Here is a 55814-nt window from a genome sequence, read left to right on the forward strand (position 1 = left end):
CTGACCGTAGTTGTCGAGCCCGATGAACGGATGCTCCATCCCCAGCTTGTCGTTCCACTCGTGGAGCGACATGAACACCGCGTACCCCATCGGGTAGCCCAGCAGCATCACGATGATGAGCACCGCCGGAGCGATCAGCATCAGGCCGAAGCGCAGGTCGCGCCGTCGGCTCCTTTCGGCGAGGTTCACGCCCATCCCTGTCCCGCCCTACTTCAGGTACTTGTTCACGAGGCCCTCTGCCGTCTTCTGTGCACTGGCGAGAGCCTCCTTCGGAGAGGTCTTGCCGTTCATCGCGTTGATGAGCTGCACGGAGAGGGCCTGATCGAGCTCGTTGGACCACGGGGTCCCGTACCGCTTGGTGACGTACTCGGTGGACTCCTCGTAGGTGGAGAGGATGGGCAGCGCCTCACGTGCCGCCGGGTCGGCCAGCACGGTCTGCGAGACCGGGAACCAGCCCTCCTTCTCGACGATGTCGGTCTGCACGTCGCCGGTCGTGACGAACTGCAGCCATGCCAGCGCGGCTTCCTTGTTCTTCGAGAACTTGCTGATCGCGAAGCCCTCCGATCCGTCGATCGACGCGGAGCGTACCGAGATGCCGGGGAGCAGCCCGTTGCCGACCGAGGTCGCGCTCGTCGCCGCTCCGTCGGTCGTCGCCACCGCGTACTGGAACGGCCAGTTGAACACCATGCCCGTGTTGCCCCGCGCGAACAGGTCGGCGAGGTCGGACGCGTTCGTGATCTGCAGCGACGACGGATCCATCACCTTGTGCACCTGCAGCAGCTCGACGAGCTTGGTGAGCGCTTCGACACCCTCTTCTCCGGCGAACGTCGGCCGGTAGTCGGCGTCGTAGAACTCGCCGCCGTTCAGGAGCAGCATGCGCAGGAAGTTCTGGTACGCGCCGGCCGGGTTGCCCATGTCGCAGGCGTATCCGTACCGGTCGCCGGTGGTGAGCGCCTTGGCCGCAGCCACGAACTCGTCCCAGTTCGCCGGTCCGACCTCGGGGTCGAGCCCCGCCGAGCCGTAGAGGTCTTTGTTCCAGAACATGGTCTGGGCGCTGACGAACTTCGGCAGGCCGTACACCTTGCCTCGCCAGGACACGGCGTCCAGTGCGGGCTGGATCAGGTCCTCGGGGATCACGGACTTGTCCAACTCCTCGAGCCACCCGGCCTGCCCGAACTCGGCCGACCAGCCCGCCCACGTCATCACCACGTCGAACGACGAATCCTGTGCCGCGAACATCGTGGCCATCTTGTCGTGCAGGTCGTTGAAGTTCCCCTGCTGGTAGGTGGCGACCTTGATCCCGGTCTTCTTCTCGAACTCCGCGATGGCGCGGGCCTTGAAGACGCTGTTGGTGTTGTCGTCCAGGATGCTGATCTGCCCGGAGGGCTTCCCGCTGCCGGCGGTGAGGGGGCCGGAGCTCTGCTGCTCGGCTCCCGGGGCGCAGCCGGCGAGCGCGATCGCGCCCACGGCCAGCCCACCGAGCTGGAAGACCTGGCGCCGGGAGAAGCCCCGACTCATCGACGATGATGCGTTCATTTCCTTGCTCCTTCGTGAAGTTCCTGACGGGGGTATCGCGTGTGTTTCGGGGTGACGCGGTGCTGCGGGGTGAAGGTGTTGCGGGATGAGGGGAGATCAGACCGAGATCTCGACGACCTGTCCGGTCTCGAGGGCGGTGTGCACGGCTTCGATGGCCGCGGTGATGAGCAGCCCGTCATGGGCGTCCGGCACCTCGACCTCCTCGCCGCGCACGAGGCGGACGAAGTCGGAGACCATGTCGATCGGCACGCCCTGGATGCGGCCGCCGCGCTCGTGCACGGCCGACTGCACGAGCTGGCCGCGCTCGGCGCCGTAGTCGATCACGCCGTCGTCGGCGCCGTCGATGTGCACGACGCGATCCGCGGCCTGGATCTCGTACCGGAAGTCGAAGACCGAGGGCATGGACTCCGGCAGCACCCACGACGAATTGAGGGCCACATGGGAGCCGTCCGCCATGGTGAAGATCGCGTTGACGCGGTCCCAGGTGTCGATGCCGGCCTCGGTGAGGCGGTCGCGCGCGCCGACCGCGTACACGGACACCGGACGAGTGCGGCCGATCCAGCAGGCGAGATCGAGGGAATGCGGCATGAGGAACCAGGCCGGGGAGCTCTTCGCCGACCAGGACAGCATCTCGGTCGGTACGAAGACCGTGTCGTTGAGGTGGATGATCTGGGCGCTGATGCGCGGGTCGCCTTCGGCGACGAGCCGGTCGCGCACCGAGGAGTAACGAACGTTCCAGCGGTTCTCGAAGCCCACCATGATGCGCGAACCGGACTCGGCGGCGGCGTCGAGGATGGCCCGCGCGTCGCCGACCTCGGTGGCGAGCGGCTTCTCGATCATGAGGTCGAGCCCCGCGCGGGCGCTGAGCACGGCGGCCTCGCGATGCGCGAAGTCGGGCGTGGCGATGACCACGGCGGTCAGCTCGGGGTGCGCGGCGAGGAGCTCCTCCGTGGAGGCGTACCCGGGGACGCCGAGCTGATCGACCATCGTCGACAGGACCGCGGGGCTGCGGTCGCAGATCGCCACGAGCTCGGCATCGGGATTCTCCTGGAGCGCCCGGGCGAACATGCCGCCGCGGATCCCGCCGCCGATGACTCCGACTCGTGCTGACCTGCTGTGGTTCACTGCCAACCCCACTTCTTCATGGATTCACCCGCGCGCCGCGAGGTATGTATGACACTAAACCATACATTCTTCCTTGTAAACTGATCCGCAGACGGAGCATCGCCGCCTCCCGTCGCGAACGGAAAGGCAGGTGCGATGGCACCGTCCCGCAGATCTCAGCCCGACCTGGCGTTCTCCGACCGATCCGCGCGGAAGCCCCTCATCACCACCAGTGCCATCGGCGCCGCGAACCGGCGACGAGTGCTCGAGACCCTGCATCGCCTCGGCCCCTCCAGCCGCGCACAGCTCGCCCGATCGCTCGGTGTGAACCGCGCGACGATCGCCACCATCCTCCAGCCGCTGCTCGACTCGGCCACCCTCGTCGAGGGCGATCCCGTCGCCCCGTCCGAGGCGGGAGGCAAGCCCGCCCGCCCGCTGTGGTTCCGCAACGACGGCCCCTGGCTCGGCGCGGTGCACCTCTCCCCCGACTTCGTGGTCGCGGCGCGCATCGCGTTCGACGGCACGATCCACGAGATGCACCACGCGGCATACAGCCGCGACGCCTCCGCCGAAGAGATCATCACGTGCCTGCACCAGGTCACCGACGGGTGCTTCGCGGGGGAGCAGCTGGTCGGAATCGGCGTCGCCGCCGCCGGCATGGTCGACACCAGCACCGGCAGCGTCATCTCGATGCACCTCACTCCGGGACTCAACGGCCTCCCCGTCGTCGCCCTCCTCGAGAAGCGCTTCGGCGCGACGACGCTGATCGACCACCACCCCCGCGTGCAGGCGCTCGGCGACCGCTGGTTCGGTCTCGGGCGCGAGATCCAGGACTTCGCCTCGGTGTACACGGGCGAGGCTCTGGGCTTCGGGATCGTGCACGGCGGCGAGGTGCTGCGCGGCGAGAACGGGGCCGGCGGCGAATCCGGACACACGATCGTGCAGATGGACGGCGCCCTGTGTCGATGCGGGCGCCGCGGATGCTGGGAGACGGTCGCGACGCTCGGCTGGCTCCGTGATCGTGCCGCCGCGGCGAAGCTCCCCGGCGCGGACACCCTCGATTCACGAGGGCTCGCGACACTGGTCGATGCGGGGTCGGAGGATGCGGCGGCCCTGCTCGACCTCTATGCCCGGAACCTCGCCATCGGCATCGCGAACAACGAGCAGATCCTGGCGCCCGGCCACTACATCATGCACGGCGACGCCTGCACGGGAGGCGACGCGATGCGTGAGGCCCTGCAGGCGTGGGTCACCCGACTGGCGCCCGAGCGCGGACACCCGCCGACGGTCATGTTCGCCGACGATCCCGACCAGATCACTCTTCTGGGCGGGGCCGGACTGGTGCTGTCATCGGTCTTCAGCACGCAGGCCTGATCCGCGATCGGACGGCGGGGATCCTCAGGCCGGCGACAGCTCGATCCAGTACTGCCGCACGCGCGGCTGCCCCGGCTCCGAAGCCTCGATCACGTCTTCCAGCTCGCCGCCGGCGCCTTCGATCGTGCGGATGGAGCCGACGTTGTCGTCGTCACAGGTGAGCATCACGCGGTCGTAGCCCTCGGACTTCGCGAAGCGGAGCACGAGACGGAGGGCCTCGCGCACGATCCCCTCCCGGCGCCGCGAGGGGATCGTCGCGTAGCCGATGTGGCCGCCGAAGCGACGCAGCCATTCGTTGAGCTCTCGCCGGAAGGCGATGAACCCGACGACGCGGTCGCCCTCGGTGATCCAGAAGAAGTCGCACGGCACGTGCCCCTCGGGCAGCACCGCACCCGGAGTGGCATACAGCTCCGCCTTCTCGACGAACGCCTCGCATGCCGCGCGATCGGGAACGAATCCCTGCTCGTAACCCCCGCCGTCGATGTGTCCACCGTCGAACTCGGCCACCGCCGCGGCCCAGGCGTCGAAGAGGTCGGTGGTCGGCCGAGCGAGTGTGATCGTCATCGCTCGATGAAAACACGACCCATGCTCAGAGGCAAATGCGCGGTCATCGCCCGCGGAGCAGAGCGGCGAGCGCGATGTCTTCATCGACCTGCGGCCAGCGGATGCCCTCCCCGGCGCCGATCAGCCGCCAGTCCCCACGTCCGGGAAGTGCGGAATGCGCACCTCCCGGACCCGTCGTGGAGGAAGAGTCGCTACTACTCCGTGGTCGCGACCGCGGGCGCCGCGGCATCCGCCTTGTCGTACCGGCCGAGGAACAGCGAGGCGATGAGTGCGATCACCATGACGCAGGCCGGCAGCAGGATCGCCTGCGACATGCCGGCGGCGAACCCGTCGGCCACCTGCGGGGGCAGCGTTCCACCGGTCGAGATACCCGCCGGCGAATCGGCGAGACCCGGAAGGTTCGCCTCGAGTCGCGACTGCATGAACGCGGCGATGGATGCCGAGCCGATCACCGATCCGATGGTCCTGGTGGTGTTGTAGATGCCGGCTCCGGCACCTGCCTGACGCGGCGGGAGCTTGCGCGTCGCGGTGGTGGCGAGCGGCCCCCACATTCCGGCGTTTCCGATTCCCATCAGAGCCGAGGGGAGCAGGAACATCCAGATCGGGGTGTCCATATTGATCAGCGCCGAGTACCAGACGAGCGCGCCGGCGACGCAGAGCAGGCCGGGGATCAGGATGATGCGCGGATCCACCCGGTCGAGCAGCTTGCCCGCGGCGGGGGCGAGCACACCCGAGAGCACGGCCATCGGGATCAGGAGCAGCGCCGCCTCCGTCGGGGTGAGTCCTCGTGCGGTCTGCAGGAAGAACATCATCGGCAGCGACATGCTCGTCACCGTGAAGCCCACCGCGGCGATCGCGACGTTCGCTCCCGAGAAGTTGCGGTCGCGGAACAGGTCGAGCGGAACCAGAGGCTCGCTGCGGGTCTTGGCCTGCTGCACGATGAACAGCCCGAGCACGACGAGGCCGACGATGATCAGGCTCCACACCGAGATGGGACCCCAGATCACGCCCCAGTCGTACTTCTCGCCCTCCTGCAGCCCGAAGACGATGAGGAACAGCGCCACGGCACTCAACACGACTCCCACGATGTCGAAGCGGTGCGGGTGGGTCGCGAGCTTCGGCACCAGACGCCAGGCGAGCACGAAGGCGACGATGCCGACCGGGATGTTGACGAAGAAGATCCACTCCCAGCCGAAGCCGTCGACGAGCAGGCCTCCGACGAGCGGACCGACGAGGGTCGCGACACCGGCGGTCGCACCCCAGAGCCCCATGGCGGCGCCACGGCGCTCCGGCGGGAACGTGCGCGTGATCACCGCCATGGTCTGCGGGGTCATGAACGCGGCGCCGAGACCCTGCACCGCGCGGGCGACGATCAGGCCTTCGAGCGAGTTCGACAGTCCGCACCACAGCGAGGCGAGGGTGAAGATCGCGAGACCGATGAGGTAGATGTTCTTCGGCCCGAAGCGGTCGCCGAGACGCCCGGTGATCAGCAGCGGCACGGCGTAGGCGAGCAGGTACGCACTCGTGACCCACACCACGTTGTCGAGGTTGTTCGTGTTCGGATCGAGGGCGGCCTTGATCGCCGGGTTCGCGACCGAGACGATCGTGGTGTCGACGAGGATCATGAAGAAGCCGATGACCAGGGCCCAGAGGGCGGGCCACGGGCTCGTCGGTTTGTGGCCGACGGAGTAGGTGCCGGTCGACGGACCGGAGGTCGAGGGCGTGGACACCGGCGGGCGGTCTCCGTCGCGGGGGGATTCGGTCATTGCTGTGCAGCCTTTCGCTGAGCGCGGTAGCGGTCTGACTTCGGGAATGCCGTGGGACCCCACGGCAGGACTTCGGCGTCGAGGCGGTCGAGGAGGGAGTCGAGCCAGCGCAGCTCGGCCTCCAGGAGCGCCTCCTGGCGTTCGATCTCGACGAGCACCTGCTCGGGCACGCTCTTCTCTCTGGCCTGCAGAAGGCCGTCGCGGTGCCTGGCGTGGTCGTCGACGAGAGCGCCTCGCCTCACGCGCAGAAGGTCGATGACCTCCGGACGCTCAAGATTATGGGCCTCGGCGAGCGCGATGCGGAAGTCGGCGGGGCGGTCGACGCGGGGCAGTTCGCGTCGCACCCACGTCACGACCGCTTCGCGTCCGGCATCCGTCAGGGCGTAGGTCGTGCGCTCCGGGCGGTTGCCCTCGCGATCGATGCCGAGTTCGTCGATCAGCCCGGCACGATGCAGCCGGGAGACCGTGTGATAGAGCGTGCCGTTGGTGATCGTCAGCAGCCGATCGTCGTGACGGGATCGCATGAGGCGGACCATCTCATAGGGGTGCATGTCGCCCTCGCGCAGCAGCGCGAGCACCATCACCCCCATGGGAGTGAGCCGGTCGACGGCATCCTTCTTCATAACCCTCCTCAAATAGTCCATGTGGACTATACGCCCTTTTCGCGTCTCTGCACAGCCGGGTTCTGCGATGAGGCGGGGGCTCGGCCGTGGACGAGGGAGAGCACGCGAAAGCGAAACCCGCGAGGGGGCGCAGTCGTGCGAGGCATCGACAGCCTCATCTCGTGGGCCGTTCCGAACAGTCGCTGACCGCTCATCTGGGAAGATGGGCGGGTGAGCACACCTGCAGAAGGCACAGCACAGAGCATCCCCGGCTGGCGGCACCTCTATTCGGGCAAGGTCCGCGACCTGTACGCCTCGGAGGATCCGGCGGACACGCGGATCCTGGTCGTGGCCTCCGACCGCGTGAGCGCCTTCGACACCGTGCTCTCCCCCGGCATCACCGACAAGGGCGCTCTGCTGACGCGGCTGAGCCGCTGGTGGTTCGCGCAGCTCTCCGACTTCCCCAACCACATCGCCGAGGGCGAGCTGCCGGAGTCCGTGGCCGATCACGCCATGCTCGCGCAGTCGCTCGAGATGCTGCCGATCGAGTGCGTCGTTCGCGGGTACATCACGGGTTCCGGCTGGGCCGAGTATCAGGAGAGCGGCACGGTGTGCGGCATCCCCCTTCCTGCCGGTCTGCACAACGGCGACCGACTGCCCGAGCCCCTGTTCACCCCGGCCTACAAGGCGCCGATGGGGGAGCATGACGAGAACATCACCTTCGAGCGCGCCGTCGAGCTGGTCGGTGCGGAGCGTGCGGCCGAGCTGCGCGACACCTCGCTCGCGATCTATGCCCGTGCCGCCGCCATCGCCGAGGAGAAGGGGCTCATCCTCGCCGACACCAAGTTCGAGTTCGGGACGGATGCCGACGGCACCCTGCGCCTGGCCGACGAGGTGCTCACGAGCGATTCCTCGCGCTACTGGGACGCCGAGGCCTGGCGCATCGGCACCACGCCGAGCGAGCGGATGGCGAGCTTCGACAAGCAGATCGTGCGCGACTGGATGGCGGCGAACTGGGACAAGCAGGGCGAGCCGCCCGCGCTTCCCGACGATGTGGTCGCGCGCACCGCCGACCGCTACCGCGAGCTGATCGACCGCCTCGGCGCCTGACGCCTCGTCTCACGCCGGTCAGTCGACCACCGGCTCGGCCGACTCCACCCGGCGCACGTCCGTGTGGGTGAAGTCGTCGCCCGTGAAAAGCAACGGCTCGTCGCGCGTGATCGCGAGCGCATACGAGAAGCAGTCGCCGTAGTTCAGGCGCGCGCGACTGCCCGAGCCGCGGCCGTAACGCACGTACGCTCTGGTCGCCAGGCGCGCCTGCTCCTCGTCAAGCGGAACGACGCTGGCCCCCGTCGCATCCAGAAGCTCGTCGAGTGCAAGCGCCTTCTCCTCGCCCCCCTTACCGCGGAGCACGATCATGCACTCCGTGAGAGTGGCCGCGGACAGGGAGAACGGACCCGCCTCCAGCAGTCGGCCGATCTCCGCAGCATCGGGCTCCGCCATCAAGACGGCTACGAGGGCCGAAGAGTCGACGATCACCGTGGCATTCCCGTCTCGTCGTAGAGCTCGTCCATGATCTCTTCGGTCGTTCGCCCGGTGTGAGGAATCTGCTGTGCTCGCCGGATCACCGCACGGATACGACGACGACGCTCCAGCTCGTCATCCGAGCTCTGCTGCTCCAGCTCGGCAAGACGTCGGCGCACCGCGTCCTCCACCGCACTCGTCTGACTCTGCCCGGTGAGCGCCGCGAGCTGGCGCACCAGCTCGTGCGTCGTCTCGTTCTTGATGTTCAGGCTCATGTCTACCATTCTACCTTCATGTTCTACCATGGTAGAAGCGCTCAGGAAACACTCAGGAATCGGTAGTGTTGCTCCAGCACTCCCGACATCCCCCGAACCTTGAGGAGCCCGCATGGCCCTGTGGAAGCTGCACGGAGACGGCCGCACGGTCGAGCCCGGCGCCGTCGTCCGTCCCGACGAGCGCCTGAACTGGCCCGCCACGATCGCGATCGGGCTCCAGCACGTCGTCGCGATGTTCGGCGCGACGTTCCTCGTGCCGATCATCACCGGGTTCCCGGTCGCCACGACGCTGCTGTTCAGCGGTGTCGGCACGATCCTGTTCCTGCTCGTGACGCGCAACAAGCTGCCCAGCTACCTCGGCTCCTCGTTCGCCTTCATCGCACCGGTCACGGCCGCCACCGCCTCCGCGAACATGGGAACGGCTCTGGCCGGCATCGTCGCGGTGGGCGTACTGCTCGCCATCATCGGCGTCGTGGTGCACACGGTCGGCGTCAAGTGGGTCGACCGCTTCCTGCCGCCGGTCCTCGCGGGGACGATCGTCGCGCTCATCGGCTTCAACCTCGCCGGCGCCGCGCACAACAACTACGCCGCAGCTCCGGTGACCGCCACGTTCACCCTCGCGATCACCATCCTCTTCGCGGTGGTCTTCCGCGGCTTCCTCGGCCGCATCTCGATCTTCCTCGGCGTCATCGCGGGGTACATCTTCGCGGCGTTCCGCGGCGAACTGAACTTCGAGGCCGTCGAGAAGGCGGATTGGATCGGCCTGCCGACCTTCACCCTCCCCAACTTCACGGAGCCGGGCACCCTGACGGCACTCGCGATGTTCCTCCCGGTCGTCCTCGTGCTGATCGCCGAGAACGTCGGACACGTGCGCGGCGTCGCGACCATGACCGGCGACGCGACCGTCAACGAGCAGACCGGAAAGGCCCTGATCGCCGACGGCGTCTCGACCACCCTGGCCGGCTTCTTCGGCGGTTCGGGCACCACGACCTACGGCGAGAACATCGGCGTGATGGCCTCCACGCGCGTTTACTCCACCGCCGCGTACTGGGTCGCCGGCGCCGCGGCGATCCTGCTCAGCCTCTCGCCCAAGTTCGGCGAGGTCATCAACTCGGTGCCCGCCGGTGTGCTCGGTGGCGTGACCACGGCCCTGTACGGACTCATCGGCGTCATCGGCATCAAGATCTGGGTCGACAACCGCGTCGACTTCTCGCGTCCGGTCAACCAGTACACGGCGGCCGTCGCGCTGATCATGGCCGTCGGCGGGTTCATGATCAAGGACGAGGCGTCCGGGTTCGAGCTCGGCGGCATCGTCATCGCCACCGTCGCCGCGATCCTCATCTACCACCTGGGCAACCTGATCGCCCGCCTGCGCAAGACCGGTGCCGACGACCCGAAGCCGCTCGCGGCGGTCGGTCCGCTCGGCGGCGACCCCGAGTAGGCGGTCCCGCGGTCGACGCGGGCCGGAACTCACCGGGCGGGGTGCACCTGGACGGTGAAGCGAAGGCGCACGCCCGGCGGCAGCTGACCCGCGACGTCGAGACTGCGGTCGGTCAGGGCGCCGATGATCGGGTACCCGCCGGTGAGCGGGTGGTCGGGGAGGAAGAGCACCGGCTGCCCGTCGGGTGGCACCTGGATCGCGCCGGTGACCGCCCCCTCGCTGGGCAGTTCGCCGCCGACGGAGCGCTCCAGCGGCACATCGCCCTGGAGGCGGATGCCGACACGGTCGGAGCGCGGGGTGACCGTCCACTCCTGGGTCGTGAGCACTTCGAGGGCGTGCGCCGTGAACCAGTCGTCGCGAGGCCCGAGCGTGATGTCGAGCTCGACGAGGTCGCCGGAGGCCGGGAGGTCGCGCAACACGGCCCCGGGCTCGACCGGGTGCCGAGCGGCATCTCCGATCGCGAGAACGGCACCGGGCGTCAGCGGCTCCGGGCCGAGCCCCGCGAGGGTGTCGGTCGCGCGGCTGCCCAGCACGGGCGCGACATCCAGTCCGCCGCGGACTCCGATGACGGAGCGCAGACCGCGCTCGGGATGACCGAGCGTCAGCTCGTCGCCGTCGACCGTGGCGAAGGGCTCTCCGTGGACGACCGGACGAACGACACCCTCGGCTCCGATCAGTGACAGCACGCCGATCGCGCCGGTGACCGCCGCGACACCCGCCCCGTGGAATCGGAGCACCGCTCCCCCGACGCTCTCGAGCACCGCAGCCGTGGCGTCGTTTCCCACCGCACGGTTCGCATCGCGCAGGGCCCGGCGGTCCGCTGTCCCGGATGCCGAGACCCCGAGAGCCGCGTAACCGGGACGCCCGGCATCCTGCACCAGCAGCTGCAGCGCGGGGCGGACGACCTCGACCGCCCCACCCGCGCCGAAACCCAGGCCCTCCGCGTCCGCTGCGGCGGGTTGCTCCACGACGCGCCGGGCGTGGGCCGGACCGTCTCCGTTTCGGCCCACCTGAGCCGCGCCCAGCCGAGCCGCGCCTCTTACGCGCTCGAACCGCACCGCGGTACCCGGCGACAGCAGGGCGGGCGGGTCACGATCGATGTCCCACAGCACGGCATCCGTGCGTCCGATGAGCTGCCAGCCTCCTGGACTCTCGCGCGGATAGACACCCGTGAACCGTCCGGCGAGCGCAACCGATCCGGCAGGCACGCGCGTCCGCGGCGAGGAGCGGCGCGGCACATCGAAGAGCGGGTCGCTGCTCACCGCGTACCCGAACCCGGGGGCGAACCCGGAGAACGCGACCCGCCATTCCGCGGCGAGGTGCCGGTTCACGAGCTCCTCCGCCGAGACGCCGAGCAGCGACGCCGCCTCGTCGAGGTCCTCTCCGTCGTAGCTCACGGGGATCGTGATCTCTCCGGTGCCTGACAGCTGCACGGCGTCGACCTCCGTCGCCGCCAGCGTGTTCGCGAGCTCGGCGGCCGACACCCGCAGCGGGTCGAAGCGCACGAGCACGGTGCGGGCGCCGGGGACGCGCTCGACGACGCCCGGCACACCCTCCCACGCGAGGTTCCAGCGCATCGCCTCATCGAGGTCGGCCGCCTCGACGAGAAGGGCACGATCGGATGCCGTGAGGATGCGCATCAGACAGGACGCTCCGCGTTCGTCATCGCGGATCCGCGAACGGTGCGATCGTGATGCCCGCGTCCTGCAGCAGCCGCTTGATCTCGGCCGCCATCGCCACCGAGCCGGGGCTGTCGCCGTGCACGCAGATCGACTGCGCCATGACGGGTACGTCGGTGCCGTCGATCGCCCGGATCATGCCGTCGGAGGCGAGCCGCACCATGCGCTCCGCCACCACAGCCGGGTCATGCAGCACGGCTCCCTCGTCAGTGCGTGGCACGAGCTGCCCGTCCGGCCGATACGCGCGGTCGGCGAAGGCCTCGGCGGCGACCGCGAGCCCGGCACGCTCGGCGACGTCGAGCACGACGCCCCCGGAGAGTCCCAGCAGCACGAGGCTCGGATCGATCGCGCGGATCGCCGCCACCACGGCCTTCGACTGTCGCTCGTCGCGCGCGATCGTGTTGTACAGCGCCCCGTGCGGCTTCACGTACGAGACCCGCCCGCCGACGGCGGCGGCGAGCCCCATGAGCGCGCCGAGCTGATATTCGACGTGCGCCTGCAGCGTGGCCGAGTCGATGTCGACCTTCGTCCGCCCGAAGTTCTCGTAGTCGCGGTATCCGGGATGCGCGCCGATCACGACGCCCCGTTCCACAGCGGCGACGAGCGTTCGGCGGATGCCGAGCGGGCTGCCGGCGTGGAAGCCGCACGACACGTTCGCGCTCGTGACGAGGCGCAGCATGCCGGCGTCGTCGCTGACGATCCGGTCGGCGACGTTCTCGCCGAGGTCCGAGTTCAGGTCGATCGAAGTCATGCGATCACGCTCCGATTCCGAGGAAGGCGAAGAGGGGGCCGGCGGAGACGATCCCCTGCACCCGGTGGGCTGCGTCATGAGCGTACCGGCGATGAGCAGCCGCAGGCTCAGGAGGGCGGCAGATCCGTTCCCCGCGCCGCCGTCGCCCGCGGCCGCGGCTCGCCATCGCGGAGCGGAGCCGGTGGAGCGATCTGCGTCGTCGGCTCCGGCAGCGCGTACCGACGGTGCATCCAGCGCCGCGCCTCCTCGAGCGGATACGTCTCGCCGAAGACGGCGGACTTCACGAAGATGCCCTCGATCGTGCTGCGCAGCATGACCTCCTCGAGAGCGGGGTCCTGCGCTCCTCGGGCACGGAACAGGTCGCGCACGGCATCCTCCGCCGCCGTCGCCGCCTCCTCGTGCCGCGCCTCCGACTCGGCGAACAGCCGGTGCGTCGCAGGCTGCTGCTGCATCGCCAGAACGGCCCGCTGCAGAGGTATCGCGTAGGCGGTCGCCGTGAGTGCTCCGTCGATCACGGCGGCGAGCATCTCGTCGGGAGTGCCGTCGACGCGGGCGAAGCCGAGCACGGTCTCGAACCACCGGTCGATGACGGCCGCGACGAGCTGGTCCTTGCCGCCGAAGTGGTAGTTCACGAGCCCTTGGGCCACGCCCGCTCGCTTCGTGATCTCGGCGATGCTCGCGCCGGCGACCCCGAGTTCGGCGAAAAGCTCGATCGCTGCCTGCAGGAGGACCTCCCGTGCACGTTCCCGGGCCCGTCGGTTCTGCTCATCGGAGCGTGCCATGCAGCATCCACCTCCAGGGTTCCGTCCGCGCTTTTCCGAATCGTCCCCCCGCCGTATAGATTACTCACTGAATATTCGTTCAATCTATGAGCGAGCACGGATTCGGCTGACCTGTTCAGCCGGGCACGACGTCGGAGATCCGAGGCGCCATGCCGCGGCATCCACCCTTCGATGGGCGATTCGCCGCCGATCTCCGACGTCGTGCAACCAGACGCACGGGTGCGTCCCTGGCCAGGAGGGGGCGCCAGGGCCGCACCCGTGTCTCCCCTCGTCCTCCGCGGAAACCGGATCAGGCGGATGCGCGAACCACGAGCTCCGTCGGCAGGATGGTCGTGGTCGGCGGGTCCTCCCCCGCGAGACGCGACAGCAGCACGCGCGCCATGGTCTCACCCTGCGCGTACATCGGCTGGCGCATCGTCGTGAGCTGCGGATCGGTCGTGATCGCGACCGAGGAGTCGTCGAAGCCGACCAGCGCGATGTCCTCGGGGACCCGCACCCCGGCGGCACGCAGCACCGTCAGTGCTCCGCGGGCCATCAGGTCGCTGGCCACGAAGATCGCATCGGGACGGCCGCCGTCGAGCAGCCGCCGCGCCGCATCCGCTCCGCTGGCCTCGCTGTAGTCGCCCTCCTCCTCCGCGTACGGCGTCAGCCCGGCCTCCGCGAGCGCCGCGCGGAATCCCTGGATGCGGTCGCCCGACGAGACCATCGTCAACGGGCCGGAGATCGTCGCGATCCGCGTCCGTCCGATGTCGAGCAGTCGACGGGTCGCCTCGCGGGCGCCGGCGACGTTGTCGACGTCGACGACGTAGTCGCCCTCGAGTCGACGCACGGGCCGACCGCCGTAGACCACCGGCACCGCGTCCGCGACCCTGTCGATGAATGCGTCGCTCGTGTGATGCGACACGATCAGCGCACCGTCGACGCCGCCGTTGCGCACGAAGCCGGTCATCTTGTCACCCGGGTCGTCACTGGCGATCAGGAGATTGAGCAGGTAGTCGGAACCGCCGAGGGCGCCCGTGATGCCGGCGACGATCGCGGCGAAGAACGGGTCGCCGAAGAACCGGTTCGTGTCTTCCGGCACGATCAGCGCGATCGCGTGCGTCTGCCGCGAGGCGAGCGACCGTGCGGCCCGGTTGGGCACGTAGTTCAGCTCGTCGATCGCCGCGCGCACCGCGGCGAGCGCCTCCGGGCTCACCGCCGTCGATCCGTTCACGACGCGCGACACGGTCGACCGGGAGACACCGGCAGCGGATGCCACTTCTTCGATCGTCGCTCGGGGCGACATCAGCGTACGCACTCTTCCATCGCCCTATTCTCACTGACGTTCCCGCTCCGAACCGCGCAATCGGTGGCATGCCCGTCCCGGATGCCGCCATTCGCGCGATTCGAGAGCCGAAAGCGGCACCTACAGCGACCGGGCGGCGATGATGCGCGCGTACTCCCGACCGGAGTCCTTCAGCGATCGCTCCTGCGTGTCGTAGTCGACGCGCACGATGCCGAAGCGCTTGTCGTACCCCCAGGCCCACTCGTAGTTGTCGAACATCGACCAGTAGAAGTAGCCCCGAACGTCGACCCCGGCATCCGCCGCGTCGAGCACCGCGCCGAGGTGCAGGCGCAGGAACTCGGTGCGGTCGGCGTCGTGCACGCGGGTCTCGCCCTCCTCGACCACGGCGACGTCGTCGTAGGCAGCGCCGTTCTCGGTCATGTACAGCACGGTGCCCGCAGGCTCGGCGTACTCGGTCCAGACCCGCTGCAGCACCCGGGTGAGCCCCTCGGGCTGCACCTCCCAGTTCTGCGCCGTGCGCGGGAGCCCCCGCTCGACCGCGTGGATGCCGTCGCTCGACGGGTACGGGCTGCGACCCACCCGCTCGGTGGCGGGTCCGCCGGAGACCGGAGCCTCGGCCGGAGCCGAGCCGGACACGAAGTCGCCGTGGTAGTAGTTCACGCCCTGGGTGTCGATGTGCTGCGAGATCGTCTCGAGGTCGCCGCCGTGGACCGCGGTCTCGAATCGAGCGACCGCGTCGGCATCCACCGCACGGATGTCCTCGACGATGTCGGCCGGGTAGCTCCCGCGATAGATCGGGTCGAGGAACCAGCGGTTGAACTGTCCGTCCACGCGGCGCGCGGCATCGACGTCGGCCGGGTTCTGGGGGTCGGCGGGATCGGCGACCGTGTGGTTCAGGGTGATGCCGAGATTGAGCGACGCATCGCGCCCCCGCAGCTCCTGGATCGTCCTGCCGTGGGCGAGCAGCAGATGGTGCGAGGCGAGCAGGCCCTCCGCGATGCTGGTGTGTCCCGGCGCGTGCTCCCCCGCCGTATAGGAGAGGAACGACGAGCACCACGGCTCGTTGAGGGTCGTCCACACGTTCACCCGGTCCCCCAGGGCGTCATGCATCGTGCCCGCATACTCGAGGAAGCGGTCGACCGTGTCCCGGTTCGTCCAGCCCCCGGCATCCTGCAGCGCCTGCGGCATGTCCCAGTGGTACAGCGTCAGCCAGGGCAGGATGTCGGCACCGAGCACCTCATCGACCAGGCGCTCGTAGAAGTCGACGCCGGCGGCGTTCACCGCGCCGCCGTCCGGACGGACCCGCGACCACGACGTGGAGAAGCGGTACGTCTGCAGTCCCAGCTGCTTCATGAGCGCGACGTCCTGCGGGTACCGGTGGTAGTGGTCGCACGCGACATCGCCGTTGTCGCCGCCGATCACGGCGCCGGGCTCGCGGGCGAACGCGTCCCAGATGGATGCCGTACGCCCGTCCTCGAACGCCGCCCCCTCGATCTGGTACGCCGCGGTGGCGGCGCCGAAGAGGAAGTTCTCGGGGAAGGAGCGGGTCATAGGGGTCATCCTTTCACCGCGCCCGCCATGATGCCACTGACCAGCTGCCGACCCGCGACCACGAAGAGCACGAGCAGGGGGAGGGTCGCGAGCACCGCGCCGGCGAGCACGATCGAGTAGTCGATGTAGTACCCCGACTGCAGCTGGCTGAGCGCCGTCTGCAGGGTCGGGTTCTGCGGGGAGAGCACGATCAGCGGCCACAGATAGTCGGTCCAGGCCGTCATGAACGTGAAGAGTCCGAGGATCGCCATGGCCGGCCGTGCCGCGGGAAGACCGACGGTCAGGAACGTGCGGAACTGGTTCGCACCGTCCATGCGCGCGGCTTCGATCAACTCGTCCGGGATCACGTCGACCAGGTACTGCCGCATGAAGAACACGCCGAAGGCGGTGACGAGGGTCGGCACGATGACCGCACCGATCGAGCCGGTCCACCCGAGCTCGCGCATCAGCATGAACAGCGGGATGATGCCCAGCTGAGTCGGGATCGCCATCGTCGCGATCACGAAGATCATCAGTCCGTCGCGACCCTTGAAGCGGAGCTTCGCGAACGCGTAGCCCGCAAGCGTCGAGAACGTGACGACCGAGATGGTGATGATGCCCGAGATCAGGAACGAGTTGCCCAGGGCGAGCCAGAACGGGATCGCGTCGAAGACCTTGGCCGCGTTGGCCAGGAAGTTGCCGCCGGGGATCAGGGGCAGGGTCTCGCCGCGGGTGGCGTTCGTGCCGCTCGCGACCACGACCGACCACCACAGCGGGTACACGCTGCCGATGATGAATGCGGCGAGGAGTCCGTAAGTGAGGAATCCGGGGCGGCTGCCGATGCCGGCGGTGCCGGATGATGCGCTTCGCCGACGGCGGATCTTCTCGGGGACGCTCAGCGCCTGCGTGGCGGTCATCGCGCGTTCTCCTCGGTCGTGGTGGCGAGCGTCGTGGCCGCGGCCGCGGCGGAAGCGGCCGTGGCGGCGGTGCGGGCACGGCGTCGGGCCGCGCGGTTCTTGGGGGCGTCTCCGGTGGAGATGCGCCGGGAGATCAGGAAATTGATCACGCCGATGCCGACGATCAGCAGGAACAGCAGGATGGCGACGGCGGATGCCTCACCGAGGTTCCGCCGGAAGAACGCGAGCTCCCACAGGAACAGCACGGTGGTCTGGAACTGCCGGTCGCTGCCGCCGATGCCGCCGGCGGTCGACACGTCGAAGAGGCGCGGCTCGGCGAAGATCTGCAGCCCGCCGATCGTCGCGGTGATGATCACGAAGATCAGGGTCGGCCGGATCGTCGGGATCGTGATCGAGAAGAAGCGGCGCGCGGCACCGGCCCCGTCGAGGGCTGCCGACTCGTACAGGTCACGCGGCACCGCCTGCATCGCCGCGAGCAGGATGAGCGCGTTGTATCCGGTCCAGCGGAAGTTCACCATCACCGCGATCGCGATGTGCGAGAGGGCGGTGTTGTGCTTCCACTCCTGATCGGCGATGCCGATGAGGTTCAGCAGGTTGTTGGCGAGGCCGTCCGCCTCGTTGAAGATGCTGGAGAAGATGATGGCCACGGCGACCGGGGTGACCACGAACGGGATGAGCACGCTCATCCGCCAGAAGGTCGGGGCGCGGAGCCCGCGGTCGAGGAGGTAGGCGATCACGAGCGCCACGGCCAGCTGCGGGATCGCGGAGAGCAGGAAGATGCTCAAGGTGTTGCCGATGGAGTTCCAGAACATCGCGTCGCCGAGGATCTCGACGAAGTTGCCGACGCCGACGAAGTCGCCTTCGCCCTTGAGGAGGTCCCACTCGTGCACGGCCACCCACACCGTGTACAGCAGCGGGAACAGACCGACCAGTCCGAACAGCAGGAAGAAGGGCGAGATGTAGAAGTACGGAGAGGCGTTCTGGTCGAACCGCGAGACGCGGTGGCGCCACGGTCGCTTCGGCGGAGCATCCGTCGCCGCGGCGGGTGCGGTGCGCTGCTCCGTGGGCGGGGCGGTGAGAGTCATGGAGGTTCCTTGTCTCGGGTTTCCGAGGAGTTCCCGTCGCAGTCCCCGTCGCTCACCGCATGCGGGAGAGACAGGAACTGCGACGGGAGGGGCGGGTCAGCCGACGAGGTCGTTCAGCAGGCCGACGGCCTGGTCCCAGGCACCCTGGGTGTCGGTCTCGCCGCGGTCCAGGCTGCTGAGAGCCGGGCCGAAGACGTTCTCCTGGATGACCGAGTCGTCGGCACCCTTGAACTGGGCGACGACTCCCTTGGCACGCTCGGCGAGGATCGCACCGGTCGGAGCGTCGTTGAAGAACGCGTTCGGCGTCGCCTCCTCGGCGAGCGTCTCCTGCGCCTTGATCGTCGAGGGGAAGTTGCCCGCGGCGGCGGACTGCTTCACCTGCTGCTCGGGCTGCGTCAGCCAGTCGGCGAGCTCAGCGGCCGCCTTCTTGTGCTGCGAGGACTCCGGGATCGACAGGAACGCGCCACCCCAGTTGGCCGCGCCCCCGGGGAACACGTCGGCGAAGTCCCATCCGGTCGACGCGTCTCCGCCGCCGGCCTCGACCTGGCCCTGCACCACGCCGAGCATCCAGCCGGGGCACACGAAGGTCGCGAAGGTCCCGTCGACGAACGACTTGCCGCCGTTCCAGTCCCAGGCGGTCTGCGCGGCGGACTGGCCGCCCTCGGTCGCCGCGCCCAGCAGCTCGAAGCGCTCCTTGAGCTCGGCGTTGTCCTCGACGTTCAGCTCGCCGTCGGTCGTGTAGTAGCCCTCGTCGAGCTGGTTGACCATGGCGTTCCAGACGAAGCCGGAGTGGTCGTACCAGGCCTTTCCGGTCTTCGCCGTGTAGTCGGCGCCGACCTTGAAGTAGTTCTCCCAGTCGCCGTTCAGCAGCTCGGCCACGGACTCGCGGTCGCTGGGGAGGCCGGCGGCCTCGAACGCGGCGCCGTTGTAGCAGATGCCGCTCGGACCGATGTCGGTGCCGTAGCCGATGACGCGGCCTTCGGCGTCGGTGGCCTGACCGTACTTCCAGTCGACCCAGTCGGCCTTGCGGTCTTCGATGCCGTAGTCGCGCAGGTCGGCGAAGGTGTCGGAGACGTCCATGATGGCGCCGAGCCATCCCTCTTCGATCGCGACGATGTCGCTGAGGCCGGAGCCGGCGGCGATCTTGGTGAACGCATCGGTCCGGGCGTTGCCGCCGGTGTCGATGTTGGTCGCCTCGATCGTGACGTTCGGGTGCTCCTTCTCGTACTCCTTGTAGAGGTCTTCGTATCCGAAGGTGCCGAAGGTGGTGACGGTCAGCGTGACGTCTTCATCGCCGCTTCCCTCGGTGGCGTCGCCGGTGCCGCCGGCGCAGCCGGCCAGGGCGAGGGCGGAGACGGATGCCACGGCGGCAGTCACGAGGATCCGGTGGCGGGCACGTGTGTTCACAGTTCACTCCTTTGTGGGTTCGTGCGGTGTTGGTGCTTCGGGCGTTCATGGGAGCGCTCCCACGAACTGAGCAGTCACTCTATGGGAGCGCTCCCACGGTGTCAAGCGGGCCGGGTGCTGGGCGGGATCCGTGCACGACTCAGGAAGGCCACGCCACTTCTGCCCACCGCAGCCCCGCTTCCGCTCGATCCATCCCGTTTCTCCTGCGCCGGGCACGGAGGGGTAGCCTTGCTCGGTGCCCGAAGCCACGCTCTCTCCTGCCCTCATCCGCGCCGAAGCCCTGATCCGCAACGTGCCGGACTACCCGCAGCCGGGCATCATCTTCCGCGACATCACCCCGCTCCTCGCCGACGCCGAGGCCCTCCGGGTCACGACCGACGCGATCATCGAGCCCTTCGCCGGCCAGTTCGACGTGATCGCCGGCATCGAGGCGCGCGGCTTCATCCTCGCCAGCGCCGCCGCGATCGCCGCGGGCGTGGGCCTCATCCCGATCCGCAAGGCGGGCAAGCTGCCCCGCCCCGCGGCATCCGTCGACTACGCCCTCGAGTACGGCACCGCCACGATCGAGATGCACGACGACCTGCCCGCAGGATCCCGCGTACTCCTCATCGACGACGTGCTCGCCACCGGCGGCACCCTCGCCGCCGGTCGGGAACTCGTCGAGCGACTCGGCAGCCACGTCGTCGGCATCTCGGTGCTGTTCGAGATCGACGGACTCGGCGGACGCGAAGCCGTCGGCGACCTGCACACCGTCTTCCACTCCGCGTAGCCGCTCCGGCACCGGGAAGAGCGCGGACGCCGGGGCAGTAGACTGGGTTCGCCCGTCCGCCCGCGACTCTTGGAGCCGTCATGCCCACCATCGTCGTCGACGTCATGCCCAAGCCCGAACTGCTCGACCCGCAGGGGAAGGCCGTCTCCGGCGCCTTCGCACGCCTGGGCGTCGAGGGCTTCACCGATGTCCGCATCGGCAAGCGCTTCGAGCTCACCGTCGAGGGCGAGGTCACCGACGAGGTCCTCGCCGAGGCCCGGCGCCTTGCCGACGAGGTGCTCTCCAACTCCGTGATCGAAGACGTCGTCGGCATCGAGGTCGCCGAGTGACCACGCGCATCGGGGTCATCACCTTCCCCGGATCGCTCGACGATCGCGACGCCCAGCGCGCCGTGCGCATCGCCGGCGCCGAGCCCGTCGCCCTGTGGCACGGCTCGCACGACCTCGAGGGCGTCGACGCCCTCGTGCTCCCCGGCGGCTTCAGCTACGGCGACTACCTGCGCGCAGGTGCGATCGCCGCGCTCTCCCCGATCATGGCCGAGGTGAAGGATGCCGCAGCCAAGGGCATGCCCGTGCTCGGCATCTGCAACGGCTTCCAGATGCTCGTCGAGGCGCACCTGCTTCCGGGTGGGCTGATCCGCAACAACCACCAGCACTTCGTGCGCCGCGACCAGAAGCTCACGGTCGAGAACTCCGACACCGCCTGGACGAACACGTTCCGCACCGGCCAGGAGATCGTGATCCCGCTCAAGAACGCCGACGGCGGGTACATCGCCGACGAGCAGACCCTCGACCGCATCGAGGGCGAGGGCCTGGTCGCCTTCCGCTACGCCGGGGTGAACCCGAACGGCTCGCTGCGCGACATCGCCGGTGTCACGAACGAGGCGGGCAACGTGGTCGGTCTGATGCCGCACCCCGAGCACGCCACCGAGCCCGGCTTCGGCCCCGACACCTCGGTCGCCATGCGCAGCGGTGTCGACGGACTCGACTTCTTCACGAGCGCCATCGCCGCGGTCGCCCGCGTCGCGGCGTAACCCCGACCCGACCCACCCCCTTCGGCACGAACCAGCCCCCTGCGTCTGCACGCACGGGGGTGGCTCGCCCTCAAGAGGCCGGGTCGACCGGGAGGGCGAAGGGGTTGTCCGCCGCCGCCGCGAGCAGGTACCAGGCCGTTGTGCCCGTGTGCAGGCTCGCGTAGTACAGGTCGCCGAACCCGGAGTCGAGACCGTCGTTCGACGTGGCGACGATCCCCTTGCCGTCGCCGTTCGGGGCATCGCGCTGCGCGAGCCGGATGCTCGCGAGCAGCGACTCCGCGCGGTCGGCATCGCCCGCTCCGTCACGCAGCCGGAGGGCCAGAGCCAGATGTCCGCTGCCCTCGAACCACACCTTCGACACGTCGGTGTCGCTGATCGACGGGCCCTGGTACGGACCGTCGGTGGCGATCAGGTTCTCCAGCGTCCAGTCCAGCGCCGCCCCGTACCGCCGGTCTCCGGTGCCGAGGGAGCTCCAGGTCTGCGCATCCAGGGGGATCGGGTGCGTGTTGACCGTCGAGCCGTCGAGGAGCGTGCCGGTGTCGACGTGGCCGTCCGCGCTCTGCATGGCGGTGACGAAGCTCGTGGCCACGGCGGCCCGCTCCGCCCACATGGGGTCATCCGTGAGCTGCGCCAGCTGCGTGAAGAACCCGGCGACGTCGCTGTTGTGCTCGGTGGACTTCCACGTCAACGACGTACCGTCATCCGTCTGGCCTCCGGTGTAGCCGTAGGGGGCGCGGACCGTGTCCGCGGTGTTCGTCTGAATCCACTGCGCGGTCCGCAGCGCTCCGTCGAGGTATCGCGCATCACCGGTCGCGTGGAAGAGGCGTGTGAGCGCCATCCCGACCCACGCCTGGTTCCCGGTGAACGTACCCGGCCCGGTGATCTCCACCCGCCCCTGCCGGATCCCGTGGGGTTCGTAGGATGCCCGGGTTCGCCCGTCGCCGATCGGGTCGCTCTCCTGCACGAAGAGCAGGGTGTCGCCGATCGTCCGCGCCCGACGGAGATCGTCGGGCAGTCCGCGAGCGGTGTAGGCGATCACCACCAGGGCGTCGTCGTAGACGAACGAGGGCGTGAAGTCCCAGCTCGGGGTGGTGAAGAACCCGCCCTGATAGCTGCGCGGCAGACACCGGCCGGCTCCGTCGCAGAACTCGTCGACACGGGCGTCCAGGAACTCATAGGCCCGCTCGACGGAGAGGCTCGGATCCGGCGTGCTCACCCCGGGCACCGCACCCTCCGAGGGCGCTCCCGCATCCGAGATCGCCGGTGCCGCGCCCGCGAGCACGGTCGCGGCGACGAGCGCGGCGGCGAGCAGCCACGGCGCGGATCGGCGCGGAGAGACGGACATGGAGACCCCTCGGACGGAACCGCGGACCGAGTGCGTGGTCCGCGGGCGACCCGGAGGTCACGAAGAGTAGCCTGACCGGACCGTCGTCGCCGGGGAAGCGGCGAAAGTCTAGGTTCGTCTCTCCCTTCGGCGAGCATGATGCTCCGACCGTCGACGGCGCCGTCGGTCAGCCGAGCGCCGGCGGCCACACGCCGATCAGCACGGCCATCACCACGACCGTGACCAGCTCGTGCGCGATATTGAGGGTGGTCAGCTTCGTGGAGCGTCCTTCGAACGCGTCGTGCGTGATGAAACGGGCGGCCGTGAAGCCCGCCCACAGCGTGACAGCGGTGACGATGGTGCCCCAGAAGAACGGTCCGCCGTAGAAATGCCAGGCGATGGCGGATGCCCCGGCGAGCACCCACGCCGTGATGAAGCTCACGATGACCGTGGTGATGATGGGCCACATCGCCGTGGCCGCCGGACGATCCATGTCGACGTCTGCCAGCTTCGACCAGCGGGTGCCGAACACCTTCGGGGCGTACCAGATCGAGCCGACGAGCATGCTCGACGCGGTGGCCAGAAGGACCGCCCAGTAGTTGATCTCGGGAACCATGACAGCCTCCACTCATCGGATGCCGCCACCATACTCCCCGGCAGGCCGCACCCCTGGATCGAACCGATTCGATCCCCGATCTGGCACGAGTGTAAGCGTTTGCAGTAGCCTGTTCGCATGGCACAGCTTGAGCAGATCGCAGCCCCCGGTTCCGAGTGGTGGCGCAGCGCCGTCATCTACCAGATCTACCCCCGCTCCTTCGCGGACGCCTCCGGCGACGGCATCGGCGACCTGCCGGGCATCACCAGCCGACTCGACGCGCTGCAGGAGCTCGGCGTCGACGCGATCTGGCTGAGCCCGTTCATGACCAGCCCGCAGCGCGACGCCGGCTACGACGTCGCCGACTACCGCGACGTGGACCCGCTGTTCGGCACGCTCGCCGACTTCGACGAGATGCTCGCGCAGGCCCACGCCCGCGACATCCGCGTGATCGTCGACCTGGTCCCGAACCACTCGTCCGACCAGCACGTCTGGTTCCAGGAAGCGCTCAAGGCCGCGCCGGGAAGCCCCGAGCGCGCGCGCTACATCTTCCGCGACGGCAGAGGCGAGAACGGCGAGCTCCCGCCGAACAACTGGGAGTCCGTGTTCGGCGGCGGCATGTGGGAGCGGGTCACCGAGGCCGACGGCACCCCCGGCCAGTGGTACCTGCACATCTTCGACGCCACGCAGCCCGACTTCGACTGGAACAACGAAGAGGTGCAGGAGGAGTTCCGCTCCATCCTCCGCTTCTGGCTCGACCGCGGTGTCGACGGGTTCCGCGTGGACGTGGCCCACGGAATGATCAAGACCGAGGGGCTTCCGGACTACACGCCCCCGAGCGACGCCGACTCCATGGGCGGCGGAGAGTCGAACGTCCCGTACTGGGGCCAGGACGGCGTGCACGACATCTACCGCGACTGGCACAAGGTGCTCGCCGAGTACGACGGCGACCGCGCGCTGTGCGGCGAGGCCTGGATGCCGACGCTCCAGCAGACGGCTCTCTGGGTGCGCCCCGACGAGATGCACCAGACCTTCAACTTCCCGTACCTGATGACGCCGTGGGACGCGCAGCGCCTCGGCGACGTCATCCGCGAGTCGCTCGACGAGTTCGGCGGCGTCGGAGCGCCCAGCACGTGGGTGCTGTCGAACCACGACGTCGTGCGTCACGCCTCGCGCCTCGCGCTCACGGCCGACAACCCGCAGGGCGAGGGCATCGGCCCGAACACCCCGCACAAGCCCGACATCGCCATCGGCCTGGCGCGCGCCCGCGCGGCGACCACGCTGATGCTGGCGCTCCCCGGCTCCTCCTACCTGTACCAGGGCGAGGAGCTCGGCCTGCCCGAGGCGATGGAGATCCCGGACGAGTTCCGTCAGGACCCGACCTGGTTCCGCACGAACGGCGAGCGGTACGGACGCGACGGATGCCGTGTGCCGCTGCCCTGGGAGGCGGATGCTCCGGCGTTCGGCTTCAACGACACCGGCCTGTCCTGGCTCCCCCAGCCGGCGGAATGGGCGACCTACGCCCGCGACGTCGAGGAGGTCGACCCCGGCTCGACGCTCGCGCTGTACAAGCGACTGCTGGCCGCGCGTCGTGAACACGGCTTCGGCACCGGGTCGCTGGTCTGGGAGGATGCGGGCCCCGATGCGGTGGCCTTCCGCCGCGGCGACGTGCACGTGGTCGCGAACCTCGGCACCGAGCCGATCGAGCTGCCTGCGAATGCGGTCGTGATGCTGCAGAGCCAGCCGTTCGAAGGCGCCGCGATCCCGGTCGACACCGCCGTCTGGTACACCACCGCAGCCCAGGCCTGACCGCCGCCACCCGTTCCCGTCGCACTTTCTGTCGGCCCCAGCCGCACGGGCCCACAGTCGGTGCGACGGGAACGGATCACTCAGAGGAACACATGGCCAGCATCGATGAGGTCGCCCGGCTCGCCGGAGTCTCCACCGCGACCGTCTCGCGGGCGCTGAGCGGACGCGGTCACGTGTCCGAGTCCGCCAAGGAGCGCGTGCAGGCCGCGGCGCAGTCGCTCGGATACGTGGTGTCCTCGCGGGCGTCGAGCCTCGCCTCCGGACGCACCCGCAACATCGGCGTCGTGGTCCCGTTCCTCGATCGCTGGTTCTTCAGCACGGTCCTCTCCGGCGTCTCGGCCGCCCTGATGCGCGCGGGCTACGACATCACGCTGTACAACATCACCGCCGACAAGGACGTGCGTCGTCATGTGTTCGACACGTTCCTGCGCCGTCAGCGCGTGGATGCCGTGATCGCCGTGTCGATCGAGCTCGACGAGGACGAGACGCAGCACCTGCTCGATCTCGGTCTTCCCGTGATCGCGATCGGCGGCCCGAACCCGAAGCTCGACACCCTCACGGTCGACGACGTCGCGGTGGCGCAGTTGGCGACCGAGCACCTGATCGGACTCGGCCACACCGACATCGCGCACATCGGCGCGAACCCCGAGTTCGACATCGACTTCCACATCCCCACGAACCGCCGCCTCGGCTTCGAGAAAGCGCTGGCGAAGGCCGGGATCCCGCTGAACCACGCCTTCCTCGAGCCGGCGGACTTCACGGTCGAGGGAGGCTACCGCGCGGCGAAGCAGCTGCTGGGCCGTCCCGGTCCGCGTCCGACTGCGGTGTTCGCAGCCTCCGACGAGATGGCGATCGGGGCCCTGCTCGCGGCCCGCGACCTGGGCTTCAGCGTGCCCGAGGAGCTGTCGATCGTCGGCATCGACGGCCACGAGCTCGGCGAGTTCTTCCGCCTGACCACGGTCGACCAGTTCCCGCTCGGACAGGGCGAGCGCGCCGCGGACGCCGTGCTCGCGAAGCTCACCACCCCCGAGGCCGTGCACATCCCCTCGGCCCTGCCGTACGAGCTGAACGTCCGCGGCACGACAGCCCGCCTGATCTGACGGCGTTCGCACTGCCGCGCCGACCCACCCCCTCGCATACGACCCGGCCCCTTGCGGACGTCCGCAAGGGGCCGGGTCGTACGTAGCGGCCCGGGTGGGCGGGGAAGTTACGCGACGATGAGGCCCGCGGTCGCCGTGCGGGCGGCCTCGAAGCGGCGCTGCACGTCAGGCCAGTTCACGAGGTTCCAGAACGCCTTGACGTAGTCGGCGCGCACGTTGAGGTAGTCGAGGTAGTAGGCGTGCTCCCAGACGTCGAGCTGCAGCAGCGGGGTGACACCGAGCGGCGCGTTGCCCTGCTGGTCGAACAGCTGGAAGATCACGGGGCGGGCGCCCACGCTGTCCCAGGCGAGCACGGCCCAGCCCGATCCCTGCACCCCCAGCGCCGTGGCGGTGAAGTGCGCGCGGAAGGCGTCGACCGATCCGAAGGCGTCGACGAGTGCGGCCTCGAGCTCGCCCTCGGGAGCACCGCCGCCCTCGGGCGACAGGTTCTGCCAGAACACCGAGTGGTTGATGTGACCGCCGAGGTTGAACGCGAGGTCCTTCTCGAGCTTGTTGACGTTGGCGAGGTCACCGGCGCTGCGGGCCGTCGCGAGCTGCTCGAGCGCGGTGTTGGCGCCCGTCACGTAGGCCTGGTGGTGCTTGGAGTGGTGGAGCTCCATGATCTTGCCGGAGATGTGCGGCTCGAGGGCCGAGTAGTCGTAGGGCAGCTCGGGGAGCGTGTAGGGAGTGGACATGACGTCTTCCTTTCGATGATCTTTCAGTGGTGGGTGTCGTGCGGAAGCGCGTGGAAGCGGCGGTCGAGATAGACCAGTGGCCGGCCGGCCGACCCGGGCAGCACCTCGAGGACCTCGGCGATGACCACGGTAGAAGAGCCGACGGCCACGGTCTGGATCGTCCGGCAGCGCAGGGCGGCCCTGGCCTCGGGGAGGTGCGGCTCGCCGGTCGGCAGCGTCGCCCAGCCCTGCTCCGGAGTGAAGCGCTCGGACCCGCTGACCGCGAAGCTCTGCGCCAGGGAGGAGTGCTCGTCGTCGATCAGGTGCACCACGAACGTGTCCGCCCCGAGGATCGCCCCGGCGGAACCGGTGGCGCGGGTCACGGAGAACACGATCGCGGCCGGATCGACGGCGACGGACGAGACGCTGGAGGCGGTGAGGCCGACGGGACCCGCCGGAGTGGATGCCGTGATGATCGCGACTCCTGCGGGATGCGTGCGGAACGCGGCCTTGAGCCCTTCGCCGACCGGTGTGGGAACGGGTGTTGCGGTCATCGACCGGCCTCCATCATCTGCTTCTGCTCCTGCTTCGCATGCGCCAGCATCTCCGCGCGGTCGACCAGTTTCGTGCGCTCGCGCCCGCGCTCGGCACCGGCACCGCGTTCGGCGGCGTCGATGCGCAACCACCCGTCGAGGTCGACGGCGTGCGCGAGATGGGCGACCGGATCGTCGTCGCGCGTCTCACGCTCGACGGCGGCGAGGTCGTCGACGAGGTGTGCGACGGTCTGCGCGGCATCCGACTTGGTCGATCCTATGAGCCCGACCGGTCCTCGCTTGATCCATCCGGTCGCGTACAGCCGGGGAATCGGCGCCCCTTCGGCATCCACGACGCGCCCCTCGGCGTGCGGCACGACGCCGCGGTCGAGGTCGAACGGCATCCCGGGCACCGGGGTCGAGCGATACCCCACGGCACGGTAGACCGCGCCGACGTCGTAGCGGAGCATCTCGCCGGTGCCGACCATGCGACCGAGCTCGTCCGACGCGGTGCGCTCCATCTCGATGCCGGTCACCCGATCGGTGCCGAGCACCCGCACCGGACGCTGCCGCAGATGCAGGTGGATGCGGCGGGATGCGGCCCGCTCCGTCCGATCGCGCGCCGCCCACTCGGTCAGGGTCCGCACGATGATGCGGCGCTGCGAGAACTGGGCGACCATCCGCTCGGCATGCGCGTCCAGCTGAAGCTCCTCGGGGTCGACGACCACCTCGACGTCGTCCTGCTCGGCGAGTTCGCGCAGCTCCATGGCGGAGAAGCGCACGTCGGCCGGGCCGCGCCGGGCGAACAGGTGCACGTCGCGCAGCGGGCTGGCGGCGAGCTGGTCGAGCACGGCATCCGGGGTGTCGGTATGGGTCAGAGCAGAGGCGTGCTTGGCGAGGATCCTGGTGACGTCGAGTGCGACGTTGCCCGCGCCGAGCACCGCGACCGCGTCCGCGTCGAGCGGCCAGGTGCGCGGAGCATCCGGATGGCCGTCGTACCAGAAGACGAAGTCGGCCGCGCCGAAGGATCCGGGCAGGTCGATGCCGGGGATGTCGAGCGCGACGTCGAGGTCGGCTCCGGTCGCCACGATCACTCCGTCGTACGCGGCGCGGAGCTCGTCGATCTCGATGTCGACGCCGATCTCGACGTTGCACCGCAGCCGGATGCGCGGGTTCACGAGCACCTCGTGCAGGGCATCGGTGATCTTGCGGATACGCGGATGGTCTGGCGCGACGCCGTAGCGGACCAGCCCGTACGGCGCCGGCAGCTTCTCGAACAGATCGATCGAGGCGGTGGGCACACGGCCGAGCAGGATGTCGGCGGCGTAGATGCCGGCGGGACCCGCCCCGACGATGGCGATGCGCGGTTCGGCGACGGTCATGCGTGATCTCCCTGGGGTGCGAGCGCGGCGATGACGGGGTGGTCGAACGCGAGCATCCCGGTCTTGGCAGCGCCGCCGGGCGAGCCGATCTCGTCGAAGAACTCGACGTTGGCCCTGTAGTAGTCCTGCCACTCATCGGGCAGATCGTCTTCGTAGTAGATGGCCTCGACCGGGCACACGGGTTCGCAGGCGCCGCAGTCCACGCACTCGTCCGGGTGGATGTACAGCGACCGTTCCCCCTCGTAGATGCAGTCGACGGGGCATTCGTCGATGCAGGCCTTGTCCTTCACATCGACGCACGGCAGAGCGATCACATAGGTCATCGCGGGGTCTTCGTTCGGGTCACGCTGTCCTCGTTCGGGTCGATCGGCCCACGCCGGGGCCACTCGACTACCGTAAAACCTCAAGTACACTTGAAGTCAAATCGAAGCAGGAGCACCCGGATGAGCCCGCACGCGCCCGACGAGCCGCTGACCATCGGCGAGATGACCCGACGCACCGGCGTCGCCGCCTCCGCGCTGCACTTCTACGAGACGCTCGGCCTGATCGCCTCGACCCGCACGCCCGGCAATCAGCGCCGCTATGCCCGGCACATGCTGCGCCGCGTCTCGCTCATCACGGTCGCCAAGCGCCTCGGCATCCCGCTGTCCGACGTGCAGACGGCCTTCGCCGACGTGCCGCTGACCGAGACCCCGAGTCACGCCGACTGGCAGAAGGCGTCCCGGCGCTGGAAGCGCGAGCTCGAGAAGCGGCGAGAGGGCATCGAGCGCCTCGAGCGCGAATTGACCGGCTGCATCGGCTGCGGCTGCCTGTCGATGAAGGCGTGCGGCCTGCTCAACCCCGACGATGCCCTCGGCACCCAGGGCGCCGGGCCCCAGCGTCTTCAGGACTGACGCGCCTCCTCGCTGCCTCCTCTCCTCCCGCCGACCCGGCCCTCTGCGTAAGACCCGGCCCTCTGCGTGCGTCCGCAAGAGGGTGGCTCGGGAGCAAGGGGCCGGGTCGGCGAGGGAAGGAGGGAAGGAACGACGGGGGCGTCAGCCCACCTCGAAGTCGGCGGAGAGGAGCACCTCGTCTCGCGAGCTCGGGCCGACGAGCAGTTCGAAGGTTCCGGCCTCGACCAGACGCGTACCGGCAGCATCCACGATCGTGCACTCGGCGACGGGCAGCTCCAGCCGCACCCGCACGGACTCACCGGGAGCGATGTCGACCTGTCGGAAGGTCTTGAGCTCCTTGTCGGTCCAGCTCACACTCGTGACGGAATCGCGCACATACACCTGCACGGTCTCGCGCACCGGCCGGTCACCCGTGTTCGACACCGTGACGTGACCGACGATCGTGTCGGACTCCCCCAGCGAGATCTCGTCGAGCGCCAGGTCGGCGTACTCCACGGTCGTGTACGAGAGCCCCTCGCCGAACGCCCAGGCGGGCGACTGCGTGAGGTCGGCGTAGCGGTCGCCGTGCTGTCCGCGGATCTGGTTGTAGTACGTCGGCTGCTGTCCGACGTGACGCGCGAACGAGATCGGCAGCCGCCCGGACGGCTCTGCTGCGCCGGAGACGATCTCGGCCAGCGCACGCCCGCCCTGCATGCCCGGGTTCGCCGCCCAGATCACGGCGGCGGCCTTGGACGCGGATGCCGGGAGCACGAGCGGCTTCGAGGCGAGCAGCACGATGACGACCGGCTTCCCGGTGTCGATGAGCGCATCGATCAGCGCGTTCTGCCCGCCGACGAGCTCGAGCGTCGCGGTGGAGCGCCCTTCGCCGACGAGCTCGATCCGGTCGCCCACGACGGCCACGACGACATCGGAGGCGGATGCCGCGTCGACGGCCTCCGCGATCAGCACGGCATCCGGCTCGCAGGCCTTCACCACCGGCGGACGCGGCTGCTTGTCGGGGAAGAACGGCCCCTTCGGGTCTTCCTCCAGCGTGAGGATGTCGGCGCCGCGAGCATGCGTGACGGTCCAGCCCTCGACCGCCCGGAGGCCGTCGAGCACAGTGGTGATCATCTCGCGCGGCTGCCCGTCGAGCCAGCCGGCCTGACCGGAGCCGCCGGCCCAGTCGCCGAGCTGCGTCTGCGCGTCGTCGGCGAGAGGCCCGGCGACGGCCACCCGCAGCGGGACGGTCGGGTCGAGCGGCAGCACCCCGTCGTTCTCGAGCAGCACGAGCGAGCGCCGTGCGATCTCGAGGTTCAGCTCGGCATGCGCCGCACTGCCCACGACGGCGTCGAGTTCCGTTCCCGGCAGACGCGGATCCTCGAACAGCCCCAGCTCGAACTTCAGCGTCAGGATGCGGGCCGCTGCCGCGTCGAACGCGTCGTCGGCGAGCAGGCCCTTCGCCACCGCATCCAGTGCGCCCTCGAAGAACGCCGGCGTCGTCATGATCATGTCGTTGCCGGCCCGCACGGTCGCGGCGGCGGCGTGGGTGATGTCGGGCTGGATCCGCTGCTCCCACACCATGCGCCCGACGTTGTCCCAGTCGGTGATGAGCGTGCCGGTGTAGCCCCACTCGCCGCGCAGCACGTCGCTGAGCAGCCAGTCGTTCGTCGTGATCGGCACGCCGTCCGTGGTCTGGTAGCCGAGCATGAAGGTGCGGCATCCCTCGCGGGCGACGCGCTCGAACGGAGGCAGGAACCACGAGCGCAGCTTGCGGCGCGAGATGTCGGCCTCGCTCGCGTCCCGTCCGCCCTGCGTCTCGGAGTATCCCGCGAAGTGCTTGGCCGTCGCGAGGATCGCGGTCGGGTCGTCGAGTCCGTCGCCCTGGTACCCGCGCACCATCGCCGACGCCAGCTCGCCGATCAGGAACGGGTCTTCGCCGAAGGTCTCGTCGATGCGGCCCCAGCGGAGGTCGCGGGCGATGCAGAGCACCGGAGAGAAGGTCCAGTGGATGCCGGTCACCGCGACCTCTTCGGCGGTCGCCCGCGCGACCCGCTCGACGAGCTCGGCATCCCATGACGCGGCCATGCCGAGCTGTGTCGGGTAGATCGTCGCGCCGGGCCAGAAGGAGTGCCCGTGGATGCAGTCCTCGCCCACCAGCAGCGGGATGCGGAGGCGGGTCTGCGCCGTGAGCTCGTTCGCGCGCAGGATCCGCTCGGGCGAGGTGTGCAGGATCGATCCGGCGTGCCGGCGCCCGATGTGGTCGTCGAGGTCGTCGCGCGCGTCGAGCTGAAGCATCTGCCCGACCTTCTCCTCGAGGGTCATGCGGCCGAGGAGGTCGGCCACCCGCTCCGGGATCGAGAGGGCGGGGTCCTGGTACGGCAGCACCGTGGTCAGAGTCTGAGAGGTCATCACTTCGTGTTCTGGGTCGAGGTCGTCGCGGAGTCGGCGGAAGTCGTCGAGGCTACGGGATCGGTCGTGGTGTTCGGCAGGGGCACGCTGCGGACGGCCGTGACGGCGTCGTTCACGTTCAGCCCCTTCTTCTTCATGGCCCTGGCGCGCTCGCCTGCCGAACGCAGGCGCGGGTTGACGTACTCGTCGATGCCGAAGTTGATCAGCGAGAGGGCGACGCCGATGATCGCGATGCAGAGCCCGGCGGGCACGTACCACCACCACAGCCGTGGGAACGCGCCGTTCTGCTGCGCCCAGAACAGGATCGTGCCCCAGTTCAGGTTGCTCACCGGGATCACCCCGATGAAGGCCAGCGTGGTGAGGCCCAGGATCGCCGCGGTGACGGTGCCGACGAAGCTCGAGGCGATGAGCGCCATCAGGTTCGGCAGCATCTCGACCGTGATGATGCGGCGCAGCGGCTCGCCGTTGGCCCGCGCGGCCTGGATGAAGTCGCGGTTGCGCAGCGACATGGTCTGGGCGCGCAGCACGCGCGCGCCCCACGCCCAGCCCGTCAGTCCGAGTACCGCGGCGATCACGATCAGCGGCGGGTTGTCGAACTGCGAGGCGATGATGATGATCAGAGGGATGCCGGGGATCACCAGGAACACGTTGGTCAGCGCCGACAGCGACTCGCTCTTCCAGCCGCGCACGTAGCCGGCGATCACACCGATCGTGATCGCGATGATCGTGGCGATGAAGGCGGCGAGGAAGCCCACGACGATGACGCCGCGCGTCCCGTAGATGATCTGACTCAGCACGTCCTCCCCCATGTGCGTGGTGCCCAGCCAGTGCTCCCAGGACGGGGGCTGACGCAGCGCGGTGCGGTCCTTCTGGGTGGGTCCGTACGGCGCGATCCACGGTGCGAGGATCGCGACGAGCACGAACACCCCGAGGATGATCAGTCCCGCGATCGACTTGGGGTTGCGGAACATCGCGAATGCCTGGGCGAGCTGCGTCCAGAAGGTCTTGCGCGGCGGGGTGCCGACGGGCGGGGTGCGCAGCGTCGCGGTCTCCGGCATGCCGGAGACGACGGCCGACCCGTCGGGGGCGGTGCTCGCTGCGGTGGTGGGAACGGTCATGTCAGGACTCCATCTGGCGCGTGCGCGGGTCGAGGTAGGCGTAGACGACGTCCGCGAGGATGTTGGCCACGAGCACCGACAGCGTGATCACGAGGAACACGCCCTGCATGAGGGCGAAGTCCTTGGCGTTGGTCGCGTCGAGCAGCAGTTTGCCCACGCCCGGGTAGCTGAACACCATCTCCATCACGATCGTGCCGCCGACGATGAAGCCGATCGACAGGGCGAAGCTCTGGATCTGCGGCAGCACCGCGTTGCGCGCGGCATAGCCCCAGAGCACCCGCTTGTTCGGCATGCCCTTGGCCTGCGCGACCGTGATGTAGTCGTCGTCGAGGACGGTCAGCATCATGTTGCGCATGCCGAGCACCCAGCCGCCGAGCGAGGCGACCACGATGGTCAGCGCCGGCAGCGTGCCGTGCATGATCACCTGGCCGATGAAGTCGAAGCTCCATTCCGGGGACTGCCCCTTGTCGTAGGCGTGCGAGGAGGGGAACCACTTCAGGGTCGACGAGAAGATCGCGATCGCGATCAGCCCGAGCCAGAAGTACGGGATGGTGTTGAAGAACGTCGTGACCGGGATGATGGCGTCGAGCCTGCTGCCGCGCTTCCACCCGACGATCGCACCGGCGACCGTGCCGATCGTGAACGAGATGATCGTCGCGATCCCGACCAGGCCGAGCGTCCACGGCAGCGCGGCGGCCAGCACCTCGGCGACCGGCCTCAGCCCGTGCAGCGTCGAGATGCCGAGGTCGCCGCGCAGCAGCATCCCCCAGTACTCGATGTACTGCTGCCAGATCGAGGTGTCGGTGTCGATGCCGAGCAGGATGCGCAGCGACGCCTCGGCCTCGGGGCTCACACTGCGGTTGCGCGCGAGGTACGAGCTGACCGCGTCGCCCTTCATGAGACGCGGCAGGAAGAAGTTGATCGTGATGGCCGCCCACAGGGTGAACAGGTAGAAGCCGGCGCGACCGGCGAAGAAGCGCCACGGCACGCGCCGCTGTCCGCGCTGCGCCGTGGTCGCGGTGGTGCCGACCTCGAGGGCGTCGCGGGCGACGAGGTCGTTGTCGTCGAGCTGGGGGAACGCGGTGCTCACAGGTCGCCTCCGTTCGAGGTGGCCGACGCGAAGTGCTTGTCCGGGTCGGGAGAGGCGGCGCGCAGTTCGCGCGTGTACGGATTCTGCGGGTTCAGGATGACGTCGTCGGCAGTGCCGTATTCCACGACGCGCCCCTGGTTGAGGACCATGATCTCGTCGCTGAAGTGCCGGGCGGTGGCCAGGTCGTGGGTGATGTAGAGCACGCCGAGCCCCTCTTCGCGCTGCAGGTCGGCGAGCAGGTTCAGCACGCCGAGACGGATCGACACGTCGAGCATCGAGACCGGCTCGTCGGCGACGAGGAGCGACGGACGCGATGCGAGCGCGCGGGCGATCGCGACACGCTGCCGCTGCCCGCCGGAGAGCTCGTGGGGGCGACGGTCGATCACGGCATCCGCATCCAGCCGCACCCGATCGAGGAGCCGGCGCACCTCGTCCTCGGTCTCCTTCTTGGGCACCACGTCGTCGAGGCGGATCGGCCGCTCCAGGTGGTAGCGGATCGAGTGGTAGGGGTTGAGCGAGGCGAACGGATCCTGGAACACCATGCGCAGCTGCTGCCGGTACTTCCGGAGCCCCTTGCCGCGGCGGGGGATGGCGGTGCCGTCAAGCAGCACCTCGCCGTCGGTCGGGGTCTCGAGCTGGGTGAGGATCTTCGCGATCGTGGACTTGCCGCTGCCGGACTGGCCGACCAGGCCGATCGTCTGACCCGAGGTGAGAGTGAAGCTCACATCGTCGAGGGCCTTGATCTGGCCGGCGCCGCGGACGTTGTACGCCTTGGTGACGTTTCGGAACTCGAGGGTGGTCATCGCACCAGCACTCCTCTCTCGCCGGTCAGTCGCGGGAACGACGACAGCAGCGTCTTCGTGTACTCGTGCTCCGGCTGCGTCCAGATGCGCTCGGCGGTCGCGAGCTCGATGATCTCGCCCTCGCGCATGATCGCGATCCGGTCGCTGATCTCCAGGAGGAGCGGGAGGTCGTGGGTGATGAAGATCACCGAGAACCCGAACTCGTGCCGCAGCTGCGAGATCTGCTTGAGGATCTCCCGCTGCACCAGCACGTCGAGTGCGGTGGTCGGCTCGTCCATCACCATCAGCTGCGGCCGCAGGGCGAGGGCCATCGCGATCATCACGCGCTGCCGCATGCCGCCGGAGAGCTCGTGAGGGAAGGAGCGGATGCGCTGACGCCCGACCTTCACGATCTCGAGCAGCTCCTCGGCCTCGGCGCGGCGCTGCCTGCGGTTCATGTCGGGGCGGTGGATCTCGTAGACGTCCTCCAGCTGGGAGCCGATCGTGGCCACCGGATTCAGGGCGTTCATCGCGCCCTGGAACACCATCGACACCTTGTCCCAGCGGAAACGCTGCATCGCGTCCACGTCGAGCGCGTTGATGTCGATGTCGACGCCGGACACGTCGTGGAAGGTCACGGAGCCGCTCGTGATGACGGCCGGTGCGCGCAGCAGCCGCTGCACGCCGTACGCGAGCGTGGTCTTGCCGCATCCGCTCTCTCCGGCGAGACCGAGGATCTCGCCGCGCTGCAGATCGAGGGTGACGTTCTTCACCGCCGCCACGGGCGGATCGACGTCGTACACGACCGAGAAGTCGCGCACGCTGAGCAGGGGGTCTGGCATGGGGGTGTCCTTCATCGACCTGGTCAGGGGAGCCCGCGCCGTCGTCGGGCCGGGCTCCCCTGCGCGGTGGTGCTTACTCGGCGGGCTTCAGCTTCGTGAGGATCTGCACGATGTTCTGCTGCGTCGGGTCGGCAGAGGCGTACGGGTCCTGATCCGACGGCCACCCCACGTAGTTGCGGGTGTTGAACTCGCCCAGCAGCGGGTGCGCGCCCAGCGGGATGGCCGGCACCTGCTCGGAGAAGATCGTCTGCAGCGTGACGAGAGCGGTCGTGCGCTCCTCGTCCGACGAGGCGTTCGCGTAGGTGTTCAGCGCCGCCGTCGCGGCCGGGTCGTCGAAGCGACCGAAGTTGAAGCCGGCCTTGCCCTCGGGCGAGATCCAGCGCGGGTCCATGGTCGAGGTGTAGAGGCCGTAGGCGGTGCCGCTGTCCTCCAGCCAGTGGATGATCGCGGAGAAGGTTCCGTTGTCGCGGGGGTCGGCCCAGCCGCCCCAGTCGGGCATGTCGATCTTGACCTCGGCGCCGATGCCCTCGGTGACGTCTTCGGCGATGAGCTCCTGCGCGGTGTTCCAGTCGCTCCAGCCGGAGGGGACCGAGAGCGTGAACGAGACCGGCGCGCCGTCGGGGTCGATCAGCGCGTCGTCCTTCCAGGTGTAGCCGGCCGTGGTCAGCAGGTCGCGCGCCTTCTCGGCGTCGACCGAGTACTCCGCGTCCTTGAACTCGGGCTGGATCTCCTCCTCGAGGATCGACGAGAGTCCGGTCACCGACCAGACGGCCTCGCTGGCGCCTTCGCGCGCGATGTCCACGTAGGCGTCGCGGTCGATCACCCAGGCGAGCGCCTGACGGAAGGCCGGGTCGTCGAACGGCTTCTGCTGCAGGTTCATGAACAGCGTCGCGGAGCCGGTGGTCGGTGCCGCCCAGAACTTGTTGTGCTCGGGGTCGACCGAGAGGAACTGCTCGTCGATCTGCGGGATGAACGCCTGCGCCCAGTCGGCGTCGCCGTTCGCGAGAGCCGTGGTGAGCGCGGTGTTGTCGCCGTAGGAGACGTAGTGCAGCTCGGGCACGGCCAGGTCGCCGCCCCAGTAGTCGTCACGGGCTTCGAGGGTGACCGACTCGGTCGACCAGTTCGACAGCGCGTAGGGACCGGTGCCGACCAGATCGTCGCCCTTGACGGGGTTCGTGGCCGGATCGTCGAGGTTCTCCCAGATGTGCTTCGGCACGATCGGCACGTGGAGCACGCGGGCCTGGTTGACGTACTTCGACTCGGCGAAGGTCAGCACCACCGCGTCGCCGTCGACCACGGCGCTCTCGAACTGGAGGCCGGCCGTGTCGAGGGCGGGCGTGGAGACGAGCTCGTAGGAGTAGACGATGTCGTCGGCGGTGAACGGCTCGCCGTCGCTCCAGGTGACGTCCTTGCGCGGGACGACCGTGAGCACCGTGTAGTCGTCGTTCCACTCGATGCTCTCGGCGAGCCAGGGCGTGACACCGCGGTCACCGGTCTGGTTCACGAGGCCGAGGGTCTCGAAGATCACCTTGCCGTAGCCGTACTTCGAGGCGGACGAGTCGCCGACATAGGGGTTGTTGGATTCGGTGGTGATCGCACCGTCCGGCTTCGCGATCGTCAGGGAGGCGGAACCGGCGTCGTCGTCGGATCCCCCGCCTGCCGAGCATCCGGCGAGGGCGGACATGCCGAGTGCGGTGATCGCGGTCACGGCGATCAGAGACTTTCTGAGCTTCATTGCTTCTCCTAGGGCACGGGTCTTTGTGCTGCGTCGCCGATGGACGGGAGTCCGCCGGCCGTCGTGATTTGCTTACTGTCGAGAAAGTAAGCTTCCGTGAGGTTACCGAGTAGTAAGTTGGATCGCAAGCACAGCTCGACGACCGAGAGGAGGCCGCGGTGGCAGACAGCGACCAGACCGTACGCGTGCGCCCGGCGACCCTCGCGAAACGCGAGCAGATCCTGAAGGCGGCCATCGAGATCTTCGGCAACAAGGGCTCGACCAACGGCACCCTGGCGGATGTCGCCGAGCAGGTCGGCATCACGCACGCCGGCGTCCTGCACCACTTCGGCTCGAAGCAGAAGCTGCTGCTCGAGGTGCTCGCCTATCGCGACCAGGCCGACGTCGCCGAGCTCGCGAAGAAGCACATCCCCGACGGCCCCGAGCTCTTCCTGCACCTGGTGCGCACCGCACTCGCGAACGAGAAGCGACCGGGGATCGTGCAGGCCTACACGGTGCTGTCGGCCGAGTCGGTCACCGACGAGCATCCCGCCCGTCAGTTCTTCGAAGACCGCTACACGACGCTGCGCCGTGAGGTCACGGCCGCGTTCCACGAGCTGTGCGCCCAGGAGGGCGTGCACGATCCCGCGACGATCGCCTCGGCCTCCGCCAGCATCCTCGCGGTCATGGACGGCCTGCAGCTGCAGTGGCTGCTGCACCCCGGCATCGTCGACCTCGGCGAGGCCAGCGCCTTCGCGATCCAGGCGATCGTGAACGCCGTGCTGCACCCCGGACCCCCGCTGCAGACCTACGTCCGCCCCTCCTGATCGTCGAACCGGCCCTTTCTGCTCGACCCGGCCTGTTGCATGCGACCGCAGGGGGCCGGATCGAACACAACGGGCCGGGTCGGCGAGATGTGCTCCGGGCTAGGCTCGGGCCATGACGATCGACCTCGAAGCGCTGTACATCGACCTGCACCAGCATCCGGAGCTCTCGTTCCAGGAGACGCGCACCGCCGGCATCGCCGCCGCGCACCTGCGCGACCTGGGCCTCGAGGTCGAAGAGGGCGTCGGGGTGACCGGCGTGGTCGGCGTGCTGCGCAACGGCGACGGTCCCGTCGTGTGGGTGCGCGCCGACATGGACGGCCTCCCCGTCGAAGAGCAGACCGGCCTCGCCTACGCGAGCACCGCGAAGGGCGTCGATCCGGCGGGGACCACCGTTCCCGTGATGCACGCGTGCGGTCACGACATGCATGTCACCGCGATGATCGGCGCGGTCGAGAAGCTGGTCGCCGAACGCGAAGAGTGGTCGGGCACCCTCGTCGTGCTGATCCAGCCCGCAGAGGAATACGGCGCCGGAGCACGCGCGATGCTGGACGACGGCATCCTCGACCGCTACCCGAAGCCGGACATCGTGCTCGGACAGCATGTGACCCCGCTCGCCGCCGGCGTCATCGGCGTGCGCAGCGGCACGCAGATGGCGGCCTCCGACGGCCTCACCGTCACCCTGCACGGGCGGGGCGGCCACGGATCGCGTCCGCACGCCACCATCGACCCGGTCGTGATGGCCGCGGCGACCGTCATGCGCCTGCAGACCATCACCTCGCGCGAGATCGACCCGCAGGGCGTCGCCGTGGTGACGGTCGGCTCGATCCACGCCGGCTTGAAGAACAACATCATCCCCGCCGAGGCGAAGCTCGAGCTCAGCCTGCGCTACCCGAACGAGGAGGCGCGCGAGAAGGTGCTCGCGAGCGTCGAGCGCATCGTGCGCGCCGAGGCCGCGGCATCCGGCGCCGAGCGGGAGCCGGAGATCCGCACCGACCACACGCTGCCCGCCACGATCAACGACGAAGATGCCACGGCGCGGGTGACCGCGGCCCTGCAGCGCGCGCTGGGCGAGGCCTCCGTCATCGACCCCGGCATGTTCACCGGCAGTGAGGACGTCTCGTGGTTCGCGCGAGACGCCGGAGCGCCGCTCGTGTTCTGGTTCTGGGGCGGCATCGACCCCGCCCGCTTCGCCGAGGCCGCCGCGGCGGGCCGCCTGGAGAAGGACATCCCGACCAACCACTCCCCGTTCTTCGCCCCGGAGATCCACCCGACGATCGAGGTCGGCGTCACCGCGCTTTCCTCGGCGGCGCGGGAGTTCCTCGGCTCTTAGGCATCGATCGAATCTGCGTGGGTCAGGTCAGCGCGGAGACGAATCCACTCGACCGACTGTCCTAGGCACGCGATTTGAAGAGGACGAAGAGACGATCCTCTCGAGTCAGGATGGCGGGGATGGCTGCCCCGATGACGGCAGCGCCTGTGGCGATGACCAGGGTGATGATCAAGGAGGTCTCGTATCCAGCCAATGCCTCGCGGAGGAGGAATCTCGCCGCGAGCCTGGTGAAGACGAACGTGGTTACCGCTGCCCCGAGTGCCCAGATGACGGTTTCCATGGCGATCCCCGCGAGGATGTCGCGACGACGTGCTCCGGCATGCAGATTGCCTGCCACCTCCATCCTTCTGCGGGCAGTGAAGCTGAAAGCCAGCACCCCGAAAAGAGCGACGACTCCGGCGGCAGCAAGCGCCGTGACCCGAGTGGTGTATTCGCGTGTGAAGTCGAACCGCTGTCCCACTGCCGGGTTCAGCGGCGCAATCTGGGGGGCGGAGTCTTCCGGTCCGGAGGTGGTGATGCTTCCGTACGCATACTGGTCGGCAGCGTTGGACGGTGGCCAGACGCTGTACCAGCATTCGGAGGCCTGTTCAGACGCGTCGCCTACGACGACGATGGCGTTGGCGAGGCGTGGGTCTCGGCCGTCGTCTTCGGAGTACCTGTAGACGCCATCGATCACGACAGGGCCATGGGAGGTGTCGAGCCGGCTTCCTTCGCCGGCGTACCAGCGTTCGGCGAGGGACTCGGGAATGTAGACGCCACCGGGCCGGATGCTGGGGAACTCCAGCATCCGGGCGACTCCAGGACTGAGCTCGAAGACGGGTACTTCAACCCGGGGCAGGGCGAGGAGCTGTATCGAGTCGAGCTGCCAGATCGGTCCGGCGTCGGTGATGCTCTCCAGTTCGTCAAGGCTCGAGCACGCAGTCGGATCGATAGCTTGATCGGCGACGAGGACACGGATCGCTCCCGCTTGTGAACGGACCTGCTCGGCTCGTGCCTGCAACGCTCCGATGGCAGCCGCGTCGACGGCAAGAAGCGCCGTCGACGCAAGGACGAGGATCAGCGCTATCGTGCCGGCACGGCCGGATCCGGATCTGATGTTACGGATCGCCTCTCCAGCGATGTCGGAGATGCGCATCAACTCACAGTCCCCAGGTCGATCGACCTCCTGCAGACTCGTATCGTGTCGGCGTCGTGGGAGGCCACGAGCACAATCGAGCCGGCATCGGCAAGCCCGGCCAGGACATCGTTCACGGTTCGTGCAGCGGCCCGGTCGAGTTGCGCGGTGGGCTCATCGACAAGGAGAAGATCGGGGCGCGTCGCGACGGCACGTGCGAGCATCAGTCGTTGCGCCTCGCCGCCGGAGAGGTCCGCGAAAGGCCGATCGCCCCGATCGTCGAGGCCGAACCGGGCGAGGAGCTCGCTTGCTTCCCGATCCGCTTCCGTTCGCCCGAGGCCCCGAGCGAGGAAGGGATAGGCGACATGGTCACGGGTTCTGCGACGTGGCTGCCCGTACGGATTCTGGAAGACCCAATGAGTTCTGTCGACCCCGACGCGTTGGACTCGCCCCGAGGCTGCGGGCAGCCAGCCGGCGATGATCGACAGCAGCGTCGACTTTCCAGACCCGGAGGGCCCCGTCAGCGCCGTGACGTCACCTGGCCGAAGTATCGCGCTGATGCCTTCGAAGAGAGGAGACCCGTCACCCCAGCTATGCCCGACCGCCTCGAGGATAAGGCTCGGTTCATCATCCGGCACGACACGCCCCCGGGTCCGGTTGGAGCAGAACCTTCGGTGGAGGGTCGCCGTCGAAGATGATCTGGGACATCCCGAGATTCACTCCTGCCACGGTGACGGGATACGTCCTGCTCTCCGATTCGACGCAGCCCTGACTGCCGTGAACACCGAAGACGCTCGAGGCGGGGACGGGTGCCACGCGGAGAGCCGTGACCAGCTCACTCGTGCCGGAGATCAACGCCGACTCATCCTCTCCCTTGCCCGTGAGTTCTTTCTCAGCGTCCGGGGAAGCGGCGATCTGGGCGAGAGCCTCCGGATCTGCGAGGACACCGTTCTCAGGTATGACGACCGCGACGCCGAAGACCTGGAGCTTTCGCTCGCCGGGAATCATGTGCTCGGCTTCATCCCTCACCAGTGACAGAGCCGTGAGCGTTCGTGCCGTCGCGGCGAATGTCGTTCCGGGCAGGTAGCTCTGCCCGATCTTCGCCTCGCAGCTGTCGACCGCGGCAGCTGTGGGTGGCACCCAGAGGAAGTCCGTGAGATGAAAACCCCCGTCGTCGAAGGCTAAGCCGTCCTTCTCCTGCATCGCGGAGAGTGCCTCGAAAACGTCCCGACTGAACTTCCCCGAAGGCTCGACCGAGTACCCCAGAGCGGCAAGAGCACGGCGGAGAGAGTCCACATCAGCGCCGGCGTCCCCCCAGCGAAGGTCTCGGTAGAACGGCACATCCGCGGACAAGGCGATCACGGGCGACCCGTCAACGGAGAACGCCACCGTGCCCGATGCGAAGGCCTGCCCCGGAACACAGGCACTGCTCGTCACCACCCCCGCCGCGGCTGCTCGTAGCTCTGAGCCCTCCGAGAAGGTCGGAGTCAGCGGTAGCGTTCGCTGATCGACGAAGTCGACGAGCGTCACCGGATACGTCTTCTCCTCCGGGGTGGGGGCCAGATCGCCACCCGGGGCGGGCAAGAAGTAGTAAGCGACGGCCGCGCCGACGACGATGCCGCAACCGAGAAGAAACGCCGCGGTGACGATGAGCGCGCGCTTCACTCGAACTCCGAACCCTCAACAGCGATTGCCAACGGCCCATTCACGCCAGAGCTGGTCAACGCACGTCCCGCTACTCGTCGACTTTCACGCTGTATCCCAAGGAATAGAGGCAGGTCTGCACCTTGGGATCCATCACATCGAACGGATACTCAGCCGGCTGCGCCCCCGAACCGGAGGCGTTCTCGAAGTCTTCTTTGGTGAACTGATCGTCGACCACCCCAGCCTTCTTCAGGCAGTTCACCGCCGCCTGGGGGAAGTCCGCCAACAAGTCGGGATTCGCCTGTTGCATCCGAAAGATCTCTTGGGTGGCGGCGTTTGGAGTCGTAACACTCATGCTGCGCTTTGCCCTGAGCAAGGATCTCGGCATCGGAGTAGTGTCCGGGAGGCGGCTGAAAGCTCGATGACCCCGTTCAAGAGCGTCGTCCGAGTGAACTCGACACCCGCCGACTTCAGGCACGCGTCGAAGAGGTCCATCCCCTCGACGTAGTCGGCCTGTGAAATCTGGCCGTCTTCGCTCGCCTTCTCCAGTGCTGCCCTGTCCCACTGGGACAGATCATCACTGGCCAGCGCCTGGTCGATGAGCGCGGTCAGCGACGGCGCAAGACGCCCCGCACCTTCTTCTGGCGCCGGGGTACACCCGGACAGAGCCGATGCCGCGATCACTGCCGTCGCGACGAAGAACGCCCGCCTGCTCATCCCTGCCCCTGCCTACCGGGTGAGACGTCGATGCCGCCGACGACGCCCGACACCCGACACTTCTTCATCACTGAGCACTCGCCCAGACGCTGCCATCGCGGTAGAGGATGGCGTTTCTCCCTCGATCTGATGAGCACTGCTCCCTGTTCGAATCCTCGACGCGCACTGTCGCGTAACACGTTAGATGATATCGGCCGACTGCTCAATGGCGACTTCCCGGCAGCCGCGGGGCACCGGGTCGCGTGGCAGCTTCGCGAATCGACGAGATGCCTCGGCATTGACAGGACCTGAGACTTGTTTCTATAGTTCATTTAGTCCTAAACAAAGGGGTTCCAGTGACTCAGTCCTCGGCACGGTCCGACATCATGCGCTCCGCCGTCCTCGCCCAGGTCGGCGCGCTCGGACCCACCTCGCGAGCAAGCCTGGCGCGGCTGCTGAGCGTGTCACCGGCGCTGGTCACGCAGATCACCAAGCAGCTGATCGCCGACGGGCTGCTCATCGAACTGGACCACAGCCCCTCGCAGGGCGGGCGTCCCGCACGACTGCTCGGACTCGTCGCCGATGCCGGTCGCGTCATCGGAGTGAAGGTCGCCGCCGATCACATCACCGTGGTCGAGGTCGGCATCGACGGCACCGTCGTCCGCTCGGCGTCCGAGCCCTTCGACGCGGCGGCTGCGACGGCGATCCCCACCCTCGCCACCCTGCTGCGCGCCTTCATCGCCGGCGGCAGCGACCGCCCGCTCCTCGGGGTCGGCGTCGGCGTGCCGGGAGACGTGGACGACCAGAGTCTCGGCAACGTCGACTCCACGCAGCTGGGCTGGAGCCACGTGCCGCTCGGCGACGTGCTCCGCCGCGAGCTGTCGCTCCCCGTGCTCGTCGAGAACAACGTCAACGCACTCGCGATGGCCGAGCTGCTCCACGGCCAGGCACGGGGACACGACAACGTCCTCGTCGTCACGATCGGCACGGGCGTGGGCGCAGGCATCATCGCCGACGGCGCCGTGCTGCGCGGTCATGGCGGAGGGGCCGGTGAGATCGGCCACCTGCCGACACAGGAGGACGGTCCTCGCTGCGCCTGCGGCGCCGACGGCTGCCTCGAGTCGCTGATCGGCGAGGACGCCCTGGTGACCGCCGCTCGCGCGCGCGGGATCATCGGCGAGGCCGCCGGCATACGCACCCTGCAGGGCCGCGCGAACGAGGGCGACGCCGCCGCGCAGGAGCTGTTCTCGCACGCCGGGCACCTCCTGGGACGGGCACTCGCCGGCATCGTCAACACGATCGACCCCGAGATCGTCATCCTCCTCGGCGAAGGGGTCGAGGCGTGGAACCACTGGTCCTACGGCTTCGAACCGGCACTCCGTTCCGGCCTCATGCCCCGCAAGCGCGGCGTCCCGGTCGCCGTGGAGACCTGGCAGGACGACCGGTGGGCGCAGGGTGCCGCGAGCCTCGTGCTCGCGACGCCGTTCGACGCGGCCGGCCGCACCGGCGAGCAGGGCCGACTGGTGCGCGAGCGTCTGACCGAGCCCTCCCCGCGCGACGGGGCCCGGGGAGCAGGCCGCTGATGACCGCGGTCGAGTCCCCTCCGGCCGTGAAGGCCCCGCCGGCGACACCGCGCCCTCCCGCCCGCGGACGCCGCTCCCGGCGAGCGCGATACGCGATCACCGTGCTGATCTTCCTGCTGCCCAGCGCCCTGCCGCTGGTCATGTTCACGCTGTACCCCATGGTGGGCGCGCTGTGGACGAGCCTGCACAGCTGGAATCTGCTGTCGCCGATGCAGTGGGTCGGCTTCGACAACTACGTCAAGCTCGTCAAGGATCCGGCGACGCACCGCGCCTTCCTCAACACGCTCTACTACCTGGTCGGGTACCTGCCCCTCGTCTACTTCGGCGGCCTCGCCCTCGCACTGGCCCTGAACAGCCGCATCCCCGCGCGCAACCTGCTCCGAGGCGTCTACTTCCTGCCCGTCGTGACCAGCTGGATCGTCGTTGCCCTCGTCTGGCGCTGGCTGCTCAACCCCGACATCGGCATCGTGAACTTCGTCCTCGGCCTCGTCGGCATCGACGGACCCGGATGGTGGACGGACCCGGCGTGGGCGATGCCCTCGATCATCATCGCGTCGGCGTGGAAGGACCTCGGCTTCGTGATGATCATCCTGCTCGCCGGGCTCCAGGCGATCCCCACCGACCTCTACGAGGCCGCCCGCGTCGACGGTGCAGGCCCCTGGCGTCGGCTCGTGAGCATCACCATGCCGATGCTGTCGCCGTCGACGTTCTTCGTCGTCGTGATCTCGCTCATCAACGGCTTCCAGGTGTTCGACCAGGTGTATGCGATGACCGGAGGCGGACCGGCCGGGGCGAGCACGGTCGTCGTGCAGCAGATCTACGACCTCACCTTCCGATACGGGCGCGCCGGGGAGGCATCCGCTCTCTCCTGGATGCTGTTCCTCCTCGTGCTGGTCGTCACGATCGTGCAGATCCGCGGCCAGAAGAAGTGGGTGAACTATGCGTAAGCGCCTGGGCACCATCGCCCTGACGACCGTGGTCGTGCTCGGGGCGCTGATCATGTTCTTCCCGTTCCTGTGGACGATCGTGACCTCGATCTCCCCCGGCGCCGGGCTCTCCTCCACGCCGCCCCTGATCCCGGAGAACCCCTCGTTCTCGGCCTACACCGAGCTCTTCGCGAACACGCCGTTCGCCCGCGTGGTGCTCAACTCGCTGGTCCTGGCCGTCGTCACCACCCTGCTGCAGCTCCTGACGAGCTCGATGGCCGCCTACGTGTTCAGCCGGATGCCGTTCCCCGGACGGGACGCCGTGTTCGCGGTGTACCTCGCGACCATGATGATCCCGATCCAGGTGCTGATCGTGCCCCTGTTCGTGCAGATGCGCGATCTCCAACTCGTCGACACCTACCTCGGTGTGCTGCTGCCGAGCGTGGCGAGCGCCTTCGGGGTGTTCCTGCTCCGGCAGGCGATGAACTCGGTGCCGCGCGAACTCGACGAGGCCGCCACGCTCGACGGCGCCGGGCACTTCCGCATCTTCGGCACGGTCGTGCTGCCGCTCGTCGGTCCGACGATCGCCACGCTCACCGTGTTCGCGTTCATGAGCAGCTGGAACAGCTTCCTGTGGCCGCTGATCATCCTGCGCTCCGCCGAGCTGCAGACGCTGCCCCTCGCGCTCGCCGGGCTCCAGGGCCAGTACACGACGCAGTGGGACGTGATGATGGCGGGCTCCGTCGTCTCGATCCTCCCGATGCTCGCCATCTACGTGTTCGCCCAGCGATATGTCATCCAGGGCGTCGCCAGCTCCGGGATCAAGTGACCCGCAGCATCTGCACCATCTGCACCACCCGATCACGCACCACCCGATGAGAAGGAGAACACCCACCATGTCACGCACAGCATGGACCCCGGTCGGCACCGTCGCCGCCCTCGCGGTCGTCGGACTGACGCTCGCCGGATGCTCGTCCGGAGGCACGGACGCCTCCGGCGACGGCGACAAGGTCACCATCACGTACTCGAACTTCATCTCCAACGGCGGCAACGAGGAGAACCTCGCCGCCATCGTGGAGGCGTTCGAGAAGGAGAACCCCGATGTGAAGGTCGACGTCACGACCCTCCCGTACGCGGACTACTTCACGGCGCTGCAGACCGACCTCGCCGGCGGCACGGTGTCGGACGTCTTCGACATCGAGTTCGCCAACTACGCGGCCTACCAGGCCAACGGCGTTCTCGCACCCCTGGAGGGCGTCGACACCGACGTCTACCAGGCATCCCTCGCCGACGCCTATGCCACGGACGGCACGCAGTACGCCCTGCCGAGCTCGTTCTCGAACGTCGTGCTGTTCTACAACGCCGACCTGTTCGACGCCGCCGGCATCGAGTACCCCACCTCCGACTGGACCTGGGCGGACGAGCAGGCAGCGGCGGAGAAGCTGACGGATGCCGGAGCCGGCGTCTGGGGCGACTACCAGCCGATCAGCTACCACGAGTACTACAAGGCCGTGGCTCAGGCCGGCGGAGACTTCCTGAACGAGGACGGCTCGGCCGTGGCGTTCAACTCCCCCGAGGGCCTCGCGGCAGCCGAGTGGCTGGTCGGCAAGAGCGGCACCACGATGCCGACGGCCGAGCAGGGCGCAGGCACCCCCGACTTCGACAGCGGACTGTTCGCCGAGGGCAAGCTCGCCATGTGGCACACGGGAATCTGGATGTTCGGCGGCCTCGCCGACGCCGGCTTCGCGTGGGACATCGCAGTCGAGCCGGGTGACGCCACCCCCGCGAGCGCGCTGTTCTCGAACGGCGTCGCGGTGTCGGCCGGCACGAAGAACGCGGATGCCGCCCAGCGCTTCGCGGAGTTCCTGACCAGCTCGAAGACCATGGTCGACGTGCGGCTGGACAGCGGATGGGAGCTGCCGCCGATCGCCGACGAGAGCCAGCTCGACGCCTACCTGGACAAGGGCGACCCGGCGAACCGTCAGGCCGTGTTCGACTCGCTGGAGCAGGTCGCTCTCGCCCCGTCGATCGGGGAGGGCCAGACCGAGATGCAGGACATCGTGAGCGAGGAGCTCACCGAGGCCGCCGCAGGGCGCAAGAGCGTCCAGGAGGCGCTCGACTCCGCCGAAGAGCGCGTCAACGCGCTGCTCGGCTGACGCCACATCACCCCGGGGCGGGCCGACCGGCCCGCCCCTCTGACCACAGGAGTTCCCCCGATGACGTCCCCCGTGCACACCGACCTCGGTGCCCTCCTCACGCACTCGCGATCCGTGATCACCTCCCTGCAGGAGCCGAACGGCGCCTATCCCGCCAGTCCGGACTTCTCCGCATACCGCGGATACTGCTGGTTCCGCGACGGCGCGTTCATCGCCGACGGCGTCTCGGCGGCCGGGGCGATCGAGTCCGCGACCGCATTCTTCGACTGGTGCTCCGACGTGCTGATCCGACATGAGAGCACGATCGAGGAGATCGTCGCGGGGGCGCGATCCGGTCGACCGGTGCCCGACGACCGGATGCTGCCCGCCCGCTTCACGATCGCCGGCGACCTCGGCGACGACGACTGGTGGGACTTCCAGCTCGACGGCTACGGAACCTGGCTCTGGGCCGCTGTCGCCCATGCCCAGCGACACGGCCTCGACGCGCAGCGCTGGCGCCGTGCGGCCGAGCTCACCGTCGACTACCTCGTCAGCTCCTGGCAGCGACCCTGCTTCGACTGGTGGGAGGAGCACTCCGAGCACGTGCACGTCTCGACGCTGGGCTGCATCGCGGCCGGGCTCTCCGCGGCGGCATCCGCCGGGCTGGTCGAGGGCGAGCGCCTGCGGTCCGCGCTCGCGGCGCGGGACGCGATCGATCGGATGCTGCGCCATGACGGCACGGCCGACGGGCACCTCGTGAAGTGGATCGGCGACGACGCGGTCGACGGCAGCCTCAGCTCGCTGATCGCCCCGCTCGGGGTGATCCCGGCCGCTGACCCCCTCGCGGCGGGCACGGTCGCCGCCATCGAGCGCGAGCTCTCGGTCGACGGCGGCGTGCACCGCTTCCGCGCCGACACGTTCTTCGGCGGCGGACAGTGGCCGCTGCTGACCTGCTTCCTCGGCCTCGCGCAGGCCGCCACCGGTGACCACGACGGCGCGCGGCGGGCACTCGAGTGGGCGGCGAGCACCGCGACCGCCGAGCGGATGCTCCCGGAGCAGGTCGACGACCACCTGCTCGACCCGGCGTTCCGTCAGGAGTGGATCGACCGGTGGGGAACCGTCGCGACACCGCTGCTGTGGAGCCATGCGATGCTGCTGCGCCTCGCGGTCGAGCTCGGGGAGGTCGTCGCATGATCCGCCACCGCCCGGCCGGGTCCGGCCATCCGTACTCCGACGACACCGAGCAGCGCTCCCCCGTGCATCCGGTCGCGGACGCCCCCCTGCGCCTCGGCGTGCGGACCTCCGCCGATGCCGAATCGGTCGAGGTCGAGCTCGAGATCCGGGATGCCGACGGCACGCGCTCCGAGCGGCACCGCCTCTCACCCGTCGCCCGCTCGTCGCGGGGACAGTCCGTCGACGGCGGGCACCTCGCGTCTGCGCAGGCCCGCCAGAACCGCGCGGCCGGAGGGTGGGAGCTGACTCTGCCGACCGTCCCGCCCGGGGCGACGCTGCGCTACCGGTTCAGCGCTCTCCGCCCCGGCGGCTCGGCGGAGACCACGCGGTGGTTCGACTGCCGCGTCGCGACCTGGCGACCCGGCGCTTCCGACACGGTGCGCGTGAGCGGCTCTCCGGCCGTCGCCGCACGCCCGTCGGATATCGAGGTGCTGGACGACGGCGAGCGCATCCTGCGCGTGCGGTTCGCTCTTCCACTGACCACCGACGAGCACGTCACCGGTCTCGGCGAGCGCTTCGACGCCCTGGACCACCGCGGCGAACGCCTCGACTCCGTGGTCTTCGAGCAGTACAAGAGCCAGGGCGCCCACCGCCGGACCTACCTGCCCATGCCGTTCGCACACATCGTGGGCGGCAGTGGCTGGGGCCTCCACGTGCGCACGTCGCGGCGAGTGTGGTTCGACCTCGGCGCATCGGACGCGACGCGCCTCGTCGTCGAGGCGGAGACCGACGCCGGTGCGGATGCCGAGGCTCTCGATCTCGCTCTGTACTCGGGCACCCCGACCCAGGTGCTCGATGCGTTCCTCGACGAGGTCGGACGCCCCACCGAGCTCCCCGACTGGGTGTTCCGGCTGTGGGCGAGCGGCAATGAGTGGAACACGCAGGCCGAGGTCGAGCGGCAGATGGCTCTGCACCGCGAGCATGACATCCCGGTCGGCTCGGTCGTGATCGAGGCCTGGAGCGACGAGAGCACGTTCACGGTGTTCCGCGACGCACAGTACGACGTCCGCAGCGACGGCGGCCCTCTCCGCCTGGCGGACTTCTCGTTCCCCGCCGAGGGTGCGTGGGCCGACCCGAAGGGGATGGTCGACCGGCTGCACGCGCAGGACATCCGGGTGCACCTGTGGCAGATCCCGCTCATGAAGATGCGGCCGCACCCCCAGGGGCAGGCGCGCGCCGACGCGGCGGCCGCGATCCGGGAGGACGTGCTGATCAAGGAGGTCGCCCCCGACGGCTCGCTGCGCCCGTACCGCAACCGCGGCTGGTGGTTCCCCCTCGGCCTCATGCCGGACCTGACCGATGAGCGTGCCGCGCGCTGGTGGACCGAGAAGCGCCGCTACCTCGTGGAAGAGGTCGGCATCGACGGGTTCAAGACCGACGGCGGCGAGCACGCCTGGGGTGCGGACCTGCGCTATCTCGACGGCAGCCACGGCGATGAGTCGAACAACCTCTTCCCGGTGGCGTACGCCGCGGCATACGGGCGGCTGCTCGCCTCAGCCGGGAAGGCGCCGGTGACGTTCAGCCGCGCCGGGTTCACGGGGTCCCAGGCGCACGGCGCGTTCTGGGCAGGAGACGAGAACTCGACCTGGGAGGCCTTCCGCTGGTCGATGTTCGCCGGGCTCTCGGCTGCCGCCAGCGGCATCCTCTACTGGGGCTGGGACATCGCCGGGTTCTCGGGCGACATCCCGGACCCCGAGCTGTACGTGCGGGCGATGGCGGCCAGCGTCTTCGTGCCGATCATGCAGTACCACTCCGAGTTCAACCACCACCGTCTCCCCTCGCGGGACCGCACGCCCTGGAACATCGCCGAACGCACCGGAGACCACACGGTGATCGCCGAGGTGCGCGCGCTCGTGCACCTGCGCGAACGCCTCGTGCCGTACCTGGCCGAGCAGGCGCGGGAGTCGATCCGCACGAGCCGGCCCCTGATGCGACCGCTGTACTTCGACCACCCGGCCGACGCGCGGGTATGGGAGCATCCGCTCCAGTGGATGCTGGGGGACGAACTGCTCGTCGCGCCGGTCCTCGAGCCCGGCGCCGCGGAGTGGCCCGTGTACCTGCCGCCCGGGGACTGGGTCGACGTGTGGACGGGGGCGTCGGTGCCGGGGGGCACGGTCATGACGACCCGCACCCCGCGCGACCGCATCCCGGTGTTCTGCCGTGCATCGACCTGGCCGACGCTGGAGTCGATCTTCGCCGTCTGATCCGGTCGGCTCGCCTCGGCGGTCCGGACGGCTGGCGTCAGATGGGGCGGATCGTGATCGACTCCCGCTCGAGATCGCGGCGCCGGTTGGCCAGGCACTGCGTGCACAGCAGCTCGACACGGCGGGGATGTCCGCCGCCGCAGGCGCATTCGATCGTGACCCGCCAGCGCGCCTTGTCTCCGCATGCCACGTAGTCGTCGCCGGCGCCGTGGTCGCACTCGCAGCGCGGATCGCCGCCGTCGAGCAGGGGGAGCTCCGCGAGATCCTCGCGCAGACGCGAGGCGGGCGGAGCGATCGAAGTCGTCGAAGTCATCGGGATCGACCGTACCGCGTGCTAGACGCCGACGACCCGCGACGCGGGCGCGGCGGGCGGAGCAGAGCGCGGCGCCGGGGGCGGCGGCGGGGCGAGCTGACGCTGCGGCACGCCGTGCGCCTCGCGGTGCAGTCTCTCCATGCGGCTGTCGAGCTCGGCGGCGGCATCGGCGGCGTCCGACAGGCTGTCGACGAGGTGCGAGGGCACCTGGTTCGAGAACTTGTAGTAGATCTTGTGCTCGAGACTCGCCCAGAAGTCCATCGCGATCGTGCGGAACTGCACCTCCACCGGCACCGACAGCGCACCGGTCGACAGGAACACCGGCACCTCGATGATGGCGTGCAGGCTCTTGTAGCCGTTGGCCTTCGGGTGGGCGATGTAGTCCTTGACCGTGCGCACCGTGACGTCGTCCTGCGCGGTGAGCAGGTCGAACAGGCGGTACACGTCGGCGACGAAGCTGCAGGTCACGCGCACGCCGGCGATGTCGGTGATCTCGGTGCGGATGCGGTCGAAGTCGGGCTCGGCGATCCCCTTGCGGGCGATCTTCTCGACGATGCTGTCCGGCGACTTGAGACGGCTCTTCACGTGCTCGATCGGGTTGTACGCGTGGTCGTGCGTGAACTCGTCCCGCAGGATCGAGATCTTGGTCTCGACCTCGCGCATCCCGAACTCGTACTCGCGCAGGAACCGCTGCAGCTCGTCACGCAGCTCGCGGGCCCGGTTGATCGTGTCCTCGGTCACGTGAACGGTCGACATGTCATCGACGTTACGGGTTCGTGATCGGAAACCGCTGTGGATGTGCGATGTCCTGACGATTCCCGTACGGCCGCGCCGGGCTCGCCCGGGATCAGGGACGCGGGCCGGCGGGGTCCTGGCCGAGACCCGCCTCGCGCGCACGCACGATCAGCGCACTGCGGTCGGAGACGGCGAGCTTCGCGAGGATGCCGGACAGGTAGTTGCGCACGGTCTTCGAGGAGAGCACGAGCCGCCGGGCGACGGCCTGGTTGTCGAGCCCGCGGGCGATGAGGTCGAGCACCTCGCGCTCCCGGTGCGTCAGTTCGGGGAACACCACGGGACCGGTCGTACGCGCCCCGGAGAGCAGCTCGATAGCCCGCTGCCCGATCTCGGCGGTGAGCAGCACGTCGCCGGATGCGACAGCCCGAAGCCCGCGTTCGATCTCGTCGGGCAGCGCACTCTTGAGCAGGTAGCCGCGGGCACCGGCACGGAGCGCGGCGAACACCGAGTCGTCGTCGCCGAGCATCGTGACGATGAGCACCCCGATCCCGGGAGCCGCCCGGACGATGCGGCGCGTGGCCTCGATGCCCGACCCCGAGCCGAGGTCGACGTCCATCAGGACCACGTCCGGCTGCGCGGCCAGGACCCCGTCGACCGCTTCGTCTTCGGCACCGGCCCGACCGACCACCTCGAACCCCTCGATCGACTCGAGGAAGCTCGACATCCCGTAGGCGAAGACCGGGTGATCGTCGACGACGAAGATGCGCACGGCGCTGTCGGGATCCGTCGCGTCCCCGCCGCCCGGCTGCTCTGGCATGCCGCTCACGCTAGCGGTCCCGTCGTCGGCGCGCATCACCGCGTCCTGCTCCCCGCGAGCCCCCTTTCACGCGCCCTCGGCGGGAGCAGCCCGATCTGCTCCCGCCGAGTCCCCGACGCAGCTCGCTTCTGCGTGAGCATCCGCATCGACACGGCCGGTGTCCCCGTACCGGCCCCCGTCGATCGCGCTCCGTCCCCCCGCGCGCCCGTCGCCCCGTCCGACCGCGCATGCTTCCTCCTCCCGCCGCCCCGGAGGCCGGCTGCGGCGCCGACGGGTGTCGACGACCACCACCGACGATAGGAGTCCCGGAGTCCCGGTCGAGAGGGAGCCCGGTCCCGATGTCCCGGGAGATCCGCCCCGGGACGCCCCGGATGCTGGCCTCGCCGGGCTGCACTCCGGCACACTGAGGGCCGGAGAGGAGTGTCCGTGACCGCCACGGCCGATGCACGCACCGCGACGCACTCACGGCACCGCGTCGCCCGCGCGCTGCCCGCGACACTCCTGCTGGTGCTGTCCTGGGTCCCCGCACTGGTCGGGATGCTGCTGTGCCTGCGCTCGGCGACCGGGATCGAAGCCGTGGGAACGCTCAGCGCCGCCCTGGCGTTCGGCGGAGCGGCCGCGCTGCTCCCGGCGCGGGGCGGACACGGCGGCCGCGGCGGCCCCCTGCTCCCGGTCGCCCTCGGGGTGGCGGCCGTGGGTGCCGGAGCATCCACCCTGGCCTCCGGATTCCGGGCGGCGGGGATCGGCGGCGGCCTCGGGATCGATCTGTTGGGCGTGGCGTGGATGCCCGGCGGCCTCACGGTCTCGGGCGTGCTGGGGGCGGCGGTGCTGCTCCGCTCACGCTCCCTGCTGGCCGGTGGCGCGCTGCTCTCCACCGCGATCGCCGCCGTGAGCGCCGTGGAGCTCCACCAAGCGCGTCCCTTCCCACTCGCCGCGGTGCTGTGGACCGTGTGGCTCGCGCTCGCGTTCGGATGCGGCCTGATGATCCTCTGGGCGGCGCGTCGGCGCTCGTCCCCCGACCGCGAGGCCGCGGTCTGGCTGGCCATCGCTCATTTCGCGCTCCTGGGCTCGGGGGTCGGCGGCTACATCATCGGCGAGGAGGGCGGATCGTCGTTCATCGGCACAGCGTTCGCCGCGGCATTCCTGCCGGCGGGTGTGCTGTTCGCCGCGGCATCCTTCGTGCTCACCGCGATCGCCCGCGCCCCGGATGCCGTCGACCCGCCCCGCGCGCGCTTCGCCGTCGGGGTGCTGCTGATGTCGGCTCTGCTCGTCGCCTACGGGGCGGTCGCCGCGACCGCGGCCCAGGTGGCCCCGCTCACCCCGACGAGCGGCGGCATGATCGCCGTGGTGCTCCTCGCGGTGGGCGCGGAGCCGGCCCGCCGCGGCATCCAACGGGCGGTCGACCAGCTGCTCTACGGCCGATCGGCCGACCCCCGTGCGCTGCTGCGCACGGTCAGCGAGGAGATCGCCGGAAGGGAAGGCGGCTCCCTCGATGCGCTGGCCGCGGCCCTGCGGCAGTCGCTGCGTCTGGGGGGCGTGGCCCTCACATCCTCGACCGGCGAGGGCATCCGCGCCGAGGCGGGGGAGGTCGACCCCACGACCCGGCAGGTCATCACCCTGTTCGCGGCCGACGGGCCGTGCGGAACCGTGGAGGTGTGCGGCGCGGCCGGGCGTCGCGCCGAGCCGCGGACGATCGATGCGCTGCGCCGGATCGGCGGCGTGCTGAGCGTCGCCGTGCTCCTCGCCGAGGTCAACGAGGGTCTGCGCGAGGCCAGGGATCGAGCCCGACGGATCGCGGCCAGCGAGCGTCGGTTCGCGCGCGCCGAGATCGAGGCGGGGATCGAGCCCGCGCTCGCGCGCATCCGCAGAGACCTGCAGGAACTCCCGACGGCGACCGATCCCGCATCGCTGCTCGGGCGGGCCTCGACCGCGCTGCAGGCGGCGACGACCGATGTGCGGGATCTGGCGCGGACGCTGCTGCCGGGGTCCCTCGACGCGGGCGACCTCCCCGGCGCCCTCGCCGAGCTCGCCACGCGCTTCGAGCAGCCGACGCTCGTCACCGACGTGCGGCAGGCGCCCGAGCATCCGGAGGCCGTCTACCACCTCGTCGCAGAGGCGGTGCTGCGCGCTCGACGCCGTGGCGGCATCGAGCGGATCGAGATCGTCGTGCGCTCGGCCGACCGGTGGCGACTGCGCCTGACCGGCGACGAGACGCACACCCGACCGATCCTCGGCGCGCTGCGCGCCCGTGCGGAGGAAGCCGGCTACCGCACCGACGTCGACCATGGGGCGAGCGCCCTGACCGTGGGGGAGCAGGGATGACCCGCCCGACGCGAACCCGGACCGCCGCCGCACTCGCCGTGCTGATCCCGGCGTGGGGGCTGGCGGCCGCGTCGATCGCGCTCGCGTGGATCTTCCAGCTTCCCGCCGCCCCCGTCGCGGGGACCTTCCTGTCCCCTGCTCCCCCCGAAGCCCAGGCGCGTTTCGACGACATCGGCGTCGCGGTCGCCGTCGTCTACGCCCCGCTCGCGGCGGTGCTGCTGCTGCGTC

The 55814-nt window shown here is 69.3% G+C and carries 56 protein-coding genes (2 of these 56 cut by a window edge); 19 read left to right on the top strand and 37 right to left on the bottom strand.

Going from position 1 to position 55814, the window contains the following annotated elements; translation table 11 throughout:
• The 3 genes from CQ045_RS06775 to CQ045_RS06785 form a co-directional block, all read right to left on the bottom strand.
• A protein-coding gene (locus CQ045_RS06775; RefSeq protein WP_181156467.1) for a carbohydrate ABC transporter permease crosses the window boundary here: on the bottom strand, nt 1-189 show its 5' portion. 732 nt of this gene lie to the left of the window's left edge; only the first 189 of its 921 coding nucleotides appear in the window; the start codon lies at nt 187-189; its stop codon lies beyond the left edge, outside the window.
• 18 nt (nt 190-207) lie between these two features.
• Complete coding sequence (locus CQ045_RS06780; protein WP_105721925.1) at nt 208-1536, bottom strand: sugar ABC transporter substrate-binding protein; 1329 nt, start codon at nt 1534-1536, stop codon at nt 208-210.
• Between the two features lie 96 nt (nt 1537-1632).
• Nucleotides 1633-2661, bottom strand: coding sequence for a Gfo/Idh/MocA family protein (locus CQ045_RS06785; protein ID WP_258130988.1), 1029 nt, complete (start codon nt 2659-2661; stop codon nt 1633-1635).
• A gap of 135 nt (nt 2662-2796) precedes the next feature.
• On the opposite strand from CQ045_RS06785, the gene CQ045_RS06790 reads away from it, so the two are divergent.
• A complete protein-coding gene (locus tag CQ045_RS06790) occupies nt 2797-4014 on the top strand; it encodes an ROK family protein (protein ID WP_105721929.1) in 1218 nt (405 codons plus the stop codon).
• A 24-nt stretch (nt 4015-4038) separates the two neighbouring features.
• Here the strand turns inward: CQ045_RS06790 and CQ045_RS06795 are convergent, their stop codons facing one another.
• From CQ045_RS06795 to CQ045_RS06805, 4 genes are read right to left on the bottom strand one after another with little or no spacing between them, the layout of a single operon-like run.
• Nucleotides 4039-4578, bottom strand: a complete 540-nt coding sequence (locus CQ045_RS06795) for a GNAT family N-acetyltransferase (RefSeq protein ID WP_105721931.1) — start codon at nt 4576-4578, stop codon at nt 4039-4041.
• 43 nt (nt 4579-4621) lie between these two features.
• The gene (locus tag CQ045_RS19160) at nt 4622-4807 is read right to left on the bottom strand and encodes a DUF2442 domain-containing protein (RefSeq protein ID WP_374955016.1); all 186 of its coding nucleotides are present in this window, start codon (nt 4805-4807) and stop codon (nt 4622-4624) included.
• A complete protein-coding gene (locus CQ045_RS06800; RefSeq protein ID WP_258130978.1) occupies nt 4773-6344 on the bottom strand; it encodes an MFS transporter in 1572 nt (523 codons plus the stop codon). Before CQ045_RS06800 ends, CQ045_RS19160 begins: the two co-directional genes overlap by 35 nt.
• Nucleotides 6341-6967: a PadR family transcriptional regulator gene (locus CQ045_RS06805; RefSeq protein WP_105721933.1), complete on the bottom strand. Its 627-nt coding sequence runs from the start codon at nt 6965-6967 to the stop codon at nt 6341-6343. The genes CQ045_RS06800 and CQ045_RS06805 overlap by 4 nt, the downstream gene beginning before the upstream one ends.
• A gap of 210 nt (nt 6968-7177) precedes the next feature.
• On the opposite strand from CQ045_RS06805, the gene CQ045_RS06810 reads away from it, so the two are divergent.
• Nucleotides 7178-8056: a phosphoribosylaminoimidazolesuccinocarboxamide synthase gene (locus CQ045_RS06810; protein WP_105721935.1), complete on the top strand. Its 879-nt coding sequence runs from the start codon at nt 7178-7180 to the stop codon at nt 8054-8056.
• Nucleotides 8057-8074: 18 nt separating this feature from the next.
• On the opposite strand, the gene CQ045_RS06815 is transcribed toward CQ045_RS06810, so the two are convergent.
• Both CQ045_RS06815 and CQ045_RS06820 read right to left on the bottom strand, forming a co-directional pair.
• Nucleotides 8075-8449: a type II toxin-antitoxin system VapC family toxin gene (locus CQ045_RS06815; protein WP_258130979.1), complete on the bottom strand. Its 375-nt coding sequence runs from the start codon at nt 8447-8449 to the stop codon at nt 8075-8077.
• 32 nt (nt 8450-8481) lie between these two features.
• The gene (locus tag CQ045_RS06820; RefSeq protein ID WP_105721938.1) at nt 8482-8745 is read right to left on the bottom strand and encodes a type II toxin-antitoxin system VapB family antitoxin; all 264 of its coding nucleotides are present in this window, start codon (nt 8743-8745) and stop codon (nt 8482-8484) included.
• Nucleotides 8746-8857: 112 nt separating this feature from the next.
• Here CQ045_RS06820 and CQ045_RS06825 point away from each other — a divergent pair, with 112 nt between their 5' ends.
• Entirely contained in the window at nt 8858-10186 is a 1329-nt protein-coding gene (locus CQ045_RS06825) for a uracil-xanthine permease family protein (RefSeq protein WP_105721940.1), read from the top strand.
• A 29-nt stretch (nt 10187-10215) separates the two neighbouring features.
• On the opposite strand, the gene CQ045_RS06830 is transcribed toward CQ045_RS06825, so the two are convergent.
• The 8 genes from CQ045_RS06830 to CQ045_RS06865 form a co-directional block, all read right to left on the bottom strand.
• Nucleotides 10216-11826: an urea amidolyase family protein gene (locus tag CQ045_RS06830; RefSeq protein WP_105721942.1), complete on the bottom strand. Its 1611-nt coding sequence runs from the start codon at nt 11824-11826 to the stop codon at nt 10216-10218.
• 22 nt (nt 11827-11848) lie between these two features.
• Nucleotides 11849-12616 (bottom strand): LamB/YcsF family protein, encoded by a 768-nt coding sequence (locus CQ045_RS06835; RefSeq protein ID WP_105721944.1) that lies wholly within the window; start codon nt 12614-12616, stop codon nt 11849-11851.
• Nucleotides 12617-12723: 107 nt separating this feature from the next.
• Nucleotides 12724-13398: a TetR/AcrR family transcriptional regulator gene (locus tag CQ045_RS06840; RefSeq protein ID WP_105721946.1), complete on the bottom strand. Its 675-nt coding sequence runs from the start codon at nt 13396-13398 to the stop codon at nt 12724-12726.
• A 289-nt stretch (nt 13399-13687) separates the two neighbouring features.
• A complete protein-coding gene (locus CQ045_RS06845) occupies nt 13688-14683 on the bottom strand; it encodes a LacI family DNA-binding transcriptional regulator (RefSeq protein WP_105721948.1) in 996 nt (331 codons plus the stop codon).
• 120 nt (nt 14684-14803) lie between these two features.
• Nucleotides 14804-16234 carry a GH1 family beta-glucosidase gene (locus CQ045_RS06850; RefSeq protein ID WP_181156468.1) on the bottom strand — a complete coding sequence of 477 codons (1431 nt, stop codon included), beginning with the start codon at nt 16232-16234 and terminating at the stop codon, nt 14804-14806.
• A 5-nt stretch (nt 16235-16239) separates the two neighbouring features.
• The gene (locus tag CQ045_RS06855; RefSeq protein WP_105721953.1) at nt 16240-17130 is read right to left on the bottom strand and encodes a carbohydrate ABC transporter permease; all 891 of its coding nucleotides are present in this window, start codon (nt 17128-17130) and stop codon (nt 16240-16242) included.
• Nucleotides 17127-18215 (bottom strand): carbohydrate ABC transporter permease, encoded by a 1089-nt coding sequence (locus CQ045_RS06860; protein ID WP_105721955.1) that lies wholly within the window; start codon nt 18213-18215, stop codon nt 17127-17129. The genes CQ045_RS06855 and CQ045_RS06860 overlap by 4 nt, the downstream gene beginning before the upstream one ends.
• 96 nt (nt 18216-18311) lie before the next feature.
• The gene (locus CQ045_RS06865; protein WP_105721957.1) at nt 18312-19622 is read right to left on the bottom strand and encodes an ABC transporter substrate-binding protein; all 1311 of its coding nucleotides are present in this window, start codon (nt 19620-19622) and stop codon (nt 18312-18314) included.
• Nucleotides 19623-19857: 235 nt separating this feature from the next.
• Between CQ045_RS06865 and CQ045_RS06870 the strand changes: the two genes are divergently transcribed.
• From CQ045_RS06870 to purQ, 3 genes are all read left to right on the top strand, one after another.
• Entirely contained in the window at nt 19858-20391 is a 534-nt protein-coding gene (locus tag CQ045_RS06870) for an adenine phosphoribosyltransferase (RefSeq protein WP_105721959.1), read from the top strand.
• Between the two features lie 80 nt (nt 20392-20471).
• The gene (gene purS, locus CQ045_RS06875) at nt 20472-20720 is read left to right on the top strand and encodes a phosphoribosylformylglycinamidine synthase subunit PurS (protein WP_105721961.1); all 249 of its coding nucleotides are present in this window, start codon (nt 20472-20474) and stop codon (nt 20718-20720) included.
• Nucleotides 20717-21424, top strand: coding sequence for a phosphoribosylformylglycinamidine synthase subunit PurQ (gene purQ, locus CQ045_RS06880; RefSeq protein ID WP_105721963.1), 708 nt, complete (start codon nt 20717-20719; stop codon nt 21422-21424). Before purS ends, purQ begins: the two co-directional genes overlap by 4 nt.
• A 70-nt stretch (nt 21425-21494) precedes the next feature.
• On the opposite strand, the gene CQ045_RS06885 is transcribed toward purQ, so the two are convergent.
• Both CQ045_RS06885 and CQ045_RS06890 read right to left on the bottom strand, forming a co-directional pair.
• Entirely contained in the window at nt 21495-22769 is a 1275-nt protein-coding gene (locus CQ045_RS06885) for a hypothetical protein (RefSeq protein WP_105721965.1), read from the bottom strand.
• A gap of 166 nt (nt 22770-22935) precedes the next feature.
• Nucleotides 22936-23364 (bottom strand): DUF1761 domain-containing protein, encoded by a 429-nt coding sequence (locus CQ045_RS06890; protein WP_105721967.1) that lies wholly within the window; start codon nt 23362-23364, stop codon nt 22936-22938.
• Nucleotides 23365-23481: 117 nt separating this feature from the next.
• Between CQ045_RS06890 and CQ045_RS06895 the strand changes: the two genes are divergently transcribed.
• Together CQ045_RS06895 and CQ045_RS06900 are read left to right on the top strand one after the other, a co-directional pair.
• Nucleotides 23482-25152, top strand: a complete 1671-nt coding sequence (locus tag CQ045_RS06895; RefSeq protein ID WP_105721969.1) for a glycoside hydrolase family 13 protein — start codon at nt 23482-23484, stop codon at nt 25150-25152.
• Nucleotides 25153-25244: 92 nt separating this feature from the next.
• Nucleotides 25245-26252 carry a LacI family DNA-binding transcriptional regulator gene (locus CQ045_RS06900; RefSeq protein ID WP_105721971.1) on the top strand — a complete coding sequence of 336 codons (1008 nt, stop codon included), beginning with the start codon at nt 25245-25247 and terminating at the stop codon, nt 26250-26252.
• 107 nt (nt 26253-26359) lie between these two features.
• Here the strand turns inward: CQ045_RS06900 and CQ045_RS06905 are convergent, their stop codons facing one another.
• From CQ045_RS06905 to fdxA, 4 genes are read right to left on the bottom strand one after another with little or no spacing between them, the layout of a single operon-like run.
• Nucleotides 26360-26986 carry a superoxide dismutase gene (locus tag CQ045_RS06905; protein ID WP_105721974.1) on the bottom strand — a complete coding sequence of 209 codons (627 nt, stop codon included), beginning with the start codon at nt 26984-26986 and terminating at the stop codon, nt 26360-26362.
• A gap of 23 nt (nt 26987-27009) precedes the next feature.
• A complete protein-coding gene (locus tag CQ045_RS06910) occupies nt 27010-27519 on the bottom strand; it encodes a flavin reductase family protein (RefSeq protein WP_105721976.1) in 510 nt (169 codons plus the stop codon).
• Complete coding sequence (locus CQ045_RS06915) at nt 27516-28880, bottom strand: FAD-dependent oxidoreductase (RefSeq protein ID WP_105721978.1); 1365 nt, start codon at nt 28878-28880, stop codon at nt 27516-27518. The genes CQ045_RS06910 and CQ045_RS06915 overlap by 4 nt, the downstream gene beginning before the upstream one ends.
• Nucleotides 28877-29203: a ferredoxin gene (gene fdxA / locus CQ045_RS06920; RefSeq protein WP_105721980.1), complete on the bottom strand. Its 327-nt coding sequence runs from the start codon at nt 29201-29203 to the stop codon at nt 28877-28879. Before fdxA ends, CQ045_RS06915 begins: the two co-directional genes overlap by 4 nt.
• A 120-nt stretch (nt 29204-29323) precedes the next feature.
• Between fdxA and soxR the strand changes: the two genes are divergently transcribed.
• Nucleotides 29324-29773, top strand: coding sequence for a redox-sensitive transcriptional activator SoxR (gene soxR, locus CQ045_RS06925; protein ID WP_105721982.1), 450 nt, complete (start codon nt 29324-29326; stop codon nt 29771-29773).
• A 141-nt stretch (nt 29774-29914) separates the two neighbouring features.
• Here soxR and CQ045_RS06930 read toward each other — a convergent pair whose 3' ends face one another.
• The 6 genes from CQ045_RS06930 to CQ045_RS06955 form a co-directional block, all read right to left on the bottom strand.
• Complete coding sequence (locus tag CQ045_RS06930; protein WP_181156469.1) at nt 29915-32161, bottom strand: glycoside hydrolase family 3 N-terminal domain-containing protein; 2247 nt, start codon at nt 32159-32161, stop codon at nt 29915-29917.
• Nucleotides 32161-33279 (bottom strand): ABC transporter permease, encoded by a 1119-nt coding sequence (locus CQ045_RS06935; RefSeq protein ID WP_105721984.1) that lies wholly within the window; start codon nt 33277-33279, stop codon nt 32161-32163. The genes CQ045_RS06930 and CQ045_RS06935 overlap by 1 nt, the downstream gene beginning before the upstream one ends.
• Before the next feature lies 1 nt (nt 33280).
• The gene (locus CQ045_RS06940; RefSeq protein WP_105721986.1) at nt 33281-34369 is read right to left on the bottom strand and encodes an ABC transporter permease; all 1089 of its coding nucleotides are present in this window, start codon (nt 34367-34369) and stop codon (nt 33281-33283) included.
• Nucleotides 34366-35172: an ABC transporter ATP-binding protein gene (locus CQ045_RS06945; protein ID WP_105721988.1), complete on the bottom strand. Its 807-nt coding sequence runs from the start codon at nt 35170-35172 to the stop codon at nt 34366-34368. The genes CQ045_RS06940 and CQ045_RS06945 overlap by 4 nt, the downstream gene beginning before the upstream one ends.
• On the bottom strand, nt 35169-35993 hold the full coding sequence (locus CQ045_RS06950) for an ABC transporter ATP-binding protein (protein ID WP_105721990.1): 825 nt from the start codon (nt 35991-35993) through the stop codon (nt 35169-35171). Before CQ045_RS06950 ends, CQ045_RS06945 begins: the two co-directional genes overlap by 4 nt.
• 73 nt (nt 35994-36066) lie before the next feature.
• A complete protein-coding gene (locus CQ045_RS06955) occupies nt 36067-37728 on the bottom strand; it encodes an ABC transporter substrate-binding protein (protein ID WP_105721992.1) in 1662 nt (553 codons plus the stop codon).
• Between the two features lie 158 nt (nt 37729-37886).
• Here CQ045_RS06955 and CQ045_RS06960 point away from each other — a divergent pair, with 158 nt between their 5' ends.
• Nucleotides 37887-38534: a TetR/AcrR family transcriptional regulator gene (locus tag CQ045_RS06960; protein WP_105721994.1), complete on the top strand. Its 648-nt coding sequence runs from the start codon at nt 37887-37889 to the stop codon at nt 38532-38534.
• Between the two features lie 112 nt (nt 38535-38646).
• The gene (locus tag CQ045_RS06965; protein WP_105721996.1) at nt 38647-39864 is read left to right on the top strand and encodes an amidohydrolase; all 1218 of its coding nucleotides are present in this window, start codon (nt 38647-38649) and stop codon (nt 39862-39864) included.
• A gap of 61 nt (nt 39865-39925) precedes the next feature.
• On the opposite strand, the gene CQ045_RS06970 is transcribed toward CQ045_RS06965, so the two are convergent.
• From CQ045_RS06970 to CQ045_RS06990, 5 genes are all read right to left on the bottom strand, one after another.
• Nucleotides 39926-40999 carry a hypothetical protein gene (locus tag CQ045_RS06970; protein ID WP_105721998.1) on the bottom strand — a complete coding sequence of 358 codons (1074 nt, stop codon included), beginning with the start codon at nt 40997-40999 and terminating at the stop codon, nt 39926-39928.
• Nucleotides 40999-41616, bottom strand: coding sequence for an ABC transporter ATP-binding protein (locus CQ045_RS06975; protein WP_105722000.1), 618 nt, complete (start codon nt 41614-41616; stop codon nt 40999-41001). The genes CQ045_RS06970 and CQ045_RS06975 overlap by 1 nt, the downstream gene beginning before the upstream one ends.
• Nucleotides 41606-42643, bottom strand: a complete 1038-nt coding sequence (locus CQ045_RS06980; RefSeq protein ID WP_105722002.1) for a peptidoglycan-binding domain-containing protein — start codon at nt 42641-42643, stop codon at nt 41606-41608. The genes CQ045_RS06975 and CQ045_RS06980 overlap by 11 nt, the downstream gene beginning before the upstream one ends.
• Before the next feature lie 70 nt (nt 42644-42713).
• Entirely contained in the window at nt 42714-42977 is a 264-nt protein-coding gene (locus CQ045_RS06985) for a hypothetical protein (protein ID WP_105722004.1), read from the bottom strand.
• Nucleotides 42974-43339, bottom strand: coding sequence for a hypothetical protein (locus CQ045_RS06990; RefSeq protein ID WP_105722006.1), 366 nt, complete (start codon nt 43337-43339; stop codon nt 42974-42976). Before CQ045_RS06990 ends, CQ045_RS06985 begins: the two co-directional genes overlap by 4 nt.
• 335 nt (nt 43340-43674) lie before the next feature.
• On the opposite strand from CQ045_RS06990, the gene CQ045_RS06995 reads away from it, so the two are divergent.
• From CQ045_RS06995 to CQ045_RS07020, 6 genes are all read left to right on the top strand, one after another.
• The gene (locus CQ045_RS06995) at nt 43675-44901 is read left to right on the top strand and encodes an ROK family transcriptional regulator (RefSeq protein ID WP_219844398.1); all 1227 of its coding nucleotides are present in this window, start codon (nt 43675-43677) and stop codon (nt 44899-44901) included.
• Nucleotides 44901-45848, top strand: coding sequence for a carbohydrate ABC transporter permease (locus CQ045_RS07000; protein WP_105722010.1), 948 nt, complete (start codon nt 44901-44903; stop codon nt 45846-45848). Before CQ045_RS06995 ends, CQ045_RS07000 begins: the two co-directional genes overlap by 1 nt.
• A complete protein-coding gene (locus CQ045_RS07005) occupies nt 45841-46656 on the top strand; it encodes a carbohydrate ABC transporter permease (RefSeq protein WP_105722012.1) in 816 nt (271 codons plus the stop codon). The genes CQ045_RS07000 and CQ045_RS07005 overlap by 8 nt, the downstream gene beginning before the upstream one ends.
• A 67-nt stretch (nt 46657-46723) precedes the next feature.
• Nucleotides 46724-47983 carry a sugar ABC transporter substrate-binding protein gene (locus tag CQ045_RS07010; RefSeq protein ID WP_105722014.1) on the top strand — a complete coding sequence of 420 codons (1260 nt, stop codon included), beginning with the start codon at nt 46724-46726 and terminating at the stop codon, nt 47981-47983.
• A 60-nt stretch (nt 47984-48043) separates the two neighbouring features.
• Nucleotides 48044-49156, top strand: a complete 1113-nt coding sequence (locus CQ045_RS07015) for a glycoside hydrolase family 15 protein (RefSeq protein WP_105722016.1) — start codon at nt 48044-48046, stop codon at nt 49154-49156.
• Nucleotides 49153-51399: a TIM-barrel domain-containing protein gene (locus CQ045_RS07020; protein WP_105722018.1), complete on the top strand. Its 2247-nt coding sequence runs from the start codon at nt 49153-49155 to the stop codon at nt 51397-51399. Before CQ045_RS07015 ends, CQ045_RS07020 begins: the two co-directional genes overlap by 4 nt.
• A 37-nt stretch (nt 51400-51436) precedes the next feature.
• Here the strand turns inward: CQ045_RS07020 and CQ045_RS07025 are convergent, their stop codons facing one another.
• From CQ045_RS07025 to CQ045_RS07035, 3 genes are all read right to left on the bottom strand, one after another.
• Nucleotides 51437-51712: a hypothetical protein gene (locus tag CQ045_RS07025; RefSeq protein ID WP_105722020.1), complete on the bottom strand. Its 276-nt coding sequence runs from the start codon at nt 51710-51712 to the stop codon at nt 51437-51439.
• A 21-nt stretch (nt 51713-51733) separates the two neighbouring features.
• Nucleotides 51734-52468, bottom strand: a complete 735-nt coding sequence (locus CQ045_RS07030) for a GTP pyrophosphokinase family protein (RefSeq protein ID WP_105722022.1) — start codon at nt 52466-52468, stop codon at nt 51734-51736.
• A 91-nt stretch (nt 52469-52559) separates the two neighbouring features.
• Nucleotides 52560-53264 (bottom strand): response regulator transcription factor, encoded by a 705-nt coding sequence (locus CQ045_RS07035; protein WP_105722222.1) that lies wholly within the window; start codon nt 53262-53264, stop codon nt 52560-52562.
• A 426-nt stretch (nt 53265-53690) separates the two neighbouring features.
• On the opposite strand from CQ045_RS07035, the gene CQ045_RS18785 reads away from it, so the two are divergent.
• Together CQ045_RS18785 and CQ045_RS18790 are read left to right on the top strand one after the other, a co-directional pair.
• Nucleotides 53691-55586, top strand: a complete 1896-nt coding sequence (locus tag CQ045_RS18785) for a hypothetical protein (RefSeq protein ID WP_181156470.1) — start codon at nt 53691-53693, stop codon at nt 55584-55586.
• Nucleotides 55583-55814: the 5' portion of a sensor histidine kinase gene (locus CQ045_RS18790; RefSeq protein WP_105722026.1), read on the top strand. The gene runs 1826 nt beyond the window's last position; only the first 232 of its 2058 coding nucleotides appear in the window; it begins with the start codon at nt 55583-55585; its stop codon lies beyond the right edge, outside the window. The genes CQ045_RS18785 and CQ045_RS18790 overlap by 4 nt, the downstream gene beginning before the upstream one ends.

Origin of the sequence: Microbacterium sp. MYb66, from assembly GCF_002979435.1 — a bacterium.
Classification (GTDB): Bacteria; Actinomycetota; Actinomycetes; order Actinomycetales; family Microbacteriaceae; genus Microbacterium.

Coding starts and splice junctions, on each gene's coding strand:
- CQ045_RS06780 (WP_105721925.1), bottom strand. CDS start 1,536: ATGAACGCATCATCGTCGATGAGTCGGGGCTTCTCCCGGCGCCAGGTC.
- CQ045_RS06790 (WP_105721929.1), top strand. CDS start 2,797: ATGGCACCGTCCCGCAGATCTCAGCCCGACCTGGCGTTCTCCGACCGA.
- CQ045_RS06795 (WP_105721931.1), bottom strand. CDS start 4,578: ATGACGATCACACTCGCTCGGCCGACCACCGACCTCTTCGACGCCTGG.
- CQ045_RS19160 (WP_374955016.1), bottom strand. CDS start 4,807: ATGCCGCGGCGCCCGCGGTCGCGACCACGGAGTAGTAGCGACTCTTCC.
- CQ045_RS06800 (WP_258130978.1), bottom strand. CDS start 6,344: ATGACCGAATCCCCCCGCGACGGAGACCGCCCGCCGGTGTCCACGCCC.
- CQ045_RS06805 (WP_105721933.1), bottom strand. CDS start 6,967: ATGAAGAAGGATGCCGTCGACCGGCTCACTCCCATGGGGGTGATGGTG.
- CQ045_RS06815 (WP_258130979.1), bottom strand. CDS start 8,449: ATGGCGGAGCCCGATGCTGCGGAGATCGGCCGACTGCTGGAGGCGGGT.
- CQ045_RS06820 (WP_105721938.1), bottom strand. CDS start 8,745: ATGAGCCTGAACATCAAGAACGAGACGACGCACGAGCTGGTGCGCCAG.
- CQ045_RS06825 (WP_105721940.1), top strand. CDS start 8,858: ATGGCCCTGTGGAAGCTGCACGGAGACGGCCGCACGGTCGAGCCCGGC.
- CQ045_RS06830 (WP_105721942.1), bottom strand. CDS start 11,826: ATGCGCATCCTCACGGCATCCGATCGTGCCCTTCTCGTCGAGGCGGCC.
- CQ045_RS06835 (WP_105721944.1), bottom strand. CDS start 12,616: ATGACTTCGATCGACCTGAACTCGGACCTCGGCGAGAACGTCGCCGAC.
- CQ045_RS06840 (WP_105721946.1), bottom strand. CDS start 13,398: ATGGCACGCTCCGATGAGCAGAACCGACGGGCCCGGGAACGTGCACGG.
- CQ045_RS06845 (WP_105721948.1), bottom strand. CDS start 14,683: ATGTCGCCCCGAGCGACGATCGAAGAAGTGGCATCCGCTGCCGGTGTC.
- CQ045_RS06850 (WP_181156468.1), bottom strand. CDS start 16,234: ATGACCCGCTCCTTCCCCGAGAACTTCCTCTTCGGCGCCGCCACCGCG.
- CQ045_RS06855 (WP_105721953.1), bottom strand. CDS start 17,130: ATGACCGCCACGCAGGCGCTGAGCGTCCCCGAGAAGATCCGCCGTCGG.
- CQ045_RS06860 (WP_105721955.1), bottom strand. CDS start 18,215: ATGACTCTCACCGCCCCGCCCACGGAGCAGCGCACCGCACCCGCCGCG.
- purS (WP_105721961.1), top strand. CDS start 20,472: ATGCCCACCATCGTCGTCGACGTCATGCCCAAGCCCGAACTGCTCGAC.
- CQ045_RS06885 (WP_105721965.1), bottom strand. CDS start 22,769: ATGTCCGTCTCTCCGCGCCGATCCGCGCCGTGGCTGCTCGCCGCCGCG.
- CQ045_RS06890 (WP_105721967.1), bottom strand. CDS start 23,364: ATGGTTCCCGAGATCAACTACTGGGCGGTCCTTCTGGCCACCGCGTCG.
- CQ045_RS06895 (WP_105721969.1), top strand. CDS start 23,482: ATGGCACAGCTTGAGCAGATCGCAGCCCCCGGTTCCGAGTGGTGGCGC.
- CQ045_RS06900 (WP_105721971.1), top strand. CDS start 25,245: ATGGCCAGCATCGATGAGGTCGCCCGGCTCGCCGGAGTCTCCACCGCG.
- CQ045_RS06905 (WP_105721974.1), bottom strand. CDS start 26,986: ATGTCCACTCCCTACACGCTCCCCGAGCTGCCCTACGACTACTCGGCC.
- CQ045_RS06910 (WP_105721976.1), bottom strand. CDS start 27,519: ATGACCGCAACACCCGTTCCCACACCGGTCGGCGAAGGGCTCAAGGCC.
- CQ045_RS06915 (WP_105721978.1), bottom strand. CDS start 28,880: ATGACCGTCGCCGAACCGCGCATCGCCATCGTCGGGGCGGGTCCCGCC.
- fdxA (WP_105721980.1), bottom strand. CDS start 29,203: ATGACCTATGTGATCGCTCTGCCGTGCGTCGATGTGAAGGACAAGGCC.
- soxR (WP_105721982.1), top strand. CDS start 29,324: ATGAGCCCGCACGCGCCCGACGAGCCGCTGACCATCGGCGAGATGACC.
- CQ045_RS06930 (WP_181156469.1), bottom strand. CDS start 32,161: ATGACCTCTCAGACTCTGACCACGGTGCTGCCGTACCAGGACCCCGCC.
- CQ045_RS06935 (WP_105721984.1), bottom strand. CDS start 33,279: ATGACCGTTCCCACCACCGCAGCGAGCACCGCCCCCGACGGGTCGGCC.
- CQ045_RS06945 (WP_105721988.1), bottom strand. CDS start 35,172: ATGACCACCCTCGAGTTCCGAAACGTCACCAAGGCGTACAACGTCCGC.
- CQ045_RS06950 (WP_105721990.1), bottom strand. CDS start 35,993: ATGCCAGACCCCCTGCTCAGCGTGCGCGACTTCTCGGTCGTGTACGAC.
- CQ045_RS06955 (WP_105721992.1), bottom strand. CDS start 37,728: ATGAAGCTCAGAAAGTCTCTGATCGCCGTGACCGCGATCACCGCACTC.
- CQ045_RS06965 (WP_105721996.1), top strand. CDS start 38,647: ATGACGATCGACCTCGAAGCGCTGTACATCGACCTGCACCAGCATCCG.
- CQ045_RS06970 (WP_105721998.1), bottom strand. CDS start 40,999: ATGCGCATCTCCGACATCGCTGGAGAGGCGATCCGTAACATCAGATCC.
- CQ045_RS06985 (WP_105722004.1), bottom strand. CDS start 42,977: ATGAGTGTTACGACTCCAAACGCCGCCACCCAAGAGATCTTTCGGATG.
- CQ045_RS06990 (WP_105722006.1), bottom strand. CDS start 43,339: ATGAGCAGGCGGGCGTTCTTCGTCGCGACGGCAGTGATCGCGGCATCG.
- CQ045_RS07000 (WP_105722010.1), top strand. CDS start 44,901: ATGACCGCGGTCGAGTCCCCTCCGGCCGTGAAGGCCCCGCCGGCGACA.
- CQ045_RS07005 (WP_105722012.1), top strand. CDS start 45,841: ATGCGTAAGCGCCTGGGCACCATCGCCCTGACGACCGTGGTCGTGCTC.
- CQ045_RS07010 (WP_105722014.1), top strand. CDS start 46,724: ATGTCACGCACAGCATGGACCCCGGTCGGCACCGTCGCCGCCCTCGCG.
- CQ045_RS07015 (WP_105722016.1), top strand. CDS start 48,044: ATGACGTCCCCCGTGCACACCGACCTCGGTGCCCTCCTCACGCACTCG.
- CQ045_RS07020 (WP_105722018.1), top strand. CDS start 49,153: ATGATCCGCCACCGCCCGGCCGGGTCCGGCCATCCGTACTCCGACGAC.
- CQ045_RS07025 (WP_105722020.1), bottom strand. CDS start 51,712: ATGACTTCGACGACTTCGATCGCTCCGCCCGCCTCGCGTCTGCGCGAG.
- CQ045_RS07030 (WP_105722022.1), bottom strand. CDS start 52,468: ATGTCGACCGTTCACGTGACCGAGGACACGATCAACCGGGCCCGCGAG.
- CQ045_RS07035 (WP_105722222.1), bottom strand. CDS start 53,264: ATGCCAGAGCAGCCGGGCGGCGGGGACGCGACGGATCCCGACAGCGCC.